Below are 49,864 nucleotides of genomic sequence, written 5' to 3'. Positions count from 1 at the left end.
TGGCGGACGCTGCCATCGGGCAGCTTTACCCGGGGGACACGCACTTCCAGGAAGCACTCGTGCTGGAAGAAGTTCAGGTGCCGGTAACGCTTGGCGACGGTGTCGTGAACCGGATGCTGGCCCTCCACGCCAGCCAGCGCGAAGCGGCTGCCGGCGATGAAGTCCACCCGGATGGTGAGCGTCTTGGCCGCCAAATCGAAGTCCGCGCCCGTCACCTGCCACGGCGGAGAGACCCCCAAGGCAGCCTCAAACAGCTTGTCAGTCATACCCGATCCCGTACCTGCTCAGGTCCAGCTTACCCACTCGAAATTGAAAAGAGGCTGTTTTTTCTTGAGTGGGCCGCACAGTGTTCGCAAGGTATCCGATTCCATGTCCGGACCGGCCACCGTCGAGCTGCTCCCGCAGCGCGGGCAGCCGGGCGCTGTGTACGAGGACAGCAGGATAAAAAGGGCTGAGCAGAACCGCTTCTTGTGCTTTTTGTCTACTTTCAATAAAGCATAGTCAAAACCCGCCGGCCGCGTATCCGCCTTTGTCAGTACCACGTGTTTTCGGGTGGCAGAAAATGAAGAACGATCCTGCAGTCTGCGTTTATGTGGGCGAGCCGCTGGCCCGCTACGGCTTCGGCCATGGCCACCCGTTCGGGCCGGACCGCCTGGATACCTTCTGGCGCGAGGCGCAGCGCCGCGGCCTGGACGAGCGGGTTTGCGTCTGCCCGCCGGTTGCGGCCGGCCAGGATGCCATCGAGCTCTTCCACACCCACGACTACGTGGAGCGGGTCAAGGCGCAGTCCGCCAGTGGTGCCGGCTATCTGGATTTCGGCGATACGCCGGCCTACCCGGGCGTCTACGAGGCGGCAGCCCACGTGGTCGGCTCCGGCCTGGATGCCGTGGCGCGCATCCTGGCCGGCCGCTGCCGGCGCGCTTTCGTGCCCATTGGCGGCCTGCACCATGCCCGGCGCGACGCTGCCGCCGGCTTCTGCGTCTTCAATGACTGCGGCGTGATCATCGAGGCCCTGCGCGCGCATCACGGCATCCGGCGGGTCGCCTACGTGGATATCGACGCGCACCACGGCGACGGCGTGTTCTACGCCTTCGAGGCTGATCCCGAGCTCATTTTCGCGGACATGCACGAAGACGGCCGCTATCTCTACCCGGGCACGGGCGCGGCGGAGGAGACCGGACAGGGCGCGGCGGCGGGCAGCAAGCTCAACGTGCCCATGAGCCCGGGGGCGGACGACACGGCCTTCTTCGATGCCTGGCACTGGGTGGAGGCCTTCGTGCGCGCCGCCGAGCCGGAGTTCATCCTGTTCCAGTGCGGCGCCGACAGTCTCGCCGATGATCCCATTACCCACCTGCGCTATTCCGCCGAGGCCCACGCCTTCGCCGCGACCCACCTGTGCCGCTTGGCGGAGGAGTGTTGCGCGGGGCGCATTCTCGCGTTGGGCGGCGGCGGCTACAATCGCCACAACCTGGCGCAGGCCTGGACGGCGGTGCTGCGCGCTTTTCTGGATACGCCGGCGGCCCCATGAAATTCCTTTGCGACGAGATGCTCAAGGGCTTGGCGCGCTGGCTGCGCGCCGCCGGCTACGATACCCTGATCGAGGCCGACGGCCGGAATGATCGCAGCCTGCTCGAACGGGCGGCCGGCGAGGGCCGTCTGCTCGTCACCCGCGACCGCAAGCTGCTCGAGCACCGCAACGCCGCGGGCGTCGTGCTGCTCCTGCGCGCCAACGAGCTGGAGGCCTGCGCCCATGAACTGGCCGCGCGGCTGGATCTGGACTGGCTGCACCGGCCCTTCAGCCGCTGTCTCGTGTGCAACACGGAGCTGACGGACGCGGCCCCCGCGCTGTGGGCGCAGGTGCCGCCCGGCGCGCGCGCAGCCGTGCGCGAGCTGCGCTATTGTCCATGCTGCGACAAGGTGTTCTGGGCCGGCGGCCACGTGCGGCGCATGGACCGGCGCCTGCGGGCGTGGCAGGCGGCCGTTGCGCCGGACGCGGGCGGCGGCTTGGCTGTGCGCTGAGGCCGGGCAGCCAAGCCGCCGCGCCAGGCTTGCGCCGGCTCCGGCTTGTCCCTAGACTGCCGGCACGAAGCGCTTGGAGGGTGCAATGACGGACTGGGATATCGAGCGGTCGCGGGACCTGTACAACGTGCCGCACTGGGGCGGCGGTTTTTTCGACATCAACGCCGAAGGCCACTTGCTGGCCTACCCGGACGGGGACGCCGGCAAGCCTGGGGTGGATCTCTTCGAACTGGCCCGGGAGCTGAAGCGCGGCGGGCTCGCCCTGCCCGTGCTGGTGCGTTTTTCGGACATCCTGCACCGGCGCGTGGAGACGCTCTGCAATGCCTTTGCCCAGGCCATGGCCGACGATCGCTACACGGGCCGCTACACCGCCGTCTATCCCATCAAGGTCAACCAGCAGCGCCGGGTGGTGGAGCAGATCCTGGCCAGCGGCGACAGCCGGGTGGGCCTGGAGGCGGGCAGCAAGCCGGAGCTCATGGCGGTGCTGGCCCTGTCCAAGCCCGACGGCGTGGTGGTGTGCAACGGCTACAAGGACCGCGAGTACATCCGCCTGGCCCTCATCGGCCAGCGTCTCGGCCACCGGGTCTACATCGTGGTGGAGAAGCTCTCGGAGCTGGAGCTCATCATCGAGGAATCCCGCCTCTTGAACGTGCGGCCCCTGATCGGCGTGCGCGTGCGCCTGGCCTCGGCCGGCTCGGGCAAGTGGCAGAACTCGGGCGGCGAAAAGTCCAAGTTCGGCCTGTCCTCGGCCCAGGTGCTGGCCCTGGTGACGCGCCTGCGCGAGGAGGGGATGCTGGACTCGCTGGAGCTCATGCATTTCCACCTGGGCTCGCAGATCCCCAACATCCAGTTCATCAAGCAGGGCATGGGCGAGTGCGCGCGCTTCTACGCCGAGCTGCGGCGCCTGGGCGCCAACGTGCGCGTGGTGGACGTGGGCGGCGGGCTCAGCGTGGACTACGAGGGCACCCGCTCGCGCGCCTACTGCTCCATGAACTACACCATCCAGGAATACGCCAACGACGTGGTCCACGCCCTGTGGGAGATCTGCGCCCAGGAAGGGCTGCCCCATCCGGACATCATCTCCGAGTCGGGGCGGGCACTGACCGCCCATCACGCCATGCTGATCACCAACATCATCGACATCGAGCGGGCGCCGGGCGACCTGCCGGTGGCGCCGCCGGCGCCGGATGCCCCGCAGATCCTGCACGACCTCTGGTTCGGCCTGAGCAACCTGAACAGCCGTTCCGCCATCGAGGCCTACCACGACGCCAACTACCTGCTCGGCGAGGCGCAGGGCATGTTCAACCACGGCCTCCTGAACCTGGAGCAGCGCGCCTGGGCCGAGCAGGTCTACGCCGCCACCTGCTGGCGGGTGCGCGAGCTCCTGCCCGGCAACTCGCGGGCGCAGCGCGAGATCCTGGACGAGCTGAACGCCAAGCTGGTGGACAAGTATTTCGGCAACTTCTCCCTGTTCCAGTCCCTGCCCGATTCGTGGGCCATCAACCAGATCTTCCCCATCGTGCCGCTGCACCGGCTGGACGAGCGGCCCGGTCGGCGCGGCACCCTGCAGGACATCACCTGCGACTCCGACGGCGCCGTGGACGACTACGTCGCCTTCAACGGCGTCGAGCCCAGCCTGCCGCTGCACGAGCTGCGCCCCGGCGAGCACTACCTGATCGGCATCTTCCTGCTCGGCGCCTATCAGGAGATCCTCGGCGACATGCACAACCTCTTCGGCGATACCGATTCGGTGCACGTGGAGCTCACCCCCGATGGCGGACACCGGCTGGTGCACCAGCTGCGCGGCGACACGGTGGATTCCGTGCTGCGCTACGTCCACTTCGACGCCGACACCCTGCTGGACGCCTACGGGCGCAAGATCGAGGCGTACCCCGACTTGAGCGAATTGCAGCGTCATCAGTTCCTGGCCGAGATCCGGGAGGGCCTGCGCGGCTACACTTACCTGGAGGAGTGAGCACCCGGCATTCGCCCTTTACGGGCCGCGGTCTTGCTTCGATAATGAAAAAGAAAAAGGCGCCGCTCGGCGGACGGGAGACTCAATGGACAGCATCTACGATCGGATCGGCGGCGAGGCCGCGGTGCGCCGGCTGGTGGACCGCTTCTACGACCTCATGGGGCAGGATCCGGCATTCAGGCCCCTGCGCGAGATGCATCCCGAGGACCTGACGGACTCGCGCCGAAAGCTTTTCATGTTCCTGTCGGGCTGGCTGGGCGGGCCCAATCTCTACGTCCAGGCCCACGGCCATCCGCGCCTGCGCCTGCGTCACCTGCCCTTTGCCGTCGACGAGGCGGCGCGGGACCAGTGGATGCAGTGCATGACGCAAGCGATGGTGGACGTGGGTATTCCCGAGCCCCTGCGCGACGAGCTGCACAAGGCCTTTTACCGCACCGCCGACTTCATGCGTAATCAGTAAAAGAAAAATCACCAGAGGACTCCGCCGGCACCTCGCAGTACGTCGTTGCCGGGCGAGTCTTCATGAAAGGGGAACAGCATGCTTGTCACCACGTCCGAAGACTTGATCACCCTGTGCCAAACCCTGCGCCTGGGCGATTACGTGGCCGTCGACACGGAATTCATGCGCGAAAAAACCTACTACGCGCGCCTGTGCCTGATCCAGGTGGCGAACGACGAAGTGGTGGCTTCCATCGACCCGCTGGCGCTCAAGGACCTCGGCCCGCTCTGGACGGTGCTCTTCGATCCCGGCATCACCAAGGTGCTGCATGCCGGACGGCAGGACCTGGAGATCATCCGCGATCTCACCGGCCGCCTGCCCGACCCGCTCTTCGACACCCAGATCGCGGCCACCGTGGCCGGCTACGAGGATTCCATCAGCTACGGCCGCCTGGTCGAGGCCATCACCGGCGAGCGGCTGGACAAGACCCTGACGCGCACCGACTGGAGCCGGCGCCCGCTGGATCCGGCGCAGATCCGCTACGCCGAGGACGACGTGCGCTACTTGCGGCTGGTGTACAAGCATCTGCGGCAGGAACTCATCGACACCGGCCGCCTGGATTGGGTGCGCGGCGACTTCGAGCGGCTGGGCGACCCCGGCCTGTATACGGTCGAGCCGCGCGAGATGTTCCGCAAGATCAAGAAGGGCCAGCTGCTGCGCCCGCGGCAACTGGCGGTGCTGCGCGAATTGGCCGCCTGGCGGGAGACCACCGCCATGCAACGGGACAAGCCGCGCAAGTGGATCCTGGACGACGACCTGCTTTTCGAGATCGCCCGGCAGACGCCCACCAGCGTGGCACAACTGACCCGCATGCGCGGCATCAGCGAGGCCGCGCTGCAGCAATGGGGCGAGGCCATCATCGCGGCAGTCGAGCGTGGCCTGGCCGTGCCCGAGGCGGAGCGGCCGCAGTGGCACGAGCGGCGCAAGCTGAAGCCCGGCGACCTCGCCTTGGTGGACCTGCTGCAGGCCCTGGTGCGCCAGCGTGGATTGGAGCACGGCGTGGCGCCTCAGCTCCTGGCCGGCCGCCCCGACCTGGAAGCGGTGGTGGCGGAAGATCCCGAGGCCGCCGTATTGAGCGGCTGGCGGGCCAAGCTGGTGGGTGACGAGCTGCAGGCCCTTCTGGCGGGCCGCCTTGCGGTGCGGGTGGAAGAGGGGCATTTGGTGGTCGAGCCGGTGGCGAGGGGGGGAGGGGGTGGTTTGGGCTGAGCCTGTTTCAGCCCAGCGGTTTTGGAGTAGGGCGGCCTGGCCCGCGATTGCTCGTTGGCCACGCGCTTGATCGCGAGCAAGTTCGCTCCTGCAACTTAGTATGCCAGCTCGCCAGGCTTGGCACTGCGTGCCCCGAATACCCGCTCCCGCCGGGCGCCCGGCCAATCCCCTGGGCCGCGCGGCCGCCAGCCGTCGGCGCGGGCTTGCCCGCGATAGTCCGCCGGCCGGCTTGGGTGATCGCGAGCCAGCTCGCTCCTGCACGCCTGGCGTATTGCTGGTCGGCATGCCGCGCTGACGAGCTTTTCAATTCTCAACCTTCAACAAGCAACACCTCCTCCGGCGGCACATAGGGATAGCCCAAGTCCTCGGCCACGTGGGCATTGGTGACTTGTCCCAGGTGCACGTTCAAGCCCGCGCGCAGGCCCGGGTTGCGCTGCAGGGCCTGCCGGTAGCCCTGCTTGGCGATTTCCAGCACGTAGGGCAGGGTGGCGATGGTCAGGGCCTGGGTGGCGGTGCGGGCGCAGGCGCCGGGCATGTTGGTCACGCAGTAGTGCACCACGCCTTCCTCGACGTAGGTCGGGTGGGTGTGGGTGGTGGGACGGGAGGTCTCCGCGCAGCCGCCCTGGTCGATGGAGACGTCCACCAGCACGGCGCCGTTCTTCATGCCGCGCACCATCTCGCGGGTGATGAGCTTGGGCGCCTGCTTGCCAGGGATGAGCACGGCGCCGATCAGCAGGTCTGCCTCCCGGCACAGCTCTTCCAGGGCATGGGCATCCGAGTAGCGGGTCTTGAGGGCGGGGCCGAAGAGGGCATCGAGCTGGCGCAGGCGGGCCGGGCTGATGTCCAGGATGGTGACGTCGGCGCCGAGCCCGAGGGCCATGCGGGCGGCCTCTGTGCCCACTACGCCGCCGCCCAGCACCACCACCCGCGCCGGCGCCACGCCCGGCACGCCGCCCAGCAGGGTGCCGTTGCCGCCATGGCTCATCTCCAGGGCCGTCGCGCCGGCCTGGATGGACAGCCGGCCCGCCACCTCGCTCATGGGGGTCAGCAGCGGCAAGCCGCCCTGGGCATCCGTCACCGTTTCGTAGGCGATGCCGACCACCTTGCGCTGCAGCAGCGCCCGGGTTTGTGCCGGATCGGGGGCCAGGTGCAAGTAGGCGAAGAGGATCTGGCCTTCCCGCAGCAGCGCGTACTCGCTCGGCTGCGGCTCCTTGACTTTCACGATCATCTCACAGGCGAAGACGTCCTCGGCGCCGTCCATGAGCTGGGCGCCGGCGGCGGCGTACAGGGCGTCGCCAAAGCCAATGCGCGCGCCCGCCCCGCGTTCGATCCGGACCTGGTGGCCCGCCTGGACCAGCGCCCGCACGCCGGCCGGGGTTGCGCCCACCCGGTATTCATGGTCTTTGATCTCCCTGGGGATGCCGATGATCATGGCAGGCAGTAAGCTCCTCGCTGGGGCGGCCGCATTATACTCAATATAGTCGACAGCGCAGGCGCGGGGAGGTATCGGGCAAACAGCGGAGCTGGCGGGCGCCGGTGCTCCATGGGCCATTCGATGGATAAGCACACCCCCCGCGGGGTGTACCATTGAACTGTGCCTCACTAGCGCAGGAGCCAGCCATGACCAGGAAGTATCCTCCCAAAAAACAAGGTGAAAAGTTTACCGGGCCCAAGGAAGAGCAGGTGCGCCATCCCTTCGACGCCGCGCCGCCAGCTCAGGAGGTGCCCGGCAGCCGCAGCCAGATCGAGCGCGTGCAGGGACAGTTTCTCGAATTCCCGGCGGGCGCGGCGACACCGGCGGCCGGTGTCTATACCTGCAGCCATTGCGGCGAAGTGGTCGAGTTGAAGGCGGCGGAGGTGCTGGAGCGCTGCCCGCACTGCGGCAGCACCGAGGCTCATTTCCTGTCGCGCGCATCCACAGCCGAGCCCGGAGAGGACTATGCCTAAGAAATTTCTCATCACCGGTCCCGACAAAGGCAAGATCCGCACGCTCCTGGATCGCGTGATCCAGGGCGCCGGCCTGCCGGTGGCCGGCATCCGCGGCGTTCCCTTCAGCGATCCGGAAGTGCCGCACGGCCCCCATGTCGGCTATCGCCTGCGGGACATCGCCAGCGGTGAGGAAGCTGTGGTGGCGTCCATGTTCTTCGACGGCCCGCCGGTGGTGGACAAGTACGGCGTCGACGTGGCGGCCATCGACCGCATCGTGGGCCTGTGCCGCCGGCAGCCCCTCGAGTCGCGCCTGGTCATCATCGACGAGATCGGCCCCATCGAACTCAGCTCGGACCAGTTCGCCGTGTGGATCGTGGAGGTGCTGGAGGGCATCAGCCCGGTGGTGGCGATGATCGACCTGCCGCTGGTGGAGCAGTATCGCCGCTACGGGCAGGTCTTCGAGCTCGAAAGCGACGCGGACTTCCAGCCCATCCTGGATGCGGTCCTCATTGGCGTGCAGCCCTGACGGGGCGCGCCGGGCATGGCCATCCACAACGCCGACATCGCGGCCGTTTTCGAGGAAATCGCGGATCTCCTGGAACTCGAGAATGCCAATCCCTTCCGGGTGCGGGCCTACCGCAACGCGGCGCGGGTGATCCGCGACTGGAGCCGGGACGTCGGAGAGATGGCGATGCGGGGAGAAGACCTCACTGTCCTGCCCGGCGTCGGCGAGGATCTCGCCGCCAAGATCCGCGAGATCGCCGCTACCGGTAGCAGCGCCCTCCACAAGATGCTGCGGCAGCAGACGCCGCCGGCGCTGGCGGAGCTGCTCAAAATCCCGGGGCTGGGTCCCAAACGGGTCCAGGCCCTGTACCATGAGCTCGACGTGCAGACCGTGGAGCAGCTCGCCCGCGCCGCCCGCGACGGCCGCATTCGCCGCCTGCCCGGTTTCGGCGAGAGGACGGAAAGCCGCATCCGGCAATCCATCGAGGCCCTGGCGGGCAGCATGCGCCGCTTCAAGCTCGCCGTCGCCGCCCAGTACGCCGAACCGCTGGCCCGTTATCTGCGCATGGTGCCGGGGGTGAAGGCCGTGGAGGTGGCGGGCAGCTTCCGCCGCTGCCGCGAAACGGTGGGCGATCTCGACATCCTGGTGGCGGCTGCCGAGGACAGCCCGGTCATGGAGCGCTTCGTCGCCTACGAGGAGGTGGCGGAGGTCCTGTCCCAGGGCCCGACCCGCGCCACCGTGATCCTGCGCTCGCGGCTGCAGGTGGACATCCGGGTGGTGGCGGAGGCCAGTTTCGGCGCGGCCTTGCACTATTTCACCGGCAGCAAGGCGCACAGCATCGCCATCCGCAAGCTGGGGGCGGAGCGGGGCTTGAAGATCAATGAATACGGCGTCTTCCGCAGCCGCCGGCGCGTGGCCGGGGAGACGGAAACCTCGGTCTATGCCAGCGTGGGGCTGCCCTGCATCCCGCCTGAGCTGCGCGAGAACCGCGGCGAGATCGAAGCCGCCCGCGCCGGTCGCCTGCCGCATCTGGTGGAGCTGACGGATCTGCGGGGCGACCTGCACGCCCACAGCAAGGCCACCGACGGCCACGACAGCCTGCGCGAGATGGCCGAGGCCGCCCGCCGCCGGGGCCTCGAGTACCTGGCCATCACCGATCATTCGCGGCGGCTGACCGTGGCCCATGGCCTCCACCCTCAGCAGCTGCTCGCCCAGATGGACGAGATCGACCGGCTCAACGCCGGTCTGGAAGGCATCACCCTGCTCAAGGGCATCGAGGTGGACATCCTGGAAGACGGCAGCCTGGATCTGCCCGACGAGCTGCTGGGACGCCTGGACCTCGTGGTGGGGGCGGTGCACAGCCGCTTCGACCTGTCCCGCGACAAGCAGACCACCCGCATCCTGAAGGCCATGGACCACCCGCACTTTTCCATTCTCGCCCACCCCAGCGGCCGCCTGATCCAGGAGCGCGAGCCCTATGACGTGGACATGCTGCGCATCATCCGTCACGCGCGGCAGCGCGGCTGCTACCTGGAGATCGACGCCCATCCCGAGCGCCTGGACCTCCAGGACGTCCATGCGCAGATGGCCAAGGAGGAGGGCGTGCTGGTGGCCGTCGATTCCGACGCCCATGGCATCCAGCACTTCGACAACCTGCGCTTCGGCGTGGGCCAGGCCCGGCGCGGCTGGCTGGAAAAGGACGACGTGCTCAACACCCGCTCCCTGGCCGAGCTCAGGCCGCTGCTCGCCCGCACCCTGTGAGCGCCGTTTACCGCATCGGCACCTCCGGCTGGCACTACCGCCACTGGCGCGGGCCCTTCTATCCCGACGGGCTGCCGGTGACGCGCATGCTGGCCTACTACTGCCGGTACTTCGACACGGTGGAAATCAACAACAGCTTCTATCAACTGCCGCTGGCGCGCACCCTGGCGGGCTGGCGCGCAGCCACGCCGCCCGGCTTCTGCTTTGCCGCCAAGGGCAGCCGCTTCATCACCCACATGAAAAAGCTAAAGGAACCCGCGGCGGCGCTGGCACGCCTGCTGCCGGTGCTGGAGGCGCTGGAAGAAAAGCGGGGGCCGCTGCTGTTTCAACTGCCGCCCCGCTGGGGACGGGACGCCGGGCGGCTGGCGGCCTTTCTGGCGGCCCTGCCGCCGGGCGGCGACTACGCCTTCGAATTTCGCGACCCGAGCTGGCATCATCCCGAGATCTATGCCCTGCTCAGGCAGCACAACAGCGCCTTTTGCATCTTCGATCTGGCGGGTTTCTGCTCACCGCTGGAACTCACCGCCGACTTCGCCTACGTGCGCCTGCATGGCCCCGACGGCCCCTATGCCGGTTCCTACGGCGCCGAGGCGATCGCGGCGTGGGCGGCGCAACTGCGCGCCTGGCGGCCGTTGCGCGCGGTGTACGTCTACTTCGACAACGACCAGGCGGCCCACGCCGTGCACAATGCCCTGGCCCTCAAGCGGCTGCTGGCGGAGTGAGGCTCAGTGTTCCACGGCTGCGGGCCGGGCGGGCGCGCGCGGCGGCAGGTTGCGCAGGTCCAGGCGTGTGTCCGGCGCCGGCGTCAGCACCGTCGCCTCGTAGTCGTTGCGCAGGCGACGGGCCAGGATGTCCATGGCCTCCGGCTCGCCGTGCACCAGGGCCACGGGCGGGCGCTCGTCGAAGTGCGCGTACCAGTCGAGCAGCCCGGCTTGGTCGGCATGGGCCGACAGGCCGCCGATGGTATGTATCTTGGCGGCGACGCGGATGACCTCGCCCCACAGGCGGATGTGGGTGGCGCCGTCCACCAATGCCCGTCCGAGCGTGCCGCGTGCCTGGAAGCCGGTGATGATCACATGACTGTGCTCCCGCCAAATGTTGTGCTTCAGGTGGTGCTTGATGCGCCCGCCGTTGCACATGCCGCTGCCGGCGATGATCATGGCGCCGGACTGGATGCGGTTGATGGCCATGGACTGGGTGCTGCTGTGGCTGTAGTGCAGATTGGGCAGCTCGAAGGGATTGCGGGTGCGGCGGTAGGCCTCGGTCGCCTCGTTGTCGAAGAGCTGCCAGTGGCGGGCGTAGACTGCGGTCGCCTCGATGGCCATGGGGCTGTCCAGGAAGATGGTCCAGCGCCCTATGTCCCAGTCCTCGTAGCGCCTGCCGAAGATGTACAGGAGCTCCTGGGTGCGACCCACGGCGAAGGCGGGGACGAGCACGTTGCCGCGCTCGCGTTCCGCCTGCCCCAGCACCTCCGCCAACTCCGCCCAGGTGTCCTCCCAGGAGCGGTGCTGGCGGTCGCCATAGGTGCTCTCCAGGAGGACCAGGTCGGCCTCGCCGACGGCTTCCGGATTGCGCAGCACCGGCGCGCCCCGGTGGCCCAGGTCGCCGCTGAAGACCAGCTTGCGGGCGAGATCGTCCTCCTGCAGCCACAGCTCCACGATGGCCGAGCCCAGGATGTGCCCGGCATCGCGCAAGCGCACCCGGATGCCGGGCAGGATCTCCTGCGTCACGCCGTAATCGAGCACCTTGAAATAGCGCATGGCCGCTTCCGCTTCCGCCAGGGTGTAGAGCGGCTCGACCAGGGGCGAACCCTTGCGCTGGCGCTTGCGGTTCTCCCACTGCGCGTCCTTTTCGTTGAGGTGTCCGGCGTCCTTGAGCATGATGCGGCACAGGTCGCGGGTGGCCCGCTGGGTGTAGATGGGACCGCGGAAGCCGGCCTTGACCAGCAGCGGGATGCGTCCCGAGTGGTCCAGATGGGCATGGCTCAGCACCACGGCATCGATGCGGGTCGGGTCGAAGGGGAAGGGCTCGCGGTTGCGCACCTCATCGGCGGCGCTGCCTTGGATGAGGCCGCAGTCCACCAGGATGCGACGGCCGCCGGCATGAATCAGATAGCACGACCCGGTGACTTCCCGTGCCGCGCCCAGGAATTGGATTTCCATGTTTTTGTCCTTCTCGGGGATGGGCCCGCTTGTCGCGCCGTTGCGCCAGCGGCTGTATGGGAGTTTACCCCAGATTGCGCCAGGCGGGAGCACTTTGCGCCAGCTGCCCGGCGGCCCCCAAAGCGGCGTGCAGGCGCTCCTCCGGAAAGCCGAGCGGCACGGCCAGCCGGATCCACAGCGGACGCTGATAGGCCGGGGCGCAGCCGCCCCAGTGCGGGCTGCCTCGCATGCCCGTGTGCTCGTAGAGCCAGGCCAGGTAAGCGGATACCGGGTCCGCGGCATGCCGTAGCCCCGGCACCAGGCTCAAGTCGAGGATGACGCAGTGGCCGCCGATGGGCGTGTGCACGGGGAAGCCCAAGGCCTGCAAGCCGTTGCCGAGCCACTGGGTCTGGCGCAGCCGTTCTGCCGCCTGCGTCTCAATGAATGGCCAGTCGGCCAAGGCTTGCGCCAGACAGGCCCGATCCGCGTCGGCCAGAGCCGTGCCGACGGCCGGCAGCAGCGCCTGGGCTTGGGCGAAGAGGGGAGCGGAGTGGGTGGCCAGCAGACCGCCCCCGGCGAAGCCATAGTCCTTGCTGCAACTGGCGGTCATGCCGTCACAGCAGGCCAGCAGCGCCTGCATGATCTCCGCGAGGCTGTGCCCGGCGGCGCCCGCTTCGTGCGCTTGGATGAGCAGGCAGTTTTCCACCAGGCGGGTGGCATCCAGGTACAGGGGGACGTGGTGCGCCCGGCTCAGGGCCCGGATCGCGCGCAGCCCGGCCAGCGAGATCGCCTGTCCGCCGGCGCCGTTGCTGAGGGCCTCGACGAAAATCAGGCTGACCTGCCGCTCCGCCAAGGCACGTTCGAGCCCGGCCAGATCCAGATCCCCCTTGAAGGGCGCGGGTGTCGGCTCCAGGGCACCGGCTGCCGGCAGTTCCAGCGGCGTCATGCTCTGTTCCTGCTGGTGGTCGCGCGCGGTGTGGAAGAGCAGATTCTGGGCGACCAGGCTGTCCGGTTGCGCCAGCGCCGTGAAGAGCAGGGCCTCCGCATCGCGCCCGCGCCGGGTGACGACGAAGTGCCGGAAGGGGAAGCGCGCCGCCAGCCACTGCTGCAGATCCTGGGGTGCGCGGGCGGCGCGTTGCCGCAGGACGGCCATGCGCGCGTCGATGTAAGGCGCCTGCAGATGGGCCCAGGAATCGGTGGAGAAGTCGAAGGCGACCGTGCCGGCCGGCAGTTGCCCGACGTGGCCGCCGTGCTGCTTGAGGAGTGCACGGCGCTGCTCGCGGGACATGGCCATGTCAGTGAACGGTCAAATAATGCAGGCTGAAGAGCCGCTCGGGGTCAGTCCACGCGCGGGCCGGCACGAAGCCCGCGCTGGCGGCCAGCTCCTGAAACTCCCGGATGCCGTATTTGTAGGAATTTTCCGTGTGAATGGTCTCGCCCTCCAGGAAGGGAAAGGTGGCCCCGCCGACCGTGATCATTTGCGCCGCCAGGCTCTGCAGGTGCATTTCCACCCGGCCATGCTCCTCGTGGTAGAAGGCGCGGTGCCGGAAGGCGGTCACATCGAAGTTGGCGTGCAGCTCCCGATTGATGCGCGTCAGCAGATTCAGGTTGAAGGCTTCGGTGACGCCCTGTGCGTCGTTATAGGCCGCGTGCAGCACGCGCGGGTCCTTCTTGAGATCCACGCCGATCAGCATGCCGCCACCCGCGCCCAGCAGGCCGGCTGCGCTTCGGAGCAGATGCGCGGCCTGCGCCGGCGTGCAGTTGCCGATGGTGGAGCCCGGAAAGAAGATCACCCGCCGGGCGTCCTGCAGGCCCGCTGCGGCAGGCAACTGCTGCAACTGCGTGTAATCGGCACAGATGGCGACCACCTCGAGCCCGGGGCGGCTTGCCGCCAGCCGGGCCGCCGAGAGCAGCAGCTGCTCCTTGCAGATGTCGATGGGCACGTAGGCGGCCGGCTGTCCCAAGGCATCCAGCAGCAGGGGCGTCTTGCGGCTGCTGCCGCTGCCGTACTCGATCAGAGCGCAATCCGCGCCGACCGTCTCGGCGATTTCCGTGGCGTGGGCCCGCAAAATGCCGGCCTCGGTGCGGGTGGGATAGTATTCCTCGGTATTGCAGATGCGCTCGAAGAGCTGCGAGCCGTATTCGTCATAGAAGTATTTGGCGGCCAGCGCTTTGCGCGTGCGTCCGAGCCCGTCCAGCACGTCGCGGCGAAAGTCGGCCAGGGCCGGCTGGCAGTCGTGGAAGGTCAGCGAGACGTGGCTGGGGCCGGTCATGCGTCCTCCGCCAGCCGCAGGCCGGTGAACTGCCAGCGCGTATCCGGCGGGAAGAAATTGCGGTAGCTCGGCCGGATGTGCGTTGCGGGCGTGACGCAGGAGCCCCCGCGCAGGACCATCTGATTGCACATGAACTTGCCGTTGTACTCGCCCAGCGCGCCCTGAGCCGGCCGGTAGCCGGGATAGGGCACGTAAGGACTGCAGGTCCATTCCCACACATCGCCGAAGAACTGCGTCGGCGCGATGGTGGTCTCCGGCGCCGGGGTCGGGTGCAGAATGCCGCTGTCCATCAGATTGCCGGCAACGGGCAGGTCCATCGCGGCGCTTTCCCACTCCGCTTCCGTGGGCAGCCGCTTGCCCGCCCAGCGTGCGTAGGCGTCGGCCTCGTAATAGCTGATATGGCACACCGGCTCCGACTCGACCAGCCGGCGCATGCCGGACAGGGTCATCTGCCACCAGCGCCCGCCGCTGTGCTCCCAGTACAGCGGCGCCCGCCAGGCACGTTCCCTGACCGTGCGCCAGCCGTCGGACAGCCAGTGCTGGGGTTTGGCGTAGCCGCCGTCCTCCATGAACTCCAGATATTCGCCGTTGGTGACCAGGCGTGAGCCGAGGCGATAGGCACCAAGATGCACCTCGTGGCGCGGTGATTCGTTGTCAAAGGCGAAGCCGGGGCCGTGATGGCCGATCTGGCGCACCCCTGCCGGGAAGTGCAGCCATTCCAGCGCGGACTCGGGCCGATCGGCGGCGGGCAGGCGCGGCGGCTGGTAGGCTGGCCGCAGGGGGTTGGTGGCGAAAATGTGCTTGATGTCGGTCAGCAGGAGCTCCTGGTGCTGGTGCTCGTGGTGCATGCCGAGCGTCAGCAGGAAGGCAAGCTCCTGCCATTGCGCATCGTCGGCGGTCTGGATCAGGCGCGCGATGAAATGGTTGACGTGGGTCCGGTAGTCGTAGATCTCCTCGACCGTTGGTCGCGACAGGAAACCTCGCTGCCGGCGCGGGTAGAACTCGCCCACGCTCTCGTAATAGGAGTTGAACAAATAGCCGAAGCGGGGGTGAAAGAGCGGATAACCCCGCAGAAAGGGCATCAGGAGAAAATTCTCGAAAAACCAGCTGGTATGCGCCAGATGCCACTTGGGCGGGCTGACGTCGTCCATGGACTGGATCACGTAGTCTTCGGTCGCGAGCGATTGACAGATGGACTCGCTTTGAAAGCGCACGCTCAGGTACAGGCTCCAAGCCTGCTCCCGGTTCAGGGTGGACAGCCCTGCGGGTTTCGGCGAATGCAGAATGACGGCCATGGACAACGCTCCAATCCCCCTTGGGGGCGGTGTCTGGAATATCCCCTCCAGTGCGGCGTGCTTGGCCAAGAATTAGCATGAATTCACCAGGCGAGCGTGAGGCTTTGGGCTTAGCGCCTGGCGCCGGGGCAAAAAAAAGCGGCGCCAGCAGGCGCCGCTGTGGGTCGGGATTGAAGGACATCAGCCCATGATGCCGGGATTGTTTTCCACGCCGATCAGGCGCGGGCGGTTCAGCTTGCTGACTTTCACGGTCTTCTGCTCGCGCAGCCACTTGGCCACCAGATCCCAGATCGGCTCGCCTTCGAGCGGCTGCCCCACGCTCGCCCAGCCGGCCACCTTGTACTTCTTGTCGGCTTCCACCGCTTTGCCGCGGATGTGCAGGTTCTGGATGCGGTTGCCGATGGTCTTCGTCGGATCCATGGTGTATTCGATGCCGCCCACGCGCACCATGTCACCGCCCTGCTGGTAGTAGGGGTCGGGATTGAAGAGGTTGTCGGCCACGTCCTCCATGATCTCCTTGATCTGCGCTCCGGTGAACTCGTTCAGGGTCACCACCGGATAGGTCAGGGCCGTCTGATCCATGACATGCTCGAAGGTGATCGGCTGGCCGGGCAGCACCGTGGTGCCCCAGCGGAAGCCTGGCGAGAAGGCCGCCTCGGCGTTTTTCATATCCATCAGCGCCTGCACGATCAGCTGGTCGAAGGTGCCGTTGAAGTTGCCGCGCCGGTAGAGCAGGTCCTCGCTCACCGCCAGCTTCTCGTTCAGCTTGTCCTGATAGGGCGCGCGGATCTTCTCTATGAGCTGGGCCATCTCCGCGTCCGGCTTGATCAGGTTGGAGAAGATCGGCAGCATGGTGAACTTGTAGCCCTTGACCCGGCCCTTGGCCACGTCCAGATCCAGGCGGGACAGGAACTTGCCGTTGGAGCCCGAGTTGACCACCAGGGTCTTGCCGACGATCGAAGGCTGCGGCACGGCGTCATGGGTATGTCCGCCGAGAATGACGTCGATGCCCTTCACGCGCTCGGCCATCTTCAGGTCCACGTCCATGCCATTGTGGGACAGCACCACCACCACGTCCGCCTTCTCGTCGTTGCGCACCTTGTCCACCATGGCCTGCATGTTCTGGTCCTGGATGCCGAAGGACCAGTCGGGGATCAGGTAGCGCGGATTGGCGATGGGCGTGAAGGGGAAGGCCTGGCCGATGACCGCCACCCGAAAGCCGTTCACTTCCTTGATGGCGTACGGCTTGAATACCGGATCGCCGAATTCGTTGTCCTTGATGTTCTGGGCGAGGAAGTCGAACTTGGCTTCCTTTTCCACCAGTTCCTTCACCCGGTCCTGGCCCAGGGTGAACTCCCAGTGGCCGACCATGCTGTCCACGCCCAGCTGGTTGCAGGCCTGCACCATGTCCAGGCCCTTGGTCCACAGGGCTGTGCCGGAGCCCTGCCAGGTGTCGCCGCCGTCCAGCAGCAGCGTCCGTTTCGGGCTCTCGCCGCGGTAGCGCTTCACCAGGGTCGCCAAGTGGGCGAAGCCGCCCACCTTGCCGTACTTCCGCGCGCCTTCCACGAAGTCGATGGGCGTGTACGCATGGCTGTGGATGCTGTTCGGCCGGATCTTGAAGTGCTCCAGAAAGGCCTTGCCCACCAGATGCGGCGGCTTGCCCCGGGCCTGGCCCACGCCGATGTTGGTGTCCGGCTCGCGGAAGTAAATGGGCATCAGCTGCGCATGGGTGTCGGTGAAGTGCAGCAGGGTGACGTTGCCGTAGGTCGGCACCTCATAGATGTCGCCCGGCATCTTCTTGGCGGCCGCGCCGGCGGGACGGATCACGCCCGCGGCACTGGCAATGGCCATGATTTGCAGGAATTCTCTTCGGGAAAGACTCATTGGGATTCCTCTTTTGTTGCGGGGGCGGGTTAGAAGCTGCCGTCCTTGGCTTTCGACATGACGTAGATGATGTCATTTTCGATCTGCTGCGCCACCTTGCGGGTTTCTTCGGGATAGTTCTTCAGATGGGTCAGGGCGTAGGTGGGGCGGTAGGTCAGGAGCTTCAACTGGCCGTTGCGGCTATAGATGACGATCTTGCAAGGCGCGAAGATGCCGAACTCGGGAGCCGCCTTGATGATGTCGGCGCCCATGCCCAGATTGCACACTTCGTAGATCAGGTAGGTGTCCTTGGCTTCGAAACCACGGCCCTTCATGCCTTCCTGGATGTCCAGTTTGCCCACGATGTTCATGTTGCGTTCCTGCGACGCCATCTCGATGCTCTGCCTCACGTCGTCCAGGCTGACGCCCTTGGCCACATCCACTTGATAAATCGGGGTCTTGGGATCGACGGCCGGCATGCCTTCCACCGGCGCCGCCACCGTCCCGGCGGCCTTGGCGGCAGTGGCGCCAGGCTTGGCGGCCGTGGTGGCTGCCGTCGCATAGCTGCTGAGACTTACACCCAAAACGAGAGCGGAGATGATGGAGTGTTTGACGAACGGTAACATGTGTTTGACCTCGTGGTAAAAAGCCCGGCATGGCCGGGCTTGTGGAAAGAGAACGGATAAGGGTTATTTCCGGTAGCCGGGCACCTCAATGGGAATGCCGTTGCTCATATAGGTGTGGTAGTACTCCAGATTGCGGTAGTTCTCGCTTTCGAAGTCCTCCGGCTTGGCTCGCACCTGGGAGTTGCAGCCCCGGTAGCGATCCTGCATCGTGCCCACCCGATTCCAGGCCCCCCGATAGGTGGGGAAGTGGTTGGCCTGGCCCATCATCGGCGAGAGCAGGTCGGCACGGATCATCTTGCCCGCGTTCTGCACGTGGCAGGTGGCGCAGGAGAAGTTGAGCTGGCCGCGGCGGGCGTTGTAATAGGCCTTGCCGGCCTCGTACTTGGCCAATGCTTCCTTGCCGCTGACCTTGACATTGATCGGCATGCCGTTGGACAGGGACTTCAGATAGGTTTCCAGAGCCACGATCTCCGGCTTGCCGTAAGGCAGCGGCTTCTCGCCGTTGGCTTCCCGGCACATGTTCAGCGTCATGGGCAGGGTCACCACGGTCTTGAGCTTCTCGTCGTAGCGCGGGTAGCCCGTCGCCACGCCCTTGCCGCCGTTGGGGTAGCAGCTGGCGTAGGTCTTGCCGTTGGCGAATGGCTTGTCCCAAAGCTGTTTGCCTTCATCCAGGGCCATGTCGCCGGGATTGAACTCCATGGCCGCCTGGAACTGCGCCATAAGCCCCTTGTCCAGGGCATAGGCCCCGTAGCCATAGTCCTTGAAGGTCACGCCGGGAAAGCGCTCCTGATAGAGCTTCTTGAGCTGCTGATAATCCTGCTGCGGCGATGCTTGCACCAGAGGAGCGGCGGAAAGCAGCCCCAGGGCGCCGAGTGCAATGAACCAATTCTTCATGGCTTATCCTCTTTGTGGTGAGGGATGGCTCTGGCGGCCATCCCTGTTTAAAGAGAGACTTAAGAGACCTGGATCTTGGCCTCGTCGCTCCAGCTGCCGCCCTTGTCGTCCGCAAAGGTCAGCTTCAGCGTGCCGCTTTCCTCGACGCGCACGTAGAACGACAGGAAAGGGTTGCGGCTGACGCCCACGCCCCAGTCGGCGGTCATGACCGGCTTGCCGTTGTACTCGGCGGTCACGGTCTTGATGAAGTGGGCGGGGATGGCTTGGCCGGTTTTCGGGTCCTTGCGCTGGCCCGTTTCCATCGGATGGAGAATGAGGGCGCGGACCTGCACCGCCTCACCCTTCTTGGCGCTGGACTGGACGCGGATTTTGGGGTTGCCGATATCTTCTGCCATGATCTTGTTCCTCGAAATTTAGCGTAAGGAGAAAGGGTTAACCGCCGCAGCCACCGATGGTGACCTTGACTTCGTTCGCGGCCTGGAACATCTCACCTTTGTTGGTCTTGACCACGGCGCGCACCTTGGAGGTCTTGCCCATCTTGATCCGGGTGCTGACGTCCGCCTTGCCGCTCATGGGCGTCAGGTGGAAGGAGGCGATCAGCGGCGAGGGATTGTTGTCCACGAAGATGTAGATGTCCGACACGTAGTTGTCGGCGGTCATGGGCGAATCCGTCGTCACGGTGACGGGCACCACGGCGCCGTTCTCGGCGATGGTGGGCGCCTTGATCTGCACCGGGCCGTCCTTGACTTCGGTGCTGCCCAGGGCGGCCTTCATGGCCTCGTCCAGCTTGGTGGCCTGGAAGGCGGCGGCCGGCCATTCGGCCGCCAGCACCTGGCCGGCCCGCAGGAGGCCGGCGCTGGCGGCGGCAATGACAGCACCGGTGGCCAGGGTACCGCGCAGGAAGGTGCGGCGCTTCAAGTTAATGCTGTTTTCCACGGATGAGCTCCTCGCGATTGGATGGTTGTGCGTAATGGATCAAAGAGACCAGATGTAGTCCGTCACTTTTTCCAGTTCGTCCTCGGTCAGGATGCGGTTGAGGCCGAAGGGCGGCATGGCCGTGTTGGGATTGTTGGCCATGGGATTGTAGATCTGCGCCCGCAGCTTGGCCCGATCCGGGAAGCGCTGCTTCATGGTGATGCCTTTGTAAGGCAGGGCCGGGCCGATGTTGCCGGGCAGCTCGCCGCCGGGCAGCGCGTGGCAAGCCAGGCAATTGCCCTTGCCGCGATCCCAGGCAATCTTCTTGCCTTCCTCGATCCGCTTGGCAAGGGAGGCAGCGTCGGCATCGCCGGGCTGGGCATAGCGCTGGGTAGCGGCCGGTGCGGACACGGAGGGATTTCCGGGAGGCGGGGTGCCGGCGGACTTCGGCTGATCAGCAGCGATGGCCATTGAGCTTGAAACTGCCGCTATCCCCACGATGCCAGTGGCGACACAAGCTCCAACTAGGCGGTGCAGACGTTTTTTCATTCAAGTCTCCTCGATCTGTGGTTTGGCCGACACCATGAGCGCGGACTGGCGAGCTCCCATGGCGCGGATACTGAATTCAAGCATGTTTTGTGCCAACATGTCGGTGAGCAGGGTGCTGCTTACACAGCACAATAATAGACCAAAAACAAACGGGGAGAGGGCGGCGGGAGGGAAAAGCGGTGGTGGCCGGTGGCCAATCCGCCGCAGCAAGGCGAGACAGTTGTCCCATTTGGGACAAAAGCTGGATCAGTCCACGTCTTCCAGGTCTTCGGCCTTGTCCTTGTCGTTGAAGAGGCCGAAGTTCTTCATCTTGGTGCGCAGCTGCTTGCGGCTGATGCCCAGCAGCTGGGCGGCGCGGCTCTGGTTGCCCTGGGTCTTTTCCAGGGCCTGGACCACGGCCAGGCGCTCTATGCCGGGCAGGTCGCTCGGCATCGCCGCAGGTGGCTGTTCCCGTCCATGCGGGGCACGGATGTGGGCAGGCAGGTTGTGCAGGCCGATCTCGGCCTCCCGGCTCAACACCACGCTGCGCTCGATGACATTTTCCAGTTCGCGGATGTTGCCGGGCCAGTCGTAGGCGGTCAGCGCCTGCATGGCGGCCGCGCTGATGTCCATGAGCGGACGGCCCATGGCGGCGCATACGGCATCGGCGAAATGCCGCACCAGTAGGGGGATGTCCTCGCGGCGCTCGCGCAGGGGCGGCAGGTGCACCGGAATCACGTTCAGCCGGTAGTAGAGGTCTTCGCGGAAACGGTTCTCCTCGATGGCGCGGGCCAGGTCCACATTGGTGGCGGCGACGAGGCGGGCCCGGAACGGGATGCGTTGATGGCTGCCCAGCCGGACCAGTTCGCGCTCCTGCAGGACCCGAAGCAGCTTGACCTGCATGGCCAGCGGCATGTCGCCGATTTCATCCAGAAACACGGTGCCCTGGCCCGCTGCCTCCAGCTTGCCGGCCTGGCTGCGCGTGGCCCCGGTGAAGGCGGCGCGCTCGAAGCCGAAGAGCTCGCTTTCCACCAGTTCCATCGGGATGGCGGCGCAATTCATGGCAATGAACGGCTGGTCGGCACGCGGGCTGGCGGCATGAATGGCGCGGGCCACCAGCTCCTTGCCGGTGCCCGACTCGCCGGTGATCAGGACGTTGGATGGCGCCGGTGCCACCAGTTCGATCGTATTGAGGAGTTCCTGGATGGCGGGGCTGTTGCCGATGATGCCGTAGTTCTGCCGGGTCCGCAGCGCAGGCAGGGATTGGCCGTGCCTGCTGAGGGTCTGGCGTACGATGGCCAGCAGCTCGCCCTCGTCCACGGGCTTGGTGAGGTAGTGCTCGGCACCGGCTTTCATGGCCTCCACGGCGTGCTGGATCTCGCCGTAGGCGGTGGCGATGATGACTGGGACATGCGGCCAGCGTTGCTTGATCGCGCGCAGCAGGTCGGTCCCGCTCATGCCGGGCAGGCGCTGGTCGCTCAGCACCAGTGCCGGACGATGTTGCGCCAGCAGGTCCAAGGCCGTGTTTCCGTCCTCCGCTTCCAGGGTGTCGAAGCCCTCCGCCTGGAGCACGGCCGCCAGTACGCGACGAAGGTTGCGTTCATCTTCAACGATAAGAATCTGCTGTCTTGTCATGGATCGTCTCTGCGGCGGCGATGGATTTCAGGTGCAGTGCAAAGTGGGCACCCTTCGGGCTCGGGCGCAGCTCGACATAGCCATCGTGGACCATGGCGATCTTGGCCACCACCGCCAGCCCCAGGCCGCTGCCTTTGGCCTTGGTGGTGACATACGGCTTGAACACCTCCTGCGCCTTGCCGGCATCGATGCCCGGGCCGTTGTCGCGGACGCTGATGAGTACGCCGTCCGGCCCTTCCGGGCTGGCGCCGATCTCGATCCGGCCGCCGGTCGGCAGGGCGTCGATGGCGTTGAGGATCAGATTGCTGAGCGCCTGTTCCACCAGGTTGCCGTCCAGGGTCAGCTGCAAGCCGGCATGGCAGCGGACGGACAGCTGAATCTGCTTTTGCTCCAGGTCGTTCTGATGGCGCTGGACGCTGTGTTGGATAATGTCGCACACGTCGCTGCGCACCGGAAAGACCTTATAGGGCCGGCCGAAATCCAGAAAGCCCTCGGTCATGTTGTACAGACGCTGCACTTCCTCCTCGATGATCTGCACGAATTCCTGCTTGTCGCCGAAGTGGCCGAAGCGGGCCAGGTAGCGGGCCGCGCCGCGGAGCGAGGACAGGGCGTTGCGGATCTCGTGCGCCACCTGCGCGGACATTTCGCCGATGGTGGCCAGGCATTGGATGGTCTGCTGCTTGCGGTGCAGCTGCTCCAACTCGTCCAGATACTGATTCAGCCGCGTCTCCAGTTGATAAAACCCTTCCTGCAGCCGGGCGATCTCGTCCCCGCTGGGCGTCGGGGCCGGGCCTTCATCTTGGGGTGGAAGGCGCAGGCGCGCTTTCATCTTCTCCACTTCATTGGCCAGGCGCAGCACCGGGCGCGTGACGAAGCCGCTGACGATATAGGAGCCGACGATGCCCAGCAGCGCGGTCAGCAGGCCCAGCAGCATGAGTTTTTGCAGAGTGGCGTCCAGGCGCTGGGACACGACGTGCGTCAGGCGCTTGTCATCCATGTGCAGATAGGCAAGCCCGAGCAGATGGTTCTGCACCGCCACCGGTGCGTACAGTTCCTCGCGCAATGGGCAGCATGGTGGTGTGGACGCCAGCTGGGAGAGGTCGCCGTTTTGCTGATAGCGGCGCAACAGGGCCAACGCGCCTGCATGGGTCTGGCCCAGGTGCGCGAGTTCGGTGCTGGCCACGATGATGCCGCGGGTATCCACCACCTCCGCCGTGCGCACCGCCGGGTTGTCCCGCATCTGCTGCATCTGGTCGGTCAGCTCGCTCAGATCCTTGAGCAGTACAGGCGTGGCGGCCGCCGTCGCCAAGCCCTTGGTCAGGCGCAGGTTTTCCTCCCCCAGCTGATCCAGCATCTCGCGGTGCACGGAGGTGTAGAGCACCAGCGAGGTGGTCGTGAAGATCACCCCGATCAGCAAAAGCACGTAGATGGCGCTCTTGGTGCGCAGGTTGAGGTGGCGTATGGGCAGTGAAGGCATGATGTCTTTACGGGCGGCACCGGCGGCTGCCAGGGCCTGCCGCTGTGCAGCTGGAGGTCGTGGTCACGGCGTCCCGGCCATGGAGGCGGGGTTGCCATGTTTTGACCTATTATAACTTATGTTGCTCCGTCTGGGAGCGGCTTGGCTTGCAGATTTTCCCCGCTGATGCGCCGTTGCATGGCGCGGATGAGATCATAGTCACTGTCGCGGACCTGGGCAAAGCCGAGCGCGTCCGGCTTGATGCCCATGATGATTCGGCGCCCTTTGGTGTCGTGCAGTTGCAGGAGTGCTTGTCTGACCTGCTCCCGCACAGGAGCGGGCACCAACTGGTTGGCGGCGATCAGATCCGTGGGCATGGGCGGCGAGTAGAGCAGTGGGCGCAGCACGCCTTTTTTCAGGAAGGGGGCCGCCACATCCTCGCCGGTGGCGGTGACGTCATAAAGGCGTGCCGCCACGGCCATGAGCGCGGCCTGATCCGAACCGGTCTGGCGCACTTCCAGAAAATCGCTGAACTGCATGCCGCGTTTTTCCAGCATGGCGTGGGGCACCAGGTAGGAGGAGGCGCAGGCCACGTTGCCGAGGGCCAGGCTGCGTCCCTTCAGGTCGGCCACGCTGCGGATGGGGCTGTCGTGGTGCACCAGGATGACGCTGCGCATGCCGCCCTTGCTCAGCGTCATGCCCGCCAGGGGGTAGTAGGCAGTCTCGTGGGCCAGCTTGATGTAGGTGAGCGGACAGAAGTAGACCACTTGCGGCACTTCTTCGCGAGCCCGGGCATAGAACTCGTCCAGGTTCTGGCAAAGCGTGATCGTGACGCGCCGGCCCGTGGCCCGGCCCAGGTGGTCCGCCAGCGGCTTGAAGCGGGAGTACAGTTGGGTGGCCGTGTCGACGGGCGGGATCACGAGGCGCAGGGTGCCGGCCTCGGCAGCAGCGGCCACTCGCCCTGTGAGCAAAAACCAGACGAAGACAATCCCTAATGCCAAGTACAACAGGTGCGGGAGTGAGGTTTCGCAGTAGCCGGGGCGTGTTGGTCGGGTTGTCATTTTGCCTTGCTTGTCCGTTTCTTGCGGCTCTCTTGCGCCGCTTTGATCTCCGCCAGGCGCGCCTCGATGGCGGCCTGCAGGCGTGGATCGCCGGTGGCGGCTGTTTTGGCGATTTCCAGTTGCTGTACGGCGCTGGGCACGGCACCTCTGAGGAAATAGTATTCGGCCAGGGCCCGATGGGCGTCCGCGCGCTGGCCGCTCTTGTTCAGCGCCTCGGCCAGCAGTTGCTGATAGCGCGGAGTCTGGGGCGCGCCACTGCTCAGGCGCCTGGCCAAGGTCACGGCTTCCTCGCTACGTTTGGCTTCAAGCAAGGCCCGTGCCAGTCCCTCCTGGATCAGTGCCGAGTCGGGCTGATCGCGCAGCATTTGCCGATACAGGGTAACGGCTTCCGTGCTTTGGCCTGCCCCTGCCAGGGTTTCCGCCAGCGCCAGCCGGTAGGCACTGGTTTTGGGCGCCTGCTTGCTCAACGGGGTCAACTGGGCCAAAGCCTCCGCATACTGTCCCTTTCGAGCCAGGGCCAGGCCCAGGCCGTACTGTCCCAGCTCCCGCTGAAGACTGTCCTGGCTCTTGGCCCGGCTGCGGAAGTAGCTGATGGCATCGTCGACGGGCGTGGTCAGGGCGCGTGCCCGGGCCTGCATGCGCAGGAACTCGGGGCTCGGCCCGCTGGAGGAGTCCTGCCCGCTCAGTTGGGCAGCCCGGTTCTTGGTGTCGGCCAAGCGGTCGAGGGTCAGCGGGTGGGTGCTCAGAAACTCCATGGGGCTGCCGCCTTGGATTCGGCTCCAGTTTTGCAGGCGCTGGAAGAACTCGGGCATCCCGTTGGGGTTGTAGCCGGCCGCTGCCATGGCCTGAATGCCCAGGCGGTCGGCTTCCTGCTCGTACTCCCGGCTGAAGCGTAGCTGTTCCTGGACGCCGTAGGCGGCGGAGGCGGACATGGCCGCTTGGCCCGCCTGCCCGCCCCCCGCCGCGAGCAAAATGCCGGCCAGCATGGCGGCCAGCATGGGCCACTGCAGCCGCTCGCTCTGGGCCATGGCCCGCGAGATGTGGCGCTGGTTGATATGGACGAGTTCGTGCGCCAGCACGCTGGCCAGCTGACTGTCGTTCTGCGCCGCCAGCAACAGTCCGGTATGCACGCCGATATAGCCGCCAGGCACGGCAAAGGCATTGATGTTCCCATCCCGGATCAGGAAGAAGCGGTAATTCCTGAAGGGGGTGTCCATCTGTGCCAGCAGGCTGTAGCCCATGCGGCTCAGGTAGTCGTTGAGCTCGGGATCGTCCACAATGTCGAGCTTGGCGTTTGCTTCCTGCATGAACTCCATGCCAAGCTCTTTTTCCTCGCTCAGCGTGAGGGCGCCCGTTTCCTCGCCGAGGCTGGGCAACTGCAGATCGGCGGCTTGGCCATGGAGCGGCGGGCAGGCGAGAAGGGCGGTCAGGGCGAGGGCGAGGATGCGTTTCGACATAGAGATCCCGGTGTGGCGTGAGTGTCCGTGCCGCAGGCGGTCCGTCCAGTGGGCGCGATGCGGCTTGTGGGCATGCGTGCTTGGAATGACAGAGGTATCCAGATGAGTGACGACGGTTTGAAAGGATTAACCCATTTTGATGCGCAAGGGCAAGCCCGCATGGTCGACGTGGGCGAAAAGGCGGAAACGGAGCGGGTGGCCGTGGCGGAGGGTTGGGTGGAGATGGCGCCGGACACGCTGGCCCGCATCCGCGCCGGGCAGATGGGCAAGGGCGATGTGCTGGGCGTAGCGCGCATCGCCGCCATCCAGGCGGCCAAGCGTACCCATGAGCTGATCCCCCTGTGCCACCTGCTCGGGCTGACCGGAGTGGAAGTCGAGTTTGCCGATCGCAGTGAGCCGCCCGGCATTCGTTGCCGGGTAACCGCGCGCACGCGCGGACGCACCGGCGTCGAAATGGAGGCGCTGACCGCGGTCAGCGTGGGGCTCCTGACAATCTACGATATGTGCAAGGCCGTGGATCGGGGGATGCGGATGAAGGAGATCCGCCTCCTGGAAAAGGCGGGGGGCAAGAGCGGCGTGTGGCGGGCGGAGACGGGGGCCGAGAGCTGAGCGGCCCCCCGCAGCTTCGCTTTGACCGCCGGCGTCAGGGCTTGCCCAGGTTGGGCGCGGAGCTGGCGTGCTGCATGACGGTACGGCTTTTCCAGGTCTTTTCGTCCAGGATGGCCGCCGGCAGCATGAAGCGGTATTCCGGATCCACTTCCTCCTTGCGGACGATCTTGAGCACGTCGGCGTAGGGCAGCTTGCGCAGCAGGCCGTCCTTGTCGCGGGCCCGCACGATCATGCTGTCGCCGAACAGCTTGTAGATGTAGAAGTTGCCGGGCCGCAGCTTGCCGTTCTCATCCTTCCAGGTGACGGTGACGCGGGTGTGTTCCTTGAAGTCTTTCTGTTCCACGTGTTGCTCTCCTAGGCTAGTCCTCTGCAGGCATAAACATAAATCATGCCGAGCGCCTATTACAAATAAGCCCAGCTTATCACAAAATTAAAAAAACTAGATTGTCTTATGAGGGGGCAGCCGGCAAACTTATATTAAGTCTTATCCCTTTACCGAATGAGGTTGTACATGTCTGCTGGCGTTCAGTTCGAAGATCATAGCAAACAGGAGATCAAGTATTCTACCTGTTACATGTGTGCCTGCCGTTGCGGCATCAAGGTCACCGTCGAGGACAACAAGGTCCGCTTCATTCAGGGCAACCGCAATCACCCCATCAACCAGGGCGTGCTCTGCGCCAAGGGCTCCGCGGGCATCATGAAGCAGTACTCACCCGCCAAGCTGCGCAACCCGCTCATGCGCAAGCCCGGTGCCGAGCGCGGCAGCGGCGAGTTCGTGGAAGTGTCCTGGGACGAGGCGCTGGACGTGCTCACCAAGCGCCTGGCCAAGATCCGGGCAACCGACCCCAAGAAGCTCGCCTTCTTCACCGGCCGCGACCAGATGCAGGCCCTGACCGGCCTGTGGGCGCAGCAGTTCGGCACCATCAACTGGGCTGCCCACGGCGGCTTCTGCTCCGTCAACATGGCGACCGCCGGCCTCTACATGCTGGGCCATGCCTTCTGGGAGTTCGGCGATCCCGATTGGGACCGCACCAAGTACTTCATGCTCTGGGGCGTGGCCGAGGATCATTCCTCCAACCCGATGAAGATCGGCCTGGAGAAGGTCAAGCGTCACGGGGGCAAGTTCGTGTCCATCAACCCGGTGCGCACCGGCTATTCCGCCATTGCCGATGAGTGGGTGCCCATCCGCCCCGGGACCGACGGCATGCTGGCCCTGTCCATGATCCACGTGCTGCTGTCCCGCGAGCTCTTCGACTGGGACTTCCTGGTGCGCTACAGCAACGCCCCCTTCCTGGTGGTGAACACGCCGGGCAAGCCGGGCCATGGGCTCATGCTGCGCGACGAAAACGGCAAACCGTTGGCCTGGGACTTGGAAAAACAGGCCCTGGTGGATGGTATGCAGCCGGGCATCAGTCCCGCCCTCTTCGGCGAATACGTGGCGCCCGACGGCCGTCCGGTGAAGACCGTCATGACCCTGTTGGCGGAAAAATACCTGGATGAGCAGTATGCGCCGGCGAATGCCGCCAAGGTCTGCGGCCTGCCCGCCGAGACCATCGAGCGCCTGGCGCTGGAGATGGCGCACGTGGCCTTCAAGGAGACCATCGAGATCGACTGCGAGTGGACCGATTGGGCCGGGCGCAAGCACGACAAGTTCATCGGTCGTCCGGTGAGCATGCACGCCATGCGCGGCATTTCCGCCCACTCCAACGGCTTCCAGGCGGCCCGCGCCATTCATCTGTTGCAGGTGCTACTGGGCACCATCGACGTGCCGGGCGGCTTCCGCGCCAAGGCGCCGTACCCGAAGCACGTGCCGCCGCCCATCAAGCCGGCCAAGGAGGTGGCGCCCAACACGCCGTTGAAGTCGCCGCCCCTCGGCTTCCCCACCGGGCCCGAGGATCTGGTGATCGATGCCGACGGCAACCCGCTGCGCCTCGACAAGGCCTACTCCTGGGAGGCGCCGCTGGCCAATCACGGCCTCATGCACATGGTCATCACCAATGCGGTCAACGGTGATCCGTATCCCATCGATACCCTGATCTTCTTCATGGCCAACATGTCTTGGAATTCCACCATGAATACCAAGAACGTCATGGAGATGCTGCAGGCCAAGGGCGAGGATGGCGAGTACAAGATCCCCTTCCTGGTGGTGGTGGACGCCTTCCATTCGGAAATGGTCAACTTCGCCGATCTGGTGCTGCCGGATACCACTTATCTGGAGCGCTACGACACCATTTCCCTGCTGGATCGACCCATCTCCGAGCCGGATGGCCCCTGTGATTCCATCCGCCATCCCATCCTGCAGCCGGATCGCAACGTGCGGCCCTGGCAGGAGGTCATGGTGGATCTGGCCGGCCGCCTCCAGTTCCCGGCCTTCGTCAAGGAAGACGGCACGCCCAAGTTCTCCGGCTACAAGGATTTCATCGTCAACTACCAGAAGGCGCCCGGCATCGGCTTCCTGGCCGGCTGGCGCGGCAAGGACGGTGAGAGCCACCTCGTGGGCGAGCCGAATCCGAGGCAGTGGGAGAAGTACATCGAGAACGGCGGCTTCTTCCAATACCATTTGCCCAAGTCCATGCGCTTCTACAAGTTCGCCAACCGGGAGTATCTGGACTGGGCCAAGCAGGTGGGCTTCAACGCCAGCGCCGATCCCATCGTCTTCGAGCTGTACTCGGAGACGCTGCAGAAGTTCCGCCTGGCCGGGCAGGGCTTGTACGAGGGGCCCAAGCCCAGCGATCCGGCCGACCGCGAGCGGTTGGTCAAGTACTTCGATCCGCTGCCGGACTTCTACCAGCCTCTGGAGGAGGCGCGCGTCGACGAGGAGGAATATCCCTTCCACGCCATCAACCAGCGGCCGATGATGATGTATCACTCCTGGGATTCCCAGAACGCCTGGCTGCGCCAGATCATCGCCCAGAACTTCCTGTACATGAACCGCCGGCAGGCGGAGCGCATGGGCATCGAGGACAAGAGCTGGGTCTGGGTGGAGTCGCACAACGGCAAGATCCGGGTGCAGGTCAAGCTGATGGAAGGCGTGCAGGAGAATACCGTCTGGACCTGGAACGCCATCGGCAAGCAGGCCGGCGCCTGGGGCCTGAAGCCCGATGCGCCCGAGGCGACCCGCGGCTTCCTGATGAATCACCTCATCTCGGAGCTGCTGCCGCCCAAGCAGGGCGAGCGCCGCATCACCAACTCCGATCCGGTGACCGGCCAGGCGGCCTGGTACGACCTGCGCGTCAAGATCAGCAAGGCGGCGCCTGGCGAGGAGGGCGTCTGGCCGACCTTCGACACCATCAAGCCGGTGCCCGGCCTGCCCGAGCCGGTGGATGTGCTGCGCTATCACACTCACACCCCTGTCAACCTGAAGTCCTGAGCGGCAGAGGAACAAGGATTAAGCATTATGAGACTTGGATTGGTAATTGACTTGGATGTCTGCGTGGGCTGCCATGCCTGCGCCGTGGCGTGCAAGGAGTGGAATACCTCCGGCACCACCGCGCCCCTGACCGACTACGACCCCTACGGCGCGGAGCCCAGCGGCGTCTGGTTCAATCGCATTCGCCACTACGAAGTGGGCGAGTACCCCAACAACAAGACCATCAACTTTCCCATGTCGTGCATGCACTGCGAAAACGCCGAGTGCGTCACCGTGTGCCCGACCGGCGCCTCCTACAAGCGCGCCGAGGACGGCATCGTGCTGGTGGACCAGAGCAAGTGCATGGGCTGCAACTACTGCTCGTGGGCCTGTCCCTATGGCGCCCGCGAGCTGGATCGCATGTCCGGCACCATGAAAAAGTGCACCCTGTGCATCGACCGCATTTACGACATGAACATTCCGGAAGAGGAGCGGCAGCCGGCCTGCGTGCTGACCTGCCCGGCCCATGCCCGCATGTTCGGCGATCTGGACGATCCGGAAAGCACGGTGAGCCGCGCCGTGCGCAACCGCGGCGGCTATGCCCTGATGCCGGAGCTGAACTACAGGCCGACCAACCATTATCTGCCGCCGCGCAACCGCCCGGCCATTCCCGTGGATGGCCAGTCCGCGCCCAATCTGCAGCGGAAGATCAAGGAATGGGTCAATCAGGTCGTTCAGCGCTAACTAGGTGACTACAACATGCATGCATCTCTTTCGACCATTTTTCTGACCCTGCTCTCGGGCGGGGGCTTCGGCTTGATGAGCCTGATCGTCCTGGCCAACTGGTTGCGCTTGGGCGGCGGTCTGACGGTAGTGGAAACCCTGGTGGCCGGGATCATTGCCTTGGCCCTGGTCAGTGCCGGGCTGATCTCCTCCACCCTGCACCTGGCCAATCCCAAGAATGCCTGGCGCGCCTTCACGCGCTGGCGCACCTCGTGGCTGGCGCGCGAGGGTGTCTTTGCCGTAGCCTTCTATCCCTTTGCCCTGCTGTATCTGGCGGCGACCTGGATCTGGAATACCCCGGATAATCTGCTGGCCCACCTGGCCGGTGCGGGCGCGCTGTTCTTCTCCGTGATCACCGTGTTCTCGCAGGGTATGATCTACGCGGTGCTGCGCACCATCCGCCAGTGGAACACGCCGCTGGTGCCCACTAATTTCCTTTTTCTGGGCGCGGCGCTCGGCGCCACCACCCTGGCCGCCGTCCGGCTGACGACCGGCGGCGCTGCGGGGACGCTGGTCACCGTGGCGGTCATGCTGCTGTTCATGGCGGCCGTGATCAAGACCATCTATTACTTCTGGATCGCGCAGCCGGGCGGCCCGACCATCAACACGGCCACCGGTTTTACCCGGGCGACCGTGCGCATCCTGGATCCCGGGCATACCGCCGGTACCTTCCTGACCGAAGAGTTCGGCAACACGGTGCCGGCGCAGACGGCCATGCTGCTGAAGGTGACCGTTTACGTGCTGGGCTTCATCGTGCCGGCCTGGTTCCTGTACCTGGCCCTGAACGGCGGTCCGGTCTTCCTTGGCCCGGCGGCCGCGCTGAGCGCCTTTGTGGGCATCTTCGTCGAGCGTTGGCTGTTCTGGGCGGAAGCCCAGCACGTCGTCAACCTGTACCACGGGCGGCAGCAGTGCTGAGCGGCTCGCCTCGCTGCTGATACGGCTTGACCCGGTAGCCCCGGTACCGTACATTAGCAAATCAGATCGACTGTAACCGACTCCGAGCATTCGTCCCTAAGGCCTGCGGCTATGGGGCGAAAGCCGGGGTCAAGCTGGAAACGGCTTGGCCTTCCTCTGAAAAGGAGTTCATTGTGGCGCTATCCCCGATCTCGCTGTCCGGCGAGTCGCCCTCTCCCCATATTGCCGGCACCCCGTTCCTGCAGGACCGCTTTGGGCGCGACATCAACTATCTGCGCGTTTCGCTTACCGAGCATTGCAACTTCCGCTGCCAGTACTGCAGTCCTGCGGAAGGCACTCCTTACTTCCGGCGCGAGGACCATCTCCGTCCCGAGGAGCTCGACCTCCTGCTCACGGTGTTTGCGCGGCTGGGTGTGGCGCACGTGCGCTTCACCGGCGGCGAGCCGCTGATCTATCCATGGCTCATGGAGCGGGTGGCGCATGCGCGCGCCTTGGGGATCCCGCGCATCAGTCTCAGCAGCAATGGCTACCTGTTGGATCGTCTGGCGGCGCCGCTCGCCCAGGCGGGGGTCAACAAGCTGAACGTCAGCCTGGACAGCCTGGATCCCGTCCGTTTCTCCCGCATCACCCGCGGCGGCGACCTGGCGCGCGTCCTGCGGGGGCTGCAGGCGGCCAAGACGGCGGGCATTGCCCGCATCAAGCTGAACGTGGTCCTGCTGCGCCACGAAAACTTGAATGAGCTTGGCGATCTGCTCGCCTACGCGGCAGAGCAGGGCTTCGACATCCAGTTCATTGAAACCATGCCGCTGGGCGCGGCGGGCAGCGAGGCCTTGCGGGATGCCTACGTATCGGTGGCCGAGGCGAAAAGCCTGCTTGCCCGGCGCCATGTCCTGCAGCCGCAGGTGCGCGCGGCGGATGAGGGGCCATCGCGCCTGTTCGCGCTGCAGGGTGCTTCCATCCGGGTGGGCTTCATCAGCGCCATCAGCGAGAATTTCTGCAGCACCTGCAACCGGGTGCGCCTCACCGCCACCGGTCGGCTGGTTTACTGCCTGGGTCAGGAGGCCGGCATCGACCTGCTGCCCTTGCTGCGGGGCGGCATCGATGCGGACGGCCTGGCCGACCTCGTTCGCCGGAAAGTTTGGGAGGAAAAGCCGGAGCGCCACTTCTTCGTCGACGAACCGGCGCGCGCGGCACGCGTATTCATGATGCGCCTGGGCGGTTGAGTCGGCCTTGCGTGACACGGGGATCGGCTGCGGGGTATAATTGATTGATTTTCCGTAGATGTTTTGTTGTCTAATAATAGCAGAGGTTGACGCCCTTATGTACGGATTTAAAGAGGTGGACGCGGAGCAGCTCAAGGCGTGGCTGGATCAGGGCGAAGTTCAGTTGATCGACGTGCGCACCCCCGCCGAGGTGGCGCGCGGCATCATTCCGGGCGCCCGGGCCTTGCCGCTGGCCGTGTTACCCATGAGCTTGGATCAGGTTGACAAGAGTCGGCCCGTCGTATTCTACTGCCTGAGTGGCGCTCGTTCGGCCCAGGCGGCGGCCTTTGTGGCGAACCAGGGGCTGGGGGAGGCCGCAAGCCTGCGCGGCGGCATCAACGCATGGATGCGTCATGGCTTTCCAGTGGTGGCGCCACAGTGAGGCGGCTGGCAACAATAAGTCGCCTTTATTAGCAAATTAAAAAATTTAGATTGTCTTGGCACTGCGCCATGTTACAGTTTTGAAATCTGTCGTCAATTGGCCAACAAAGGAGATTAGGTATGGTACAAGAAGACAAGCTGTTGGATGCCCGTGGTTTGAACTGCCCGCTGCCCATCCTGCGCACCAAGAAGGCCCTCGGCGAGCTGAGCTCCGGCCAGGTGCTGAAGGTGGTTGCCACCGATCCCGGCGCCATCAAGGACTTCGAGGCGTTTTCCAAGCAGACCAAGAATCCGCTGCTGGAAAGCTCCGAAGCCGGCGGCGAGTATACCTTCTACATTCAGAAGGCCTAAGGCATTAAATAGGCGGGGCCGCGAGAGGCATCCCCCAATAAGGAGATAGTGATGGACGAGAAAAAGCTGGCGATCATTGCGACGAAGGGGACCCTGGATTGGGCCTACCCCCCCTTGATCCTTGCCTCCACTGCGGCCGCCTTGGGGTATGAGACGCAGATCTTCTTTACCTTCTACGGTCTGCAGGTGCTGCGCAAGGACTTGAGCCACCTCCGGGTGAGCCCGCTCGGCAACCCTGCCATGCCCATGCCCGTGCCTATGCCCAACCTCGTTCAGATCCTGCCTGGCATGGAGGCGATGGCCACCATGATGATGAAGAACAAAATGAAGGCCAAGGGCGTGGCCAGCTTGGAGGACCTGCGGGAGCTGTGCATCGAGGCAGACGTTCGCATGATCGCCTGCCAGATGACCGTCGACCTCTTCGAGTTCGACAAGAGCGATTTCATTGATGGTGTGGAATATGGCGGTGCCGCCATGTTCTTTGAATTTGCCGGCGAGTCGGACATCTGTTTGTACATCTGAGCTCGGCCGGGTGGTTGTGAAGCGTTTTGCCCAATCTAGAATTGGACGCTGAAGGAGATTGCGATGGCAACTTATGCCGAAATGAAAGAGATCTACGACGAAATCCGACAGGACTTTCGTTACGATCATGAGTTGAATGGCTGTTTGAACTGCGGTATCTGCACCGCCACCTGTCCCTCTGCGCAATTCTACGATTACAGCCCGCGGGAAATTGTGCAGCTCCTGTGGACCGAGAATGTGGAGCAGATCTACGATGCCATGCAGGAAAAGATCTGGGCCTGTGCCCAGTGCATGACCTGCGCGGCCCGCTGCCCCTTCAAGAACTCCCCGGGCGGTCTGGTCATGATCATGCGTGAAGTGGCGATCCGCCACGGCATGCAGTCGGCCAAGGACGTGCTGCGTCCCTTCGGGCGCGTGATGTTGAAGCTGATCACCACCGGCAACCAGCTGTCCCCCGACATGATCCAGCCCGACCACTTCCCCGACTGGGGCCCCAACATCCAGAAGGTGGAAGGCGACCTGAAGACCCTCCGCAAAGCCATTCCCGTCCGCACCCTGCAGACCACCGATACGGCCTGGGAGGTATCGCTGAAGACCTCCGTGGAAATGTACACGATCTGGGAAATGACGGGCGTGCTGAAGTCCCTTGAGGCCATGGACGAAAACCTCTACGACGTGATCGAGGACTTCATCGACGAGAAGCGGGAAGACTACGAGGACTGGCTGGAGAGCCAGGACGAGGACTAAGGCAGCGGCGATGCGGTCACTGCTGTGACCCGCCCCGGTAAACTCAAGGAGTGATGCCATGAGCATGAATGACGAAATGAACAAGGGTACGGAAGCACAGGGCGTGGCGGGCCACGGCGCCTTCTTCCAGGCGACCAATCTCAGCGCCCAGGAAGCCGAAGCAGCGACCGCTTGGGTGCGCAAGCACGTGGATCGGCGCACCATCGACCTCGGCGAGCGCATGGATGACGTTCGTGAGCACATGTGGGAGCTGGAGAAGGAGGGCGAGATCATCGTCCACCGCATCCGCGACGAGCATGAGCCGCAGGTGGTGAATACCCTCTTCGGTTGGGAAAAGCGCATTCCCACCAATCGCCTCTGGCATCACAAGTCCTGTGGCCAGTGCGGCAACATCCCGGGCTACCCGACGAGCCTCATCTGGTTCATGAACAACATGGGCCTGGAGTACCTGGACGAGACCGACCAGACCTCCTGCACGGCCTGGAACTATCACGGCTCCGGCATCGGCAACGTCGAGTCGCTGGCCGCCGTGTTCCTGCGCAATTTCCACCAGGCCTACGTCTCCGGCAAGCAGCACGGCCATGACCTGGGCTACTACTATCCCCTGGTGCATTGCGGCACCTCCTTCGGCAATTACAAGGAAATCCGCAAGTATCTGGTCGAGTCCGCCGAGCTGCGCGAGAAGGTCACGAAGATCCTCGGCAAGCTGGGCCGCTTGGTGGACGGCAAGATCGTCATCCCCGAGGAGGTCGTGCACTACTCCGAGTGGCTGCACGTCATGCGCAACCGCATCGCCTCCGACCTGCAGAAGATCGATGTGTCCAACATCCGCGTGACCATGCATGCCGCTTGTCACTATTACAAAATGGTGCACGAGGATGCCATCTACGATCCGGATGTGCTGGGCGGCAACCGCACCGCGGTGGGCAGCTCCGTGGCCCAGGCCCTGGGCGCGCAGCTGATCGACTATTCCACCTGGTATGACTGCTGCGGCTTCGGCTTCCGGCACATCATCTCCGAGCGCGAATTCACCCGTTCCTTCACCATCGACCGCAAGATCAAGGTGGCGCAGGAAGAGGCCAAGGCCGACGTCATGGTGGGCCTTGACACCGGCTGCATCACCACCATGGACAAGAACCAGTGGATCGGCCGTGCCCACGAGAAGAACTACTCCATGCCGATCATGGCCGATGTGCAGTTCGCGGCGCTGGCCTGCGGCGCCGATCCCTTCAAGATCGTGCAGCTGCAGTGGCATGCCTCGCCCTGCGAGGAGCTGGTCGAGAAGATGGGCATCTCCTGGTCCGAGGCCAAGAAGCAATTCGAGCAGTATCTGAAGCAGGTCGAGGCCGGCAACATCGAGTACCTCTACGATCCCGAACTGGCCGTCAAGCACCTGGAAGCACGGGGCTGAACGGGACTGGCGACGAATCTTAAGACACTGAACTAGCGCTTGGAGGCTGAAGTTAAAATGCAAGACACAGTATTGGTTGTAGGCGCCGGTCCGGCCGGCTTGGCGGCGGCCGCCACCGTGGCGGAAGCCGGCAAGAAAGCGATCCTGGTCGAAAAGGAAGACGTGCTCGGCGGTGCCCCGGTCATCTCGGGCTATGCGAAGCTGGTTCCCTCCGGCGAATGGGCCAAGGACGCCATGGGCCGCATGGTGGCGCGCGTGGAGAACAACCCCAACGTGACCATCTACAAGTCCACCAAGGTCACCAAGGTGGACGGCGAGGCGGGCAACTTCACCTGCCAGTTGAGCAATGGGCAGAGCGTCAGTGCCGGCTCCATCGTGCTGGCCACCGGCTTCACCCACTTCGATTCCATCAACAAGCCCGAGTGGGGCTTCGGCACCTACGAGGACGTGCTCACCACGACCCAGATGGAGCAGATGGTGGCCAGCGGCCAAATCCGCTGCCCTTCCGATGGCCGCGTGCCGGAGCGGGTCTGCATCCTGCTCTGCGTCGGCTCGCGTGACCGCCAGATCGGCCGCGAGTGGTGCAGCAAGATCTGCTGTACCGTTTCCACCAACCTGGCCATGGAGATCAAGGAGCTCAGCCCGCAGACCGATGTGTTCATCTACTACATGGACATCCGTACCTTCGGCCTGTACGAGGACAAGTTCTACTGGAAGTCCCAGGAAGAGTTCAAGACCAAGTTCGTGAAGGCCCGTATCGCCGAGGTGACCAAGTCTCCCGACGGCCGCCTGCTGGTCAAGGGCGAAGATACCTTGGTCAAGCGCCCCATCGTGATTCCCATGGACATCGTGGTGCACGCCATCGGCATGGATCCGAACGAGGAGAACCCCGAGATCGCCAAGGTCTTTGGCATCGGCCTCGAGAAGCACGGCTTCATTGACCGCGCCGAGCAGTACACCAACAGCCAGGGCACGACCCGACGCGGCATCTACGTCGCCGGTGCGGCCACGGGTCCCGAGGACATCGACACCTCGATCGCCCAGGGCCAGTCCGCGGCTTCCCGTGCCATCGCCGACCTCTATGCTTCGACCAAGCAAGCCGCAGGCTAAAGGCGGCGGCGGGGGTGAGACGATCACCCCCGCCCAGCTGGCCCTGCCCCTGGATGCCGGCATCTTTCAGCGAGGCTTCAATGCGCTGGCGCAGATGCTGGAGGCGCAGGGCGGCATCGATGCCTACCTGGAACAGTTGCGGGCCAAAGTCGCCTTGTTCCAGTCCTTGTTGAGCCGGGAGCAGGTGCGGAGCCTGGATGCTTCCGCCCTGCATCAGTTGGTCGAGCAGATGTTCACCGTGCGGCGCAAGCTGTGGCCTGTCCTGCACGAGTTGGGGGCCGAGGCGGTCGCCGAGCAGGTTGCCGATCTGCTCTACGGCAACGGTCCGGTGGCGGAGCGGATGCGCCGCTTCGAGGCCGCTATCCCGGCCGAAGGCAAGCCCAAGCGGAGCCTGCGCGACTTCGCCGCCGAACTGCTGCATTTCAACGACCCCGAGCGTTATCCGCTGATGACGCGGTGGGTGTGGGACCAAGGCACGGTTTCCGGTGCCCTGCGCGAGTTCGTGAGCGGCAACGATCACATGCAGGAAGTCCCCTTCGGGGAGGCTCCAGAGGTGTTCGAAGGCGCACGGGCGTGGTTGCGGGAGCGGTTGGCGGAACAGGGGGTGTATCGTGACCTTCCGCTGCTGATCGATCTCATCCTGGCTCACCAGTACAGCGAGTACCTGCGGGCCATGGCGGAAGGGTTCCTGCGCTCCGATTTCGGCGGGCAGAGCGATCCGGCCGAGCATATCAGCAAATTGTTAGGGATTGACTCGCATCGCCGGCAAGGTGCCTCGCGAGTGAAGAAAGAAACCTTGCATTAACCGGGCAGGAGTTAATATGGCCATTCATGAGAAGTCCCTTATTGATCAAGATCGCATTCTGACCCACGACAAGCTCGTGGTGGACGGAGTCGATGTTTCCGGGCACTGGAATACCATGATCACCCCGCGCACGCTGACCGACTACGATGCGCAGTTCGAGCAGGTGATTCAGAGCTATCCGGGCGGCGAGAACGTGCATCGCTGCTGGCAGTGCGGTTCCTGTACCAACTCCTGCACCATGTATGCTCAGAACATCGACTTCAATCCCCGCTACTGGATCTATCTCATCCGCCTGGGCCTGAAAGACGAGTTGCTGAAGGACAAGGACATCATCTGGCAATGCGTGTCCTGCAACAAGTGCACCAACATCTGCCCCAAGGACGTGCGTCCGGAAGGCGTGATGAAGGCGACGGCTCACTGGCTGGAGGAAAACGGCCACACCGAGAAGACCCGCTCCAGCATCTTCGATGAGGAGTTTACCGAACAGTGCCTCGATCATGGTCGCATCGAGGATACCCACGTGCTGGTGAACTTCCTGAAAAAGACCAAGCAGCCGCTGGTGCAGGACTGGCTGGTCGAGTTGACCAAGCGCATGAACAAGCATTTGCCCGTCGGCCATCTCATGCGCATGGGCATGAACATGGTCTTCACCCCGAAGACCAAGTCCTGGGGCCGCACTGGCGAAGTGCTGCGTGAATACGTGAAAGAGCAGAAGGAGGCCATGCATCATGGCTAAGGTTGCATACTATCCGGGTTGCGCGCTGGAAGGTTCCGGCGGCCCCTACGACAAGTCCACCCGTGTGCTCGTCAAGGAGCTCGGCCTGCAGATGGAAAACCTGCAGGACTACAACTGCTGCGGCGCCATGGAGGCGAAGAACATCCACCCCATGCTGCAGACCTACATGTCTGCCCGCAATCTGGCCATCGCCAGCAAGCTGCAGGGCTGCGACACGGTGATGGCGCCCTGCAACGGCTGCTATCACAACCTGAAGAAGGCCGAGTACGAGCTGGCGACTTCCGAGAAGGCGCTCGATACCGTGCAGGATCTCGCTCGCAAGGCGGACGATCCGGTCTTCGAGGGTGACGTGCGCACGGTGCACCTCCTGGAGTGGCTGATGGAAGAGGTGGGCCCCGAGGGCATCAAGGGCCACATCAAGAAGAGCCTGAACGGGTTGAAGGTGGCCAACTACTATGGCTGCATGTACACCCGGCCGCGCCAGATCTTCCCGGAAAAGGATCAGGGCCCCGGCTCCGAATCCTCCTACAAGCCCCACTTCATGGATGACCTGCTGGAAGCGGCCGGTGCCGTCAACGTGGATTTCCCGTTGAAGACCGCCTGCTGCGGCGGCGCCCATACCCTGTCCGATGCGGACACTTCCACGCAGCTGGTGCTGAATCTGCTGCAGGCGGCCGAGGACGCGGGCGCCGAAGTGATCGCCACCGAGTGCCCGACCTGCCATTCCGGCCTGGAGATGCATCAGGTGCGTGCTGAAACCGAGTTCGGCATCAAGACCAACGTCAAGATCATCTACTTTACCCAGTTGCTAGGCATGGCCATGGGTTTGTCCCCGCGCAAGGTCGGCGCGACCGACAACGTGAGCGACTCTCTGGATCTCCTGAAGTCCAAGGGTCTGGCCTAACAACGATCTGCACCGGGGCGCGCATGATGCGCCCCTTTTTTTGCCTGCGTTTCAGAGGCTCAGTCTTGATAGATGGAACCCTATGGAATTTCACGGCTGCGAGTTCAGACCCGAACTCTACTATGACGACGAATACCAGGTCTGGGCCCGTCGCGAGGATGACGGCACCCTGACGGTGGGCATGACGGACATTTCCCAGAGCATCGCCGGGAAGATCCTGCACGTCCGGGTACGCCGACCCGGCACCCGCCGCCCGCCCGGCAAGCCTGTTGCCACCATTGAAAGCGGCAAGTGGGCAGGGCCGGTGCCCAATTTCTTCGACTGCGTGATTGCCGAGGCCAACGAGGAAGTCCTCGAGGACCCCAATCTTCTCAACATCGAGCCCTATGAGGCCTGGATCGCCCGGGTGGAGCCGGTGGGCGGCCCCGAGGCGGCGCTCAGCGTCATGCTCACCGGTGAGCAGGCGTGGGAGGGCTACAAAGCCCGTTGCGAGCGCGACAACATCACCTGCGAACGGGGTATCCGGTAAGTCATGGAAAAACATTTCGTCGATCACGAAGAGCAGAGCGTGGTCATCGTCATGACCAGCGGCCCCAGCACGCCGCAGCGTTGCGCCACGCCCTTTTACCTGGGCGCCTTATTGTCTTCCATGGATGCTGACGTTAAGATCTTTTTCACCATGGAAGGCGTGCGCCTGATGGAGCCGGGGGTCGCGGAAAACATGGCCGCCATGGAGGGGGGGAAGCGGATCATCGAATTCATCCGGGATGCCAAGACCGCCGGGGTGAAATTCTATGTTTGTCGTCCCGCCATGCCTGGCTATAAGATGGAGGAGGGCAATCTGATTCCGGAGGTCACCGCGACAGCCAGCGCGGGCGATCTCGCCGACCTGATTCTCACTTCAGACCGGCTGCTGTTTTTCTGAAAACCAAGTTTTGTCCGTGAGTTTGTCTGATCCGTAGAAGAAGGGTGCTCACCCACCCGGCGGATCGGCTTTTCTTTTACCCTTAAGGAGGAGAATATGGGAACTGTTCGTGGTTGTAACATTCCGGAAGACCTTTACTACAACGTCGAAAACAACGTATGGGTGCGCAAGGAAGACGACGGGACAGTCACCGTCGGCATGACCTCCTACGCCTGCTCCCTGGCCGGTGAAATCGTTTCCTACACCCCCAAGAAGGTGGGCAAGGAAGTGGCCAAGGACAAGTCCGCGGCAACCGTGGAATCCGGCAAGTGGGTGGGCCCCCTGAAGAGCCCCGTGACCGGCGAGATCACCGCCACCAACGCCGATGTGGCGGCCAATCCCGGCCTGATCAACAAGGATCCCTACGGCAACGGCTGGGTGGTCAAGCTCAAGCCCTCCGACTGGGCCGGCGAGTCCGGCGAGTTGAAGACCGGTGCTGACGCCCTGAGCGCTTTCGAGGCCAAGATGGCCGCGGACGGCTTCGGCGGCTGCTAGTCTGTCTGGGGGCAGGGGCTGGCGCCCTTGCCCCTTCCTTACCGAATTTACGCGGGGTTGATATGAGTTCATGGCTGGATGCGGTGGCACAAGTCGAGGCGCTTGAGGATTTGGTCCTGGATGCGGAGCTTGTCGCCGACATGCAATCCCGGTGGGCCCATCTGCAGGGCAGCAAAACCGGCCAGGTCAATTTCTATACACCCTCTTTCAAGCATCACGAAACATCCGAAGTCGCCGCCTGCGGGAAGAACGCGTTTCCCGCCATTTCCATCACCGGCGGTGACTGCAAGCTGCAATGTGATCATTGCAAAGCGAAAATTCTCGAGCCCATGATCCCGGCGCGCACGCCTGAGGATCTGGCCCGGCTGGCGGACGAGCTGGTGGCCGACGGGGCGCGGGGCATGCTCCTGAGCGGCGGCTCCGATCACCGCAACGTAGTACATTACGAGCCTTACTTCCCCACCGTCCGCCGCATCAAGGATCAATATCCCCATCTGCAGATCGCCATGCACACGGGCCTGGCTACGCCGGAGTTCGCCCGCGGCATGGAGGACGCCGGGGTGGACGTGGCGATGATGGATGTCATCGGCTCGCAGGACACCATCACCCAGGTCTATCACCTGAAGCGCAGCGTGGACGACTTCGAGGCCTCCCTGGAGGCGCTGGTGTCCACCAAGATGAAGGTGGTGCCCCATATCGTGCTCGGCCTGCACTACGGCAAGCTGCTGGGCGAGTGGAATGCGCTGGAGATCGTGCGGCGCCACGTGCCCGACGCCCTGGTGCTGGTGGTGATCATGCCCCACTATGCGCCGTCGAGCCGGCCTTTCGCCACTCCGGAGACGCGTGAGATCGGCAAGTTCTTCATCGACGCCCGCGAGGCGCTGCCCGACACGCCGGTGCTGCTGGGTTGTGCCCGGCCCTCGGGCATGCATCGCATGGTGACGGACACCTATGCGGTCATGGCCGGCCTGAACGGTGTCGCCTTCCCCTCGGACGGCATGTTGGCGCTGGCCAAGCACTTGGACCGCGACGTGCGGGTCACGCCGTCCTGCTGCTCCATGGTGGTCGGCGAAGAAGTGTTGGCGCTGACCTCCGGCGAATCGGGCAGCGTGGTGCTGGATTACGTGCCGAGCGCACCCAAGCGGCGCATGAGCATCCGGGACATTCCCGTGGTGGTCGCCAATTAGGGCGGAGCCGCCCAGGATCGTGAGGGTCTGAGATGTCGACAAGGTGGCGGATCATCGACACGGGACTGCGCTCGGCGGCTGAGAACATGGCCCTGAACCGCGCCCTGCTGGAAGCGCACCAGCAGGGACGCATCCCCAACACGCTGCGCTTTCTGCAGTTCCGGCCGGCCGCGCTGGTCGGCTATCACCAGTCGGTCGTCCAGGAACTGCAGGAGGACTACTGCCGGGCCCAGGGCGTGGAGATCCAGCGGCGCATTACCGGCGGCGGCGCCATTTATTTCGATCCCGGCCAACTGGGCTGGGAACTCTATTTCAACAGGCGCGACCTGGGCCGGGCCGAGATGGCCGGCATCTCGGCTGCCATCTGCGAGGCGGCCGCCGCCGGCTTGAGCAAGCTGGGCATCGCGGCGCAGTTCCGCCCGCGCAACGACATCGAGGTGGAAGGCCGGAAGATTTCCGGCACCGGCGGCGTCTTCGATGGCGATTCGGTGCTGTTTCAGGGTACGGTGCTGGTGGACTTCGATATCGAGGCCATGCTGCGGGTGCTGCGCATCCCGGCGGAGAAGCTGTCGGCCCATGCCATCGCCTCGGCCCGCGAGCGGGTGACCTGTCTGCGTACCCTCTTGGGCACGGCGCCGGATCTGGCCGCGGTCAAGGGTGCACTGCGGCAGGGCTTCGGCGAAGGGCTCGGCCTGCACTTCGAGCAGGCCGGCCTGAGCGAGGCCGAGGAAGCCTTGTTCGCCCAGGCGCTTCGCGAGATCGACGATCCCGAATGGATTTATCTGGTGGACCGTCCGCGCCAGGAGCTGCCCACCCTGTCCGTTGCCTACAAGGCCCCGGGCGGACTCATCCGGGTAGAGGCGTTGGTGGATGATTACAAGGGCCGGCTGGCCCAGATCCTTTTCACCGGCGACTTCTTCGTCAACCCCAAGCGGCTGATTGCCGATCTGGAAGCGCATCTGCGCAACGTGCGCCTGGATGAGGTGCCTGGGCGCATCAGGGAGTTCTTCGCCAGTCGCGAGGCGGACATGATGCTGCTGACTCCAGAGGATTTCATCCACGCTTTTGCGCTGCTGCTGGAGCATCGCGAGCAGGCGGCGCGGCAGGTGGGGCAATGACCGCGACCGCCGTGGACGTCCTGGTGGTGGGCTGCGGCCCGGCCGGGGCCAGCGCCGCCTACCGCGCCGCCGAGGGCGGGGCGCGGGTGCTGGTCATCGACAAGCGCGCCGAGATCGGCGAGCCGGTGCAGTGCGCCGAATTCGTGCCGACTCCCATGCTGCCCTACACCCGGGGCGAAGGCGTGCTGGCCCAGCAGGTCGAGGGCATGCTCACCTTTCTGCCGTCGAGCGCCAGCCACCGCAGTGCCTTCCCCGGCCTCATGATCGACCGCGGCGCCTTCGACCGGGCGCTGGCGGCCAAGGCCGTTGCCGCCGGCGCCACGCTGTGGACCGCGGCCCGCCTGCTGCGCTGGGATGGCGATACGGCCGTGCTGCGCTATCAGGACAACGAGCATCTGATCCGGCCGCGCGTGCTCATCGGCGCCGATGGCCCGCACAGCCTGGTCGGACGTGCCGTCGGGGTGCCGGACCTGGAGGTGGTCTATACCCGCCAGTACACGGTCCCGTTGCGCCGGCCCTATGCCGACACGGACATTTTTCTATCCGACGCCTTTCCGGGCGGCTACGGCTGGCTCTTTCCCAAGGGCGAGGTGGCCAACCTGGGCATCGGCGCGGATCGCCGCTTCGAGGACAATCTCAAGGCGCCCTTGGAGAACCTGCACCGACAGATGGTGGAGCGCGGACTGGTGGGCGAGGAGATCCTGGGGCGCACCGGCGGGGCGATTCCGGTCAGTGGCCTGCGGCGCATGGTGCACGGCACCACGCTGCTGGTGGGCGACGCGGCGGGCCTGACCCATCCGATCACCGGTGCCGGCATTCCCGCAGCCGTCATCAGCGGCGAGCGGGCGGGGCGGGCGGCGGCGGCTTACCTCAAGTTCGGCGACGAAGCAGAGTTCGCCGACTTCGAGGAGGACATGCAGGACCAGTTCGAGACCACGCTGGCGCGCGCGGTGGCGCGGCGCAAGGCTTTGGAGCAGGTCTGGCGGCGGCCCGCGGCGCACGACGACAGGGTCATGCGGACCGGTTGGATCGCTTTTGAGGAATACTTCGCCGCGTAACGGCAGCTTGGTCGGGGCGGGCCGCTTTTCTGAGGCATCCCTGCGGAATTGGGAAGAGGGCGGGGTTTCGCGAGCAAGCTCGCTCCTACAAACCAGGGGCAACGGGATTGACCCGTCGGCGCCCATTACACAACAGCTTAGAGTCATGGAGACCGAGGAGGCAATTTATGAGCGCTGCACCTGAACATCTCAACACTCCCCAGCCGGTGACCTTCTACCGGCCGAACTACAACATCAAGACCCCGGAGATGCGCTCGCCGGAGTACATCCAGATGAGCACCGCGGCGGCCATCACCCTGGGCCTGATTCCCGGCGTCATGCACCGTACCGCCTGCACCCATTGCCTCAACCTGCTCATGACCTATCCCGAGGGTTGCCGCGCCAACTGCACCTACTGCGGCCTGGCCCGCCACCGCGAGGAAGCGCGCGACTACGCCGACCGCAACTTCATCCGCGTCGACTGGCCGACCGTGCGGGTGGACGAAATGCTGGAAAAGATCGCCGCCGCCCACGACAAGGGCCAGTTCGAGCGCATGTGCATCAGCATGATCACCCACCCCAACTCCGACCATGACACCCGCGTCATCCTGAAGCGCTGGATGGAAGTGGCCCCGCATATCCCGGTCTCCATCCTATCCAACCCCACCACCATGCAGAAGGAAGATCTGATCGAGCTCAAGAACCTGGGCGCCGACATCTTCACGGTGGCCCTGGACGCGGTCACGCCGGAGATCTTCGAGCGCACCCGCGGCAAGACCGTGCAGAGCCCGCACCGTTGGGAGAAGTACTGGCAGGCCATCGAATGGGCCGCCGAGGTCTTCGGCCCCGAGAAGTTCGGCGCCCATCTCATTTGCGGCATGGGCGAGACCGAGCAGGAGATGCTGGAGGTCTGCCAGAAGATCAAGGACATGGGCGGCCACAACCACATGTTCGCCTTCTTCCCGGAGAAGGGCTCCATGATGGACGACTGGGACGCCGTGCCCCAGGACCAGTGGCGCCGCGTGCAGCTGGGCCGCTTCCTGATCGACTACGCCGGCGGCAACGTCAAGGACATGAGCTTCGACGAGTACGGCCGCGTGGTGGACTTCGGTTATCCGCAGGCCGAGCTGGAGGACATCATCAACTCTGGCAAGCCCTTCCAGACTTCCGGCTGCCCCGGCAAGGACGACGAGGAGGTGTCCGCCTGCAACCGGCCCTACGGCGACTCCTCGCCCTCGGACATCCGCTCCTTCCCCTTCGCCCTGAACAAGGGCGACGTGGAAATCGTGCGCCGGCAGATGCGCCTGCAGGAGCTGCGCTGCGACTAAAGGGTGGAGTTGCTGGGCTTTCAAAAGGCGGCCTTTGGGCCGCCTTTTTCATGTCCGACGTTTAGAAAAATCTTATATTTTCATGTGCCTTAATATCTGATTTTTATCGTCGAATACAAAAGTTTATTTCTACGCTTTGTTGCGCATGCGCCAAAACGTGCTAAAACTCATAAAAGGCAGATGGGCTGCCGCTACAAAATAATGGGGAGAAACGAATGCACAGAAAAATGATACGTAAACGCAACATTCTTGCAGCATCAATTGCGCTGGCCTATGCAGCGCCCGCGCTGGCCACCAACGGCCACGTCCTGCACGGGGTGGGTTCCATCAACCAGTCCATGGGCGGCGCGGGCATCGCCACCTCCATCGACGCCATCGGCTCCAACCACAACAACGTCTCGTCCACTTCCTTCATGGACCAGAGCTCGGTGGAGTTCGGCTTCGAACTCTTCATCCCCGACCGCAGTTATTCCGCTACTGCGCCTACCGCATTTCCCGGTGTTTCTGCATCAGGGACGGTGGACAGCGAAACGCGCGAGTCACCGATTCCGTCCATGGGCATCGTCTATAAAACCAACAGCCCTTGGACCCTCGGCTTCACCGCGCTCGGCATCGGCGGCTTCGGCGTCGATTACCCCGGCGTGAATCCAGCTACCTGTCCCAGCTGTAATCCGCTGGCTGTGCCTCAATCCGCCGGTGGCTTCGGCTCCATCTATGCCAACTACCAGTTGCTGCAGATGACCCCCTCGGCGTCCTACCAGATCACGCCGAACTGGTCGGTGGGCGCCGGCGTGAACATCGATTGGTCGTCCTTGGCGGTCAATCCGTTCCCGGCCACCCCCCCGAACGCCAGCGGCTACCCGGATGCCCTGCACACCGCCACCGCCTGGGGCTGGGGCTTTACCCTGGGCACCACCTACAAGCCGATGCCGAACCTGGCGCTGGGCTTGTCCTTCAAGAGCCCGCAGTGGTTCCAGGACTTCAAGTGGAACTCTCAGTATCCGGACGGCTCGCCGGCCACGCCCAGCTTCAAGCTGGACTATCCGATGATGATTGGCGCGGGCTTCAGCTACAAACCGATTCCGGAGTGGATGCTGGCGGCCGATCTCGAGTGGATCAACTACAGCGACACCGACGGCTTCCAGGAAAGCGGCTTCGACAGCAGCGGCAGGGTTCGGGGCTTCGGCTGGGAGGACATTTGGACCCTGGGCCTGGGTACCCAGTACATGGTGACCCCGCGCTTGGCCTTGCGGGCCGGCTACAACTACGGCCAGAATCCGATCAAGGGGGATCAGCAGTTCTTCAACGTCTTCGCCCCCGCCATCGTGCAGCACCACGTCAGCCTGGGTGCGGGTTACCAGTTGACCAAGAACCTGGCGTTGAATGCCGCCTTCTATCACGTCTTCGAGAACGAGGAGTCGGGGCCGATCATCAGCAGCGGGGCGCCGGGGTTCCCGCCCATGAACACGGCTGTTCCCGGCTCGAATGTGACCAACAAGCTGAGCGAGGACTCCGTCTCCATGCAGATGCAGTTTAAATTCTAAATCATCTAGCCTCGCATTGATATTGCAATCCGGGTCCCCAAGGCCCGGATTTTTTATTGACGTAGAGCCTATGAGACTAAGATTCTGACGGTGTTGCGCTAGGCAGCGTTGTGGCTGTTTTAAACGAAATAATCAAGTCCTAATATTTTTAAATTATTCTATTCTGAGTCTTAATCCATCGATAAACAATTTTAGATTTGCCGCAAAGCCATAATGTGTATGCTAGTACACAGACTGAGCGCGAGTGCTGGCGATGCGCTGGATGGATGGGCTGATCGGCACCCTCGCTACGTTTTTTCCGCTTTGAAGAACAAAGCAAGGCAGACCTCCTGCTTTTTGCAGCTCTTCCCCGAAGTAGCGGGTAACCAGTGAATGAAGCCTGCCCCTGAGCAGGCAGATCCCCTGCGGCCTCAAAAAAGGAATGTAAATGCGTAAATCCAACCTGCTCGCGGCTTCCGTGGCGCTGCTCTACGCGGCACCCGCGCTGGCCACCAACGGTCACGTCCTGCACGGCATCGGCTCCATCAACCAGTCCATGGGCGGTGCCAGCATCGCGACTTCCCTGGATGCCATCGGTTCCAACCACAACAATGCCTCGTCCATCTCCTTCATGGACCAGAGCTCCATGGAGTTCGGCTTCGAACTCTTCATCCCCGACCGCAGCATGTCGGCCGATACCACCGTATTCGGCCCCTTGGGGAGCAGCGGGACTGTGGAGAGCGAGACCCGAGCGGCACCGATTCCGTCCATGGGCATCGTCTACAAGACGCAGGGGCCGTGGACCCTCGGTTTCACCGCGTTGGGGATCGGCGGCTTCAGCGTGGATTATCCTGCCAACCCCTTTGTCGCGGGTGCCGGCAACTCCAACCCCTTGGCCGCGCCTCAATCCGCCGGTGGCTTCGGCTCCATCTATGCCAACTATCAGTTGATGCAGATGACCCCCTCGGCGTCCTACCAGATCACGCCGAACTGGTCGGTGGGCGCCGGCGTGAACATCGATTGGTCGTCCTTGGCGGTCAATCCGTTCCCGGCCACCCCCCCGAACGCCAGCGGCTACCCGGATGCCCTGCACACCGCCACCGCCTGGGGCTGGGGCTTCACCCTGGGCACCACCTACAAGCCGATGCCGAACCTGGCGCTGGGCTTGTCCTTCAAGAGCCCGCAGTGGTTCCAGGACTTCAAGTGGAACTCTCAGTATCCGGACGGCTCGCCGGCCACGCCCAGCTTCAAGCTGGACTATCCGATGATGATTGGCGCGGGCTTCAGCTACAAACCGATTCCGGAGTGGATGCTGGCGGCCGATCTCGAGTGGATCAACTACAGCGACACCGACGGCTTCCAGGAAAGCGGCTTCGACAGCAGCGGCAGGGTTCGGGGCTTCGGCTGGGAGGACATTTGGACCCTGGGCCTGGGTACCCAGTACATGGTGACCCCGCGCTTGGCCTTGCGGGCCGGCTACAACTACGGCCAGAATCCGATCAAGGGGGATCAGCAGTTCTTCAACGTCTTCGCCCCCGCCATCGTGCAGCATCATGCCAGCGTCGGTGCCGGCTATCAGCTGACCAAGAATTTGGTGCTGAATGCCGCCTATTACCATGCGTTCGAAAATGAGGAGTCGGGTCGGGTCGTCAATCCCGCCGCAGGGCCGCTGGCGGGCACCAGCGTGACCAACAGGCTGAGCGAGGACTCCGTCTCCATGCAGATGCAGTTCAAGTTTTAAAGGCCGGAGACACAGCGAAATCCGGATTCGCAAGGATCCGGATTTTTGTTGCGCTCGCAGCGCAGCATGGAAGTGGTCGGATATGGCTGTTGCCGTGCAGGCGACACATAATGCTTCCCCGCGGCACCCGTTTCGGGACTTGTCTTGCATGCCTCTATCAGTGCACACTAATACCCGACCAAATTGATACGGAATAGCGCGATGAAAACCATTCAACTCACCGACGTCAGTGCGCTCAAGAACGAGCTGAACAAGTACCGGAAGGGCAAGAAGCTGGAAATTCCCCGCTTCAATCAGCTGGCCCGGCTGGCCTATCTGGGGCGGTTGGTGATGACGCCTTTCGACCTGGAGGACCCGAGCGTGGAGTCCTACCTGGTGCACGTGATGCCGCCGGAGGGCATGGCGGCCCATTTCATCGACCTGGACGAGGACCTGCAGGACGCCATTCTGATCCTGGACGCCGAGCAGGCCAAGGCCATCATCGAAGTCCTGCGTCAGGGCGTGCAGGATCGGGCGCGCTGGTATCAGGAGCTGAACCAGCGGGATTT

50 protein-coding genes, 1 pseudogene and 1 riboswitch (1 of these 52 only partly in view) are annotated in these 49,864 nt (G+C 64.3%); of the genes and pseudogenes, 33 read left to right on the top strand and 18 right to left on the bottom strand.

Annotated elements, in window-relative coordinates; translation table 11 throughout:
* Positions 1-266: pseudogene (locus G579_RS0105485) on the bottom strand (ISL3 family transposase); the annotation flags it as partial.
* 296 nt (positions 267-562) lie between these two features.
* Here G579_RS0105485 and G579_RS0105480 point away from each other — a divergent pair.
* From G579_RS0105480 to rnd, 5 genes are all read left to right on the top strand, one after another.
* Positions 563-1,528 carry an acetoin utilization protein AcuC gene (locus G579_RS0105480; protein WP_028989379.1) on the top strand — a complete coding sequence of 322 codons (966 nt, stop codon included), beginning with the start codon at positions 563-565 and terminating at the stop codon, positions 1,526-1,528.
* Entirely contained in the window at positions 1,525-2,019 is a 495-nt protein-coding gene (locus tag G579_RS0105475) for a DUF5615 family PIN-like protein (protein ID WP_028989378.1), read from the top strand. The genes G579_RS0105480 and G579_RS0105475 overlap by 4 nt, the downstream gene beginning before the upstream one ends.
* Positions 2,020-2,104: 85 nt before the next feature.
* The gene (gene speA, locus G579_RS0105470; protein WP_028989377.1) at positions 2,105-3,994 is read left to right on the top strand and encodes a biosynthetic arginine decarboxylase; all 1,890 of its coding nucleotides are present in this window, start codon (positions 2,105-2,107) and stop codon (positions 3,992-3,994) included.
* A gap of 85 nt (positions 3,995-4,079) precedes the next feature.
* Complete coding sequence (locus G579_RS0105465) at positions 4,080-4,454, top strand: group II truncated hemoglobin (RefSeq protein ID WP_028989376.1); 375 nt, start codon at positions 4,080-4,082, stop codon at positions 4,452-4,454.
* Between the two features lie 78 nt (positions 4,455-4,532).
* Positions 4,533-5,699 carry a ribonuclease D gene (gene rnd, locus G579_RS0105460; RefSeq protein WP_028989375.1) on the top strand — a complete coding sequence of 389 codons (1,167 nt, stop codon included), beginning with the start codon at positions 4,533-4,535 and terminating at the stop codon, positions 5,697-5,699.
* A 310-nt stretch (positions 5,700-6,009) separates the two neighbouring features.
* On the opposite strand, the gene ald is transcribed toward rnd, so the two are convergent.
* Positions 6,010-7,131 carry an alanine dehydrogenase gene (gene ald / locus G579_RS0105455; RefSeq protein WP_028989374.1) on the bottom strand — a complete coding sequence of 374 codons (1,122 nt, stop codon included), beginning with the start codon at positions 7,129-7,131 and terminating at the stop codon, positions 6,010-6,012.
* A 188-nt stretch (positions 7,132-7,319) separates the two neighbouring features.
* Between ald and G579_RS0105450 the strand changes: the two genes are divergently transcribed.
* The 4 genes from G579_RS0105450 to G579_RS0105435 are packed head-to-tail and all read left to right on the top strand — an operon-like array spanning position 7,320 to position 10,616.
* Entirely contained in the window at positions 7,320-7,646 is a 327-nt protein-coding gene (locus tag G579_RS0105450; protein WP_028989373.1) for a zinc ribbon-containing protein, read from the top strand.
* Positions 7,639-8,154: a nucleoside-triphosphatase gene (locus tag G579_RS0105445; RefSeq protein ID WP_028989372.1), complete on the top strand. Its 516-nt coding sequence runs from the start codon at positions 7,639-7,641 to the stop codon at positions 8,152-8,154. Before G579_RS0105450 ends, G579_RS0105445 begins: the two co-directional genes overlap by 8 nt.
* Before the next feature lie 15 nt (positions 8,155-8,169).
* On the top strand, positions 8,170-9,894 hold the full coding sequence (polX, locus tag G579_RS0105440; RefSeq protein ID WP_028989371.1) for a DNA polymerase/3'-5' exonuclease PolX: 1,725 nt from the start codon (positions 8,170-8,172) through the stop codon (positions 9,892-9,894).
* On the top strand, positions 9,891-10,616 hold the full coding sequence (locus G579_RS0105435; protein WP_028989370.1) for a DUF72 domain-containing protein: 726 nt from the start codon (positions 9,891-9,893) through the stop codon (positions 10,614-10,616). The genes polX and G579_RS0105435 overlap by 4 nt, the downstream gene beginning before the upstream one ends.
* A 3-nt stretch (positions 10,617-10,619) precedes the next feature.
* On the opposite strand, the gene G579_RS16015 is transcribed toward G579_RS0105435, so the two are convergent.
* The 14 genes from G579_RS16015 to G579_RS0105360 all read right to left on the bottom strand — a co-directional run bounded on the left by G579_RS16015 (position 10,620) and on the right by G579_RS0105360 (position 26,038).
* Positions 10,620-12,056, bottom strand: coding sequence for an MBL fold metallo-hydrolase RNA specificity domain-containing protein (locus G579_RS16015; RefSeq protein WP_038018325.1), 1,437 nt, complete (start codon positions 12,054-12,056; stop codon positions 10,620-10,622).
* A 64-nt stretch (positions 12,057-12,120) separates the two neighbouring features.
* Positions 12,121-13,323, bottom strand: a complete 1,203-nt coding sequence (locus tag G579_RS0105425; protein ID WP_028989369.1) for an aminotransferase class I/II-fold pyridoxal phosphate-dependent enzyme — start codon at positions 13,321-13,323, stop codon at positions 12,121-12,123.
* 7 nt (positions 13,324-13,330) lie between these two features.
* Positions 13,331-14,308 carry an L-histidine N(alpha)-methyltransferase gene (gene egtD / locus G579_RS0105420; RefSeq protein WP_028989368.1) on the bottom strand — a complete coding sequence of 326 codons (978 nt, stop codon included), beginning with the start codon at positions 14,306-14,308 and terminating at the stop codon, positions 13,331-13,333.
* The gene (egtB, locus tag G579_RS0105415) at positions 14,305-15,603 is read right to left on the bottom strand and encodes an ergothioneine biosynthesis protein EgtB (protein ID WP_051180911.1); all 1,299 of its coding nucleotides are present in this window, start codon (positions 15,601-15,603) and stop codon (positions 14,305-14,307) included. The genes egtD and egtB overlap by 4 nt, the downstream gene beginning before the upstream one ends.
* A 180-nt stretch (positions 15,604-15,783) precedes the next feature.
* Positions 15,784-17,487, bottom strand: a complete 1,704-nt coding sequence (gene soxB / locus G579_RS0105410) for a thiosulfohydrolase SoxB (protein ID WP_028989366.1) — start codon at positions 17,485-17,487, stop codon at positions 15,784-15,786.
* Between the two features lie 29 nt (positions 17,488-17,516).
* Entirely contained in the window at positions 17,517-18,092 is a 576-nt protein-coding gene (locus G579_RS16010; protein WP_051180910.1) for a DUF302 domain-containing protein, read from the bottom strand.
* A gap of 63 nt (positions 18,093-18,155) precedes the next feature.
* The gene (gene soxA, locus G579_RS0105400; RefSeq protein ID WP_028989365.1) at positions 18,156-18,986 is read right to left on the bottom strand and encodes a sulfur oxidation c-type cytochrome SoxA; all 831 of its coding nucleotides are present in this window, start codon (positions 18,984-18,986) and stop codon (positions 18,156-18,158) included.
* A gap of 59 nt (positions 18,987-19,045) precedes the next feature.
* Entirely contained in the window at positions 19,046-19,381 is a 336-nt protein-coding gene (soxZ, locus tag G579_RS0105395; protein WP_028989364.1) for a thiosulfate oxidation carrier complex protein SoxZ, read from the bottom strand.
* Positions 19,382-19,418: 37 nt separating this feature from the next.
* Complete coding sequence (gene soxY / locus G579_RS0105390) at positions 19,419-19,922, bottom strand: thiosulfate oxidation carrier protein SoxY (protein ID WP_211218659.1); 504 nt, start codon at positions 19,920-19,922, stop codon at positions 19,419-19,421.
* 39 nt (positions 19,923-19,961) lie between these two features.
* The gene (gene soxX / locus G579_RS16005; RefSeq protein WP_051180908.1) at positions 19,962-20,312 is read right to left on the bottom strand and encodes a sulfur oxidation c-type cytochrome SoxX; all 351 of its coding nucleotides are present in this window, start codon (positions 20,310-20,312) and stop codon (positions 19,962-19,964) included.
* 384 nt (positions 20,313-20,696) lie between these two features.
* Positions 20,697-22,064, bottom strand: a complete 1,368-nt coding sequence (locus tag G579_RS0105375; RefSeq protein WP_028989362.1) for a sigma-54-dependent transcriptional regulator — start codon at positions 22,062-22,064, stop codon at positions 20,697-20,699.
* The gene (locus G579_RS16000; RefSeq protein ID WP_051180905.1) at positions 22,036-23,541 is read right to left on the bottom strand and encodes a sensor histidine kinase; all 1,506 of its coding nucleotides are present in this window, start codon (positions 23,539-23,541) and stop codon (positions 22,036-22,038) included. Before G579_RS16000 ends, G579_RS0105375 begins: the two co-directional genes overlap by 29 nt.
* Positions 23,542-23,657: 116 nt before the next feature.
* A complete protein-coding gene (locus G579_RS15995; RefSeq protein ID WP_051180903.1) occupies positions 23,658-24,476 on the bottom strand; it encodes a phosphate/phosphite/phosphonate ABC transporter substrate-binding protein in 819 nt (272 codons plus the stop codon).
* A gap of 101 nt (positions 24,477-24,577) precedes the next feature.
* Positions 24,578-26,038 carry a M48 family metalloprotease gene (locus G579_RS0105360; protein WP_028989361.1) on the bottom strand — a complete coding sequence of 487 codons (1,461 nt, stop codon included), beginning with the start codon at positions 26,036-26,038 and terminating at the stop codon, positions 24,578-24,580.
* A gap of 57 nt (positions 26,039-26,095) precedes the next feature.
* Between G579_RS0105360 and moaC the strand changes: the two genes are divergently transcribed.
* Positions 26,096-26,647 carry a cyclic pyranopterin monophosphate synthase MoaC gene (moaC, locus tag G579_RS0105355; protein ID WP_408033215.1) on the top strand — a complete coding sequence of 184 codons (552 nt, stop codon included), beginning with the start codon at positions 26,096-26,098 and terminating at the stop codon, positions 26,645-26,647.
* Positions 26,648-26,681: 34 nt separating this feature from the next.
* Here moaC and G579_RS0105350 read toward each other — a convergent pair whose 3' ends face one another.
* Positions 26,682-26,990, bottom strand: a complete 309-nt coding sequence (locus G579_RS0105350) for a hypothetical protein (protein WP_028989359.1) — start codon at positions 26,988-26,990, stop codon at positions 26,682-26,684.
* A gap of 156 nt (positions 26,991-27,146) precedes the next feature.
* Here G579_RS0105350 and G579_RS0105345 point away from each other — a divergent pair, with 156 nt between their 5' ends.
* The 16 genes from G579_RS0105345 to G579_RS0105270 all read left to right on the top strand — a co-directional run bounded on the left by G579_RS0105345 (position 27,147) and on the right by G579_RS0105270 (position 41,382).
* Positions 27,147-30,017, top strand: a complete 2,871-nt coding sequence (locus tag G579_RS0105345; protein ID WP_330700680.1) for a molybdopterin oxidoreductase family protein — start codon at positions 27,147-27,149, stop codon at positions 30,015-30,017.
* 39 nt (positions 30,018-30,056) lie between these two features.
* Complete coding sequence (locus G579_RS0105340) at positions 30,057-30,740, top strand: 4Fe-4S dicluster domain-containing protein (RefSeq protein ID WP_330700679.1); 684 nt, start codon at positions 30,057-30,059, stop codon at positions 30,738-30,740.
* Positions 30,741-30,755: 15 nt separating this feature from the next.
* A complete protein-coding gene (locus tag G579_RS0105335) occupies positions 30,756-31,694 on the top strand; it encodes a dimethyl sulfoxide reductase anchor subunit family protein (protein ID WP_028989356.1) in 939 nt (312 codons plus the stop codon).
* A 68-nt stretch (positions 31,695-31,762) separates the two neighbouring features.
* A riboswitch (molybdenum cofactor riboswitch) is annotated at positions 31,763-31,877 on the top strand.
* Positions 31,868-32,917, top strand: a complete 1,050-nt coding sequence (moaA, locus tag G579_RS0105330; RefSeq protein ID WP_230973799.1) for a GTP 3',8-cyclase MoaA — start codon at positions 31,868-31,870, stop codon at positions 32,915-32,917. It overlaps the preceding riboswitch by 10 nt.
* 97 nt (positions 32,918-33,014) lie before the next feature.
* Positions 33,015-33,338, top strand: coding sequence for a rhodanese-like domain-containing protein (locus tag G579_RS0105325; protein ID WP_028989354.1), 324 nt, complete (start codon positions 33,015-33,017; stop codon positions 33,336-33,338).
* Between the two features lie 119 nt (positions 33,339-33,457).
* A complete protein-coding gene (locus G579_RS0105320; RefSeq protein ID WP_028989353.1) occupies positions 33,458-33,688 on the top strand; it encodes a sulfurtransferase TusA family protein in 231 nt (76 codons plus the stop codon).
* A gap of 51 nt (positions 33,689-33,739) precedes the next feature.
* Positions 33,740-34,210, top strand: coding sequence for a sulfur carrier protein DsrE2 (gene dsrE2, locus G579_RS0105315; RefSeq protein ID WP_038018316.1), 471 nt, complete (start codon positions 33,740-33,742; stop codon positions 34,208-34,210).
* 63 nt (positions 34,211-34,273) lie between these two features.
* Positions 34,274-34,957, top strand: coding sequence for a 4Fe-4S dicluster domain-containing protein (locus G579_RS0105310; RefSeq protein WP_211218658.1), 684 nt, complete (start codon positions 34,274-34,276; stop codon positions 34,955-34,957).
* Positions 34,958-35,015: 58 nt separating this feature from the next.
* Complete coding sequence (locus G579_RS0105305) at positions 35,016-36,368, top strand: heterodisulfide reductase-related iron-sulfur binding cluster (protein WP_051180901.1); 1,353 nt, start codon at positions 35,016-35,018, stop codon at positions 36,366-36,368.
* Between the two features lie 57 nt (positions 36,369-36,425).
* On the top strand, positions 36,426-37,478 hold the full coding sequence (locus G579_RS0105300) for a CoB--CoM heterodisulfide reductase iron-sulfur subunit A family protein (protein WP_028989349.1): 1,053 nt from the start codon (positions 36,426-36,428) through the stop codon (positions 37,476-37,478).
* A complete protein-coding gene (locus tag G579_RS0105295) occupies positions 37,432-38,283 on the top strand; it encodes a hypothetical protein (protein ID WP_230973798.1) in 852 nt (283 codons plus the stop codon). Before G579_RS0105300 ends, G579_RS0105295 begins: the two co-directional genes overlap by 47 nt.
* A 16-nt stretch (positions 38,284-38,299) precedes the next feature.
* Positions 38,300-39,019, top strand: a complete 720-nt coding sequence (locus G579_RS0105290; RefSeq protein ID WP_028989347.1) for a 4Fe-4S dicluster domain-containing protein — start codon at positions 38,300-38,302, stop codon at positions 39,017-39,019.
* Positions 39,012-39,923, top strand: a complete 912-nt coding sequence (locus G579_RS0105285; protein ID WP_028989346.1) for a CoB--CoM heterodisulfide reductase iron-sulfur subunit B family protein — start codon at positions 39,012-39,014, stop codon at positions 39,921-39,923. Before G579_RS0105290 ends, G579_RS0105285 begins: the two co-directional genes overlap by 8 nt.
* 82 nt (positions 39,924-40,005) lie before the next feature.
* A complete protein-coding gene (locus G579_RS0105280) occupies positions 40,006-40,452 on the top strand; it encodes a glycine cleavage system protein H (RefSeq protein ID WP_028989345.1) in 447 nt (148 codons plus the stop codon).
* Between the two features lie 3 nt (positions 40,453-40,455).
* A complete protein-coding gene (locus tag G579_RS0105275) occupies positions 40,456-40,848 on the top strand; it encodes a DsrE family protein (RefSeq protein WP_028989344.1) in 393 nt (130 codons plus the stop codon).
* A 96-nt stretch (positions 40,849-40,944) separates the two neighbouring features.
* Positions 40,945-41,382, top strand: coding sequence for a glycine cleavage system protein H (locus G579_RS0105270; RefSeq protein WP_038018313.1), 438 nt, complete (start codon positions 40,945-40,947; stop codon positions 41,380-41,382).
* Between the two features lie 68 nt (positions 41,383-41,450).
* Here the strand turns inward: G579_RS0105270 and G579_RS19435 are convergent, their stop codons facing one another.
* Positions 41,451-41,687, bottom strand: coding sequence for a hypothetical protein (locus tag G579_RS19435; RefSeq protein ID WP_230973797.1), 237 nt, complete (start codon positions 41,685-41,687; stop codon positions 41,451-41,453).
* A 24-nt stretch (positions 41,688-41,711) separates the two neighbouring features.
* On the opposite strand from G579_RS19435, the gene G579_RS0105265 reads away from it, so the two are divergent.
* From G579_RS0105265 to G579_RS0105235, 7 genes are all read left to right on the top strand, one after another.
* Positions 41,712-42,569, top strand: coding sequence for a radical SAM protein (locus G579_RS0105265; protein ID WP_230973796.1), 858 nt, complete (start codon positions 41,712-41,714; stop codon positions 42,567-42,569).
* 32 nt (positions 42,570-42,601) lie between these two features.
* The gene (locus G579_RS0105260) at positions 42,602-43,687 is read left to right on the top strand and encodes a lipoyl protein ligase domain-containing protein (RefSeq protein ID WP_028989341.1); all 1,086 of its coding nucleotides are present in this window, start codon (positions 42,602-42,604) and stop codon (positions 43,685-43,687) included.
* Positions 43,684-44,745 carry a geranylgeranyl reductase family protein gene (locus G579_RS0105255; protein WP_028989340.1) on the top strand — a complete coding sequence of 354 codons (1,062 nt, stop codon included), beginning with the start codon at positions 43,684-43,686 and terminating at the stop codon, positions 44,743-44,745. Before G579_RS0105260 ends, G579_RS0105255 begins: the two co-directional genes overlap by 4 nt.
* Positions 44,746-44,912: 167 nt before the next feature.
* Positions 44,913-46,052, top strand: a complete 1,140-nt coding sequence (locus tag G579_RS0105250; protein WP_028989339.1) for a radical SAM protein — start codon at positions 44,913-44,915, stop codon at positions 46,050-46,052.
* 215 nt (positions 46,053-46,267) lie between these two features.
* Positions 46,268-47,596: an OmpP1/FadL family transporter gene (locus G579_RS0105245; RefSeq protein ID WP_081662607.1), complete on the top strand. Its 1,329-nt coding sequence runs from the start codon at positions 46,268-46,270 to the stop codon at positions 47,594-47,596.
* A 427-nt stretch (positions 47,597-48,023) separates the two neighbouring features.
* Positions 48,024-49,316 (top strand): OmpP1/FadL family transporter, encoded by a 1,293-nt coding sequence (locus G579_RS0105240; RefSeq protein WP_028989337.1) that lies wholly within the window; start codon positions 48,024-48,026, stop codon positions 49,314-49,316.
* A gap of 201 nt (positions 49,317-49,517) precedes the next feature.
* Positions 49,518-49,864, top strand: partial view of a hypothetical protein gene (locus G579_RS0105235; RefSeq protein WP_028989336.1) — the 5' portion only. Its footprint extends 61 nt past the window's final position; 347 of the gene's 408 nt are visible here — the first part of the coding sequence; it begins with the start codon at positions 49,518-49,520; the stop codon falls past the right edge of the window.

The organism is Thermithiobacillus tepidarius DSM 3134, assembly GCF_000423825.1.
GTDB lineage: Bacteria > Pseudomonadota > Gammaproteobacteria > Acidithiobacillales > Thermithiobacillaceae > Thermithiobacillus > Thermithiobacillus tepidarius.
Note: the sequence above shows the minus strand (reverse complement) of the source record. Positions and strands in the feature narration are given on the sequence as shown.

Bases quoted from the DNA above. Each gene is read 5' to 3' on its own strand.
- soxA (WP_028989365.1), bottom strand. From the start codon at position 18,986: ATGAAGAATTGGTTCATTGCACTCGGCGCCCTGGGGCTGCTTTCCGCC.
- G579_RS16010 (WP_051180910.1), bottom strand. From the start codon at position 18,092: ATGTTACCGTTCGTCAAACACTCCATCATCTCCGCTCTCGTTTTGGGT.
- G579_RS0105475 (WP_028989378.1), top strand. From the start codon at position 1,525: ATGAAATTCCTTTGCGACGAGATGCTCAAGGGCTTGGCGCGCTGGCTG.
- G579_RS0105265 (WP_230973796.1), top strand. From the start codon at position 41,712: ATGATCCCGGCGCGCACGCCTGAGGATCTGGCCCGGCTGGCGGACGAG.
- G579_RS0105325 (WP_028989354.1), top strand. From the start codon at position 33,015: ATGTACGGATTTAAAGAGGTGGACGCGGAGCAGCTCAAGGCGTGGCTG.
- G579_RS0105240 (WP_028989337.1), top strand. From the start codon at position 48,024: ATGCGTAAATCCAACCTGCTCGCGGCTTCCGTGGCGCTGCTCTACGCG.
- G579_RS0105335 (WP_028989356.1), top strand. From the start codon at position 30,756: ATGCATGCATCTCTTTCGACCATTTTTCTGACCCTGCTCTCGGGCGGG.
- G579_RS16000 (WP_051180905.1), bottom strand. From the start codon at position 23,541: ATGCCTTCACTGCCCATACGCCACCTCAACCTGCGCACCAAGAGCGCC.
- speA (WP_028989377.1), top strand. From the start codon at position 2,105: ATGACGGACTGGGATATCGAGCGGTCGCGGGACCTGTACAACGTGCCG.
- G579_RS0105450 (WP_028989373.1), top strand. From the start codon at position 7,320: ATGACCAGGAAGTATCCTCCCAAAAAACAAGGTGAAAAGTTTACCGGG.
- G579_RS0105270 (WP_038018313.1), top strand. From the start codon at position 40,945: ATGGGAACTGTTCGTGGTTGTAACATTCCGGAAGACCTTTACTACAAC.
- G579_RS0105275 (WP_028989344.1), top strand. From the start codon at position 40,456: ATGGAAAAACATTTCGTCGATCACGAAGAGCAGAGCGTGGTCATCGTC.
- G579_RS0105280 (WP_028989345.1), top strand. From the start codon at position 40,006: ATGGAATTTCACGGCTGCGAGTTCAGACCCGAACTCTACTATGACGAC.
- G579_RS0105375 (WP_028989362.1), bottom strand. From the start codon at position 22,064: ATGACAAGACAGCAGATTCTTATCGTTGAAGATGAACGCAACCTTCGT.
- G579_RS0105290 (WP_028989347.1), top strand. From the start codon at position 38,300: ATGGCCATTCATGAGAAGTCCCTTATTGATCAAGATCGCATTCTGACC.
- G579_RS0105345 (WP_330700680.1), top strand. From the start codon at position 27,147: ATGAGGTTGTACATGTCTGCTGGCGTTCAGTTCGAAGATCATAGCAAA.
- polX (WP_028989371.1), top strand. From the start codon at position 8,170: ATGGCCATCCACAACGCCGACATCGCGGCCGTTTTCGAGGAAATCGCG.
- dsrE2 (WP_038018316.1), top strand. From the start codon at position 33,740: ATGGACGAGAAAAAGCTGGCGATCATTGCGACGAAGGGGACCCTGGAT.
- G579_RS0105255 (WP_028989340.1), top strand. From the start codon at position 43,684: ATGACCGCGACCGCCGTGGACGTCCTGGTGGTGGGCTGCGGCCCGGCC.
- G579_RS0105260 (WP_028989341.1), top strand. From the start codon at position 42,602: ATGTCGACAAGGTGGCGGATCATCGACACGGGACTGCGCTCGGCGGCT.
- G579_RS16015 (WP_038018325.1), bottom strand. From the start codon at position 12,056: ATGGAAATCCAATTCCTGGGCGCGGCACGGGAAGTCACCGGGTCGTGC.
- G579_RS0105465 (WP_028989376.1), top strand. From the start codon at position 4,080: ATGGACAGCATCTACGATCGGATCGGCGGCGAGGCCGCGGTGCGCCGG.
- egtB (WP_051180911.1), bottom strand. From the start codon at position 15,603: ATGGCCGTCATTCTGCATTCGCCGAAACCCGCAGGGCTGTCCACCCTG.
- G579_RS0105245 (WP_081662607.1), top strand. From the start codon at position 46,268: ATGCACAGAAAAATGATACGTAAACGCAACATTCTTGCAGCATCAATT.
- G579_RS0105360 (WP_028989361.1), bottom strand. From the start codon at position 26,038: ATGTCGAAACGCATCCTCGCCCTCGCCCTGACCGCCCTTCTCGCCTGC.
- G579_RS0105320 (WP_028989353.1), top strand. From the start codon at position 33,458: ATGGTACAAGAAGACAAGCTGTTGGATGCCCGTGGTTTGAACTGCCCG.
- G579_RS0105310 (WP_211218658.1), top strand. From the start codon at position 34,274: ATGGCAACTTATGCCGAAATGAAAGAGATCTACGACGAAATCCGACAG.
- moaC (WP_408033215.1), top strand. From the start codon at position 26,096: ATGCGGCTTGTGGGCATGCGTGCTTGGAATGACAGAGGTATCCAGATG.
- G579_RS0105305 (WP_051180901.1), top strand. From the start codon at position 35,016: ATGAGCATGAATGACGAAATGAACAAGGGTACGGAAGCACAGGGCGTG.
- G579_RS0105480 (WP_028989379.1), top strand. From the start codon at position 563: ATGAAGAACGATCCTGCAGTCTGCGTTTATGTGGGCGAGCCGCTGGCC.
- soxB (WP_028989366.1), bottom strand. From the start codon at position 17,487: ATGAGTCTTTCCCGAAGAGAATTCCTGCAAATCATGGCCATTGCCAGT.
- G579_RS0105300 (WP_028989349.1), top strand. From the start codon at position 36,426: ATGCAAGACACAGTATTGGTTGTAGGCGCCGGTCCGGCCGGCTTGGCG.
- G579_RS0105250 (WP_028989339.1), top strand. From the start codon at position 44,913: ATGAGCGCTGCACCTGAACATCTCAACACTCCCCAGCCGGTGACCTTC.
- G579_RS0105285 (WP_028989346.1), top strand. From the start codon at position 39,012: ATGGCTAAGGTTGCATACTATCCGGGTTGCGCGCTGGAAGGTTCCGGC.
- ald (WP_028989374.1), bottom strand. From the start codon at position 7,131: ATGATCATCGGCATCCCCAGGGAGATCAAAGACCATGAATACCGGGTG.
- soxZ (WP_028989364.1), bottom strand. From the start codon at position 19,381: ATGGCAGAAGATATCGGCAACCCCAAAATCCGCGTCCAGTCCAGCGCC.
- G579_RS0105425 (WP_028989369.1), bottom strand. From the start codon at position 13,323: ATGTCCCGCGAGCAGCGCCGTGCACTCCTCAAGCAGCACGGCGGCCAC.
- egtD (WP_028989368.1), bottom strand. From the start codon at position 14,308: ATGACCGGCCCCAGCCACGTCTCGCTGACCTTCCACGACTGCCAGCCG.
- G579_RS19435 (WP_230973797.1), bottom strand. From the start codon at position 41,687: ATGATCACATTGCAGCTTGCAGTCACCGCCGGTGATGGAAATGGCGGG.
- G579_RS0105445 (WP_028989372.1), top strand. From the start codon at position 7,639: ATGCCTAAGAAATTTCTCATCACCGGTCCCGACAAAGGCAAGATCCGC.
- rnd (WP_028989375.1), top strand. From the start codon at position 4,533: ATGCTTGTCACCACGTCCGAAGACTTGATCACCCTGTGCCAAACCCTG.